36 protein-coding genes (2 of these 36 only partly in view) are annotated in these 57,671 nt (G+C 57.0%); 34 read left to right on the top strand and 2 right to left on the bottom strand.

What is annotated here, in order from left to right; genetic code table 11:
• The 21 genes from HNQ92_RS10885 to HNQ92_RS10785 form a co-directional block, all read left to right on the top strand.
• A protein-coding gene (locus HNQ92_RS10885; RefSeq protein ID WP_184174052.1) for an FAD-dependent oxidoreductase crosses the window boundary here: on the top strand, positions 1 to 1,312 show its 3' portion. 164 nt of this gene lie to the left of the window's left edge; only the last 1,312 of its 1,476 coding nucleotides appear in the window; its start codon lies off the left edge, out of view; its stop codon occupies positions 1,310 to 1,312.
• Positions 1,313 to 1,330: 18 nt separating this feature from the next.
• Positions 1,331 to 2,905 carry a sodium:solute symporter family transporter gene (locus tag HNQ92_RS10880; RefSeq protein ID WP_184174051.1) on the top strand — a complete coding sequence of 525 codons (1,575 nt, stop codon included), beginning with the start codon at positions 1,331 to 1,333 and terminating at the stop codon, positions 2,903 to 2,905.
• A gap of 35 nt (positions 2,906 to 2,940) precedes the next feature.
• Positions 2,941 to 4,728: a right-handed parallel beta-helix repeat-containing protein gene (locus HNQ92_RS10875; RefSeq protein ID WP_184174050.1), complete on the top strand. Its 1,788-nt coding sequence runs from the start codon at positions 2,941 to 2,943 to the stop codon at positions 4,726 to 4,728.
• A gap of 227 nt (positions 4,729 to 4,955) precedes the next feature.
• Positions 4,956 to 5,618: an RNA polymerase sigma factor gene (locus HNQ92_RS10870; protein ID WP_184174049.1), complete on the top strand. Its 663-nt coding sequence runs from the start codon at positions 4,956 to 4,958 to the stop codon at positions 5,616 to 5,618.
• A gap of 68 nt (positions 5,619 to 5,686) precedes the next feature.
• Positions 5,687 to 6,706, top strand: coding sequence for a FecR family protein (locus tag HNQ92_RS10865; protein ID WP_184174048.1), 1,020 nt, complete (start codon positions 5,687 to 5,689; stop codon positions 6,704 to 6,706).
• An 83-nt stretch (positions 6,707 to 6,789) separates the two neighbouring features.
• Positions 6,790 to 10,371, top strand: a complete 3,582-nt coding sequence (locus HNQ92_RS10860; protein WP_184174047.1) for a SusC/RagA family TonB-linked outer membrane protein — start codon at positions 6,790 to 6,792, stop codon at positions 10,369 to 10,371.
• Positions 10,372 to 10,396: 25 nt separating this feature from the next.
• Complete coding sequence (locus tag HNQ92_RS10855) at positions 10,397 to 11,857, top strand: RagB/SusD family nutrient uptake outer membrane protein (RefSeq protein WP_184174046.1); 1,461 nt, start codon at positions 10,397 to 10,399, stop codon at positions 11,855 to 11,857.
• A gap of 172 nt (positions 11,858 to 12,029) precedes the next feature.
• Positions 12,030 to 13,514, top strand: a complete 1,485-nt coding sequence (locus HNQ92_RS10850; protein ID WP_184174045.1) for a sulfatase — start codon at positions 12,030 to 12,032, stop codon at positions 13,512 to 13,514.
• A gap of 233 nt (positions 13,515 to 13,747) precedes the next feature.
• Positions 13,748 to 16,078 carry an alpha-galactosidase gene (locus HNQ92_RS10845; RefSeq protein WP_184174044.1) on the top strand — a complete coding sequence of 777 codons (2,331 nt, stop codon included), beginning with the start codon at positions 13,748 to 13,750 and terminating at the stop codon, positions 16,076 to 16,078.
• 56 nt (positions 16,079 to 16,134) lie between these two features.
• The gene (locus tag HNQ92_RS10840) at positions 16,135 to 17,649 is read left to right on the top strand and encodes a sulfatase family protein (protein WP_184174043.1); all 1,515 of its coding nucleotides are present in this window, start codon (positions 16,135 to 16,137) and stop codon (positions 17,647 to 17,649) included.
• Positions 17,650 to 18,100: 451 nt separating this feature from the next.
• Positions 18,101 to 20,101, top strand: a complete 2,001-nt coding sequence (locus HNQ92_RS10835) for a heparinase II/III domain-containing protein (protein ID WP_184174042.1) — start codon at positions 18,101 to 18,103, stop codon at positions 20,099 to 20,101.
• A gap of 67 nt (positions 20,102 to 20,168) precedes the next feature.
• On the top strand, positions 20,169 to 22,508 hold the full coding sequence (locus HNQ92_RS10830) for a PSD1 and planctomycete cytochrome C domain-containing protein (protein ID WP_184174041.1): 2,340 nt from the start codon (positions 20,169 to 20,171) through the stop codon (positions 22,506 to 22,508).
• 5 nt (positions 22,509 to 22,513) lie between these two features.
• On the top strand, positions 22,514 to 23,974 hold the full coding sequence (locus HNQ92_RS10825) for a DUF1501 domain-containing protein (protein ID WP_184174040.1): 1,461 nt from the start codon (positions 22,514 to 22,516) through the stop codon (positions 23,972 to 23,974).
• Positions 23,975 to 24,001: 27 nt separating this feature from the next.
• Positions 24,002 to 26,146, top strand: coding sequence for an FN3 associated domain-containing protein (locus HNQ92_RS10820; protein WP_184174039.1), 2,145 nt, complete (start codon positions 24,002 to 24,004; stop codon positions 26,144 to 26,146).
• A gap of 70 nt (positions 26,147 to 26,216) precedes the next feature.
• Positions 26,217 to 28,157, top strand: a complete 1,941-nt coding sequence (locus tag HNQ92_RS10815; protein ID WP_184174038.1) for a heparinase II/III domain-containing protein — start codon at positions 26,217 to 26,219, stop codon at positions 28,155 to 28,157.
• 123 nt (positions 28,158 to 28,280) lie between these two features.
• A complete protein-coding gene (locus HNQ92_RS10810) occupies positions 28,281 to 29,690 on the top strand; it encodes a sialate O-acetylesterase (RefSeq protein ID WP_184174037.1) in 1,410 nt (469 codons plus the stop codon).
• Positions 29,691 to 29,722: 32 nt separating this feature from the next.
• The gene (locus HNQ92_RS10805) at positions 29,723 to 31,519 is read left to right on the top strand and encodes an exo-alpha-sialidase (RefSeq protein WP_184174626.1); all 1,797 of its coding nucleotides are present in this window, start codon (positions 29,723 to 29,725) and stop codon (positions 31,517 to 31,519) included.
• Positions 31,520 to 31,548: 29 nt separating this feature from the next.
• Entirely contained in the window at positions 31,549 to 33,030 is a 1,482-nt protein-coding gene (locus tag HNQ92_RS10800; protein WP_246439984.1) for a sulfatase family protein, read from the top strand.
• A 54-nt stretch (positions 33,031 to 33,084) separates the two neighbouring features.
• A complete protein-coding gene (locus HNQ92_RS10795; protein ID WP_184174036.1) occupies positions 33,085 to 35,421 on the top strand; it encodes an alpha-L-rhamnosidase-related protein in 2,337 nt (778 codons plus the stop codon).
• A gap of 95 nt (positions 35,422 to 35,516) precedes the next feature.
• Positions 35,517 to 38,219 (top strand): GH116 family glycosyl-hydrolase, encoded by a 2,703-nt coding sequence (locus HNQ92_RS10790; protein ID WP_184174035.1) that lies wholly within the window; start codon positions 35,517 to 35,519, stop codon positions 38,217 to 38,219.
• A 12-nt stretch (positions 38,220 to 38,231) separates the two neighbouring features.
• Complete coding sequence (locus HNQ92_RS10785; protein WP_184174034.1) at positions 38,232 to 38,615, top strand: FKBP-type peptidyl-prolyl cis-trans isomerase; 384 nt, start codon at positions 38,232 to 38,234, stop codon at positions 38,613 to 38,615.
• Positions 38,616 to 38,635: 20 nt separating this feature from the next.
• On the opposite strand, the gene HNQ92_RS10780 is transcribed toward HNQ92_RS10785, so the two are convergent.
• Complete coding sequence (locus HNQ92_RS10780) at positions 38,636 to 39,226, bottom strand: RNA polymerase sigma-70 factor (protein WP_184174033.1); 591 nt, start codon at positions 39,224 to 39,226, stop codon at positions 38,636 to 38,638.
• 134 nt (positions 39,227 to 39,360) lie between these two features.
• On the opposite strand from HNQ92_RS10780, the gene HNQ92_RS10775 reads away from it, so the two are divergent.
• The 13 genes from HNQ92_RS10775 (at position 39,361) to HNQ92_RS10720 (ending at position 57,002) form a co-directional block, all read left to right on the top strand.
• Positions 39,361 to 40,389 carry a FecR family protein gene (locus HNQ92_RS10775; RefSeq protein WP_184174032.1) on the top strand — a complete coding sequence of 343 codons (1,029 nt, stop codon included), beginning with the start codon at positions 39,361 to 39,363 and terminating at the stop codon, positions 40,387 to 40,389.
• A gap of 202 nt (positions 40,390 to 40,591) precedes the next feature.
• On the top strand, positions 40,592 to 43,945 hold the full coding sequence (locus HNQ92_RS10770) for a TonB-dependent receptor (RefSeq protein ID WP_246439982.1): 3,354 nt from the start codon (positions 40,592 to 40,594) through the stop codon (positions 43,943 to 43,945).
• 21 nt (positions 43,946 to 43,966) lie between these two features.
• Entirely contained in the window at positions 43,967 to 45,577 is a 1,611-nt protein-coding gene (locus tag HNQ92_RS10765) for a RagB/SusD family nutrient uptake outer membrane protein (RefSeq protein WP_184174031.1), read from the top strand.
• A 105-nt stretch (positions 45,578 to 45,682) separates the two neighbouring features.
• Positions 45,683 to 46,834, top strand: coding sequence for a prenyltransferase/squalene oxidase repeat-containing protein (locus tag HNQ92_RS10760; RefSeq protein WP_184174030.1), 1,152 nt, complete (start codon positions 45,683 to 45,685; stop codon positions 46,832 to 46,834).
• Positions 46,822 to 47,535, top strand: a complete 714-nt coding sequence (locus HNQ92_RS10755) for a DUF6250 domain-containing protein (protein WP_184174029.1) — start codon at positions 46,822 to 46,824, stop codon at positions 47,533 to 47,535. Before HNQ92_RS10760 ends, HNQ92_RS10755 begins: the two co-directional genes overlap by 13 nt.
• 63 nt (positions 47,536 to 47,598) lie before the next feature.
• A complete protein-coding gene (locus HNQ92_RS10750; RefSeq protein WP_184174028.1) occupies positions 47,599 to 48,612 on the top strand; it encodes a family 43 glycosylhydrolase in 1,014 nt (337 codons plus the stop codon).
• Between the two features lie 92 nt (positions 48,613 to 48,704).
• Entirely contained in the window at positions 48,705 to 51,368 is a 2,664-nt protein-coding gene (locus HNQ92_RS10745; RefSeq protein WP_184174027.1) for a glycosyl hydrolase family 95 catalytic domain-containing protein, read from the top strand.
• A 62-nt stretch (positions 51,369 to 51,430) separates the two neighbouring features.
• Complete coding sequence (locus HNQ92_RS10740; protein ID WP_221307432.1) at positions 51,431 to 53,965, top strand: glycosyl hydrolase family 95 catalytic domain-containing protein; 2,535 nt, start codon at positions 51,431 to 51,433, stop codon at positions 53,963 to 53,965.
• Positions 53,966 to 54,484: 519 nt separating this feature from the next.
• Complete coding sequence (locus HNQ92_RS28640) at positions 54,485 to 54,901, top strand: alpha/beta hydrolase family protein (protein ID WP_246439980.1); 417 nt, start codon at positions 54,485 to 54,487, stop codon at positions 54,899 to 54,901.
• Positions 54,902 to 54,935: 34 nt separating this feature from the next.
• Entirely contained in the window at positions 54,936 to 55,286 is a 351-nt protein-coding gene (locus HNQ92_RS28635) for an alpha/beta hydrolase family protein (RefSeq protein ID WP_246439978.1), read from the top strand.
• A complete protein-coding gene (locus HNQ92_RS10730; protein WP_184174026.1) occupies positions 55,283 to 55,777 on the top strand; it encodes a sigma-70 family RNA polymerase sigma factor in 495 nt (164 codons plus the stop codon). The genes HNQ92_RS28635 and HNQ92_RS10730 overlap by 4 nt, the downstream gene beginning before the upstream one ends.
• Positions 55,761 to 56,408 (top strand): hypothetical protein, encoded by a 648-nt coding sequence (locus HNQ92_RS10725; RefSeq protein WP_184174025.1) that lies wholly within the window; start codon positions 55,761 to 55,763, stop codon positions 56,406 to 56,408. Before HNQ92_RS10730 ends, HNQ92_RS10725 begins: the two co-directional genes overlap by 17 nt.
• A 129-nt stretch (positions 56,409 to 56,537) precedes the next feature.
• Positions 56,538 to 57,002 carry a hypothetical protein gene (locus HNQ92_RS10720; protein ID WP_184174024.1) on the top strand — a complete coding sequence of 155 codons (465 nt, stop codon included), beginning with the start codon at positions 56,538 to 56,540 and terminating at the stop codon, positions 57,000 to 57,002.
• A 92-nt stretch (positions 57,003 to 57,094) separates the two neighbouring features.
• Here the strand turns inward: HNQ92_RS10720 and HNQ92_RS10715 are convergent, their stop codons facing one another.
• Positions 57,095 to 57,671: the 3' portion of a LacI family DNA-binding transcriptional regulator gene (locus tag HNQ92_RS10715; protein WP_184174023.1), read on the bottom strand. It continues 542 nt past the right edge of the window; 577 of the gene's 1,119 nt are visible here — the last part of the coding sequence; its start codon lies beyond the right edge, outside the window — the gene reads right to left on this strand; it ends in the stop codon at positions 57,095 to 57,097.

Below are 57,671 nucleotides of genomic sequence, written 5' to 3'. Positions count from 1 at the left end.
GATGGGGGTGGGCGGTACGGGTATTCCTTTTACTATTTATAAAAGGCTCAAGCAACTACCCGAGGCCGTGGGGATCTACGAGTTCAGTGAGCACTGCGCCTGGCCGGATGCCTCGGGCCGAAGTACCTTTCCGGCGGGGGCCTGGCTCACGATCAACCCCGCGCTAACCTACCTGGACACGCTGCGGCGGCACGGGGCGGAGTCGCTGGCGGCCGACGAAGCCTTTGTGCGGCGGCATTGGCACGGGGTACCTTTCGAGCCCGCGGCCTATCAGCAGGTAGTGGAAACCCTGCTGGCCGAACTACCTACCGTGGAGGTTCGTACGGGGGTTTCCTTTACGAGCGCCACGGAGCGCGGCGGCCGGGTGGAGGCGCTGCGGCTCTCCGACGGCACCGAAGCGCGGGCCAGGTACTTCATCGATGCCACCGAAAGCGGTTTTTTGTGCCAGGCCGTAGGGGCTCAGACGCTCTACGGGCAGGAGCCCCGCAGCCGGTTCGACGAGCCCAGTGCCCCCGAAGTACCTACGCCGAAGGTCAACGGCGTGTCGCTGATATTTAGGATTGCGCCCCGCTCTTTGGCCGCCGTAGATCCGCTACCGGCGGGGATCCCGGCCGACTGCTGGTGGAGCGAGTGCTTTCCGCTCACGAGCTTTGTGCAGTACCCCAACGGCGATTTTAACGTCAATATGCTCCCTACCATGGACGGGGGTACTTTCCGGACCTGGGACCCCGATACCGTGCGGGAAGAGTGCCGCCGCCGGACGCTGGCCCATTGGCACTACCTGCAAAGTACCTTTCCGCGGTTTCAGCGCTACACGCGCATCGCCGAGGCCGAGGCACTGGGTGTACGGGAATCGACCCGGATCTTGGGCGAGTACGTCCTGACCGAGCACGACGTGCGGGCGGGGCTTTCGGGGCAAGCGCATCCGGACCTCATCACACTGGTAGATCACCCCATGGACACGCACGGCAACTCCACGGGCCGGGCGGGCTGCGTGGAGCTAGCCGAGCCCTACGGGGTACCTTTCCGCTGCCTGATTCCGCGGGGCTTTCAGAATCTGCTCATCGCCTCCCGGGGCGCGAGCCTGAGCTCCCTGGCGGCGTCGAGCTGTCGGCTTTCCCGAACCATGATGCAACTGGGCCAGGCGGCCGGGACGGCCGTTTTTGTGGCGCTTGAGGCGGGGCTAAGTACCTGGGATGAGCTAGACTACCAGGTACTTAGAGCCCAACTGGAAGCGCAGCACGTCCAGCTGCACCACCCGCTCAAAGCCGAATTGCTTCAGTACCTGGCCGAGGAAAATGAAGGTACTTAGCCCTTTTCTTATTTACCCATGAACTACCTCACTCCTTTAGATTATACGGTCATTGCGCTCTACATCCTGGCCCTGGCGGGCTTAGGTATTTGGGTAAGCCGAAAAAAAGAAGCGCAGCAGGATCTGTTTCTGGCCGGGCGCAGCCTGGGCTGGAAGACCATCGGGCTATCCATTTTTGGTACTAACATCAGCCCCATGGCCATGATCAGCAACTGCGGCCTGGCCTTTGCCTACGGCATGGTGGCCAGCAACTTCGAGTGGCTGGCGTGGGTATTCATCTTGCTGCTGGCGATGTTTTTCTTGCCCTACTACGCCGGTTTGCGCATCACCACCATGCCGGAGTTCATTCGGCACCGGTTTGGCGAGCGCAGCCGGAACGTCCTGTCCTGGATCATCTTTATCCAGATCAGCATCGGGGCCGGGTCGGTCCTTTTTGCGGGTTCGCTGCTCGTGAGCCAGATCACGGGCTGGCCCATCACGGGCTGTATCGTGCTGGTGGCGCTGCTGGCGGTCAGCTTTACGGTCATGGGCGGGCTCAAGGCCGTGGCACTCACCGACTCCTTTCAGTCGCTGCTGATGATTGGGGCCTGTGGTATCCTTACGGTGGTGGGTTTTCGAGAGGTAGGCGGGTGGGGTGCGTTGTGGAGCCAGGTACCCGCCAGCCACTGGCATTTGTTTCGGCCCGCTTCCGACGCCTCCTATCCCTGGTACGCCATCGTGCTGGGGTACCCCGTCATGGGCGTGTGGTACTGGTGCGCCAACCAGACCATCGTTCAGAATGCGCTGGGGGGGAAGAACCTGCGCGAGGGCCAGCGGGGGGTACTTTTTGCCAGCTACCTGAAGGTACTTATCCCGGTTATTTTTCTGCTGCCGGGCATTTTGTGCGCGGCCCTGCACCCCGACCTGAAGCACCCCGACGAAGCCTTCATGACGATGGTAGTCAACTACCTGCCGCACGGGCTCATCGGGCTGGTGATTTCGGCCCTGGTGGCGGCCCTGATCAGTACCATTACGTCCATGTTCAACTCGGGCAGCACCGTTTTTACCCTGGATATTTACAAAAAACACGTCAATCCCGACCTATCGCCCGAGCAATCGGTACGCGTGGGGCGCTGGAGCATGGGCGGTTTGTGCGCGCTGGCCATGCTCATTGCCTTTGGGCAGAGCGCCATCGTGGGGTTGAGTTTGTTTGAAATTGTCAACTCGATTTTTTCCTTTCTGGCGCCCTCCCTCACGGTGGTGTTTCTCACGGGGGTATTCTGGAAAAGAGCGACGGGCCAAGCGGCCTTTTATACCCTGGCGCTGGGCAACATCCCCTCGCTGCTGATCGGGCTGGGGTACCTGTCGCACTATCCTTCCCGGGCATTTTATCCGCATTTTCTGCTGATCTCCTTTTTCTTGTTCATTGCGCTGCTGCTGTTTATGATCGTCGTGTCGCTGCTCACGGCTCCGGCACCGGAAGAGGCGGGCTTTCCCACCTTGCCCCAGGCCTACCAGAGGGCTGGCTATACGCCCTCCGAAAGCAAGGACGTATGGCTGGGCTGGGCGCTGCTGGCGCTGGTCATGATCTCGCTTTACGTGTATTTCAATTAAGACTTTTTTTGACTCGCTAAACCCCAAGTACCCCCATGAACTTCCTTCAAGTACCCATCCTTGGGCTCGTATTGATCTTGCAAAGTACCCTGAGTCCGGCCCAGAAAACCTGGTACGTATCGCCTCAGGGCAAAGACAGCCAGACCGGACTAAGTACCCAGCGGCCCTTTCGTACGCTCGAGAAAGCGCTGGATGCGCTTCGCCGGGAGAAAAAACAACCCACGGCCGAGTACCGGATCATCCTGCGCGGAGGTACCTATGCCGTCTCTGAACCCATCCGGGTCGATAGTAGGCTTGGGTTGGGCCCGCAAAACAAGCTCACGATCAGCGCGCAGGCCGACGAGGCCGTGGTACTTTCGGGCAACCGTACGGTGCAGGGAACGTGGCAGTCGGTCGAGCCGGGCCTTTGGAAAGTACCCGTCAAGGGGTACTTTAACCAGCTCTTTATTGACGGAAAAAGGGCAATCCGCGCCCGCTTTCCCAACGAAGGTACCTGGCTGGAACCCGATACCGTACAGGTAGACCAACACCGGCTGGTCTTTACGGGCAAGCTGCCGTCGGACTTAGCGAAGGTGGCGGGAGCGGAGCTGCACATCACGGGTTTTTGGCACTACGTGCGGCAAAAAATTGCCCGCTTCGACATCCCTTCCCAGACCGTACTTACCGCCGATTACCCCGGCCCGGAAGCCAGCTCGCGGAAAATCGAGAACATCGACCGTGCGCACTTTGAAAACGCCCTGCTCTTTGCCGACATCGAAAACGAGTGGTTTCTCGATTCGCTACGCCAAGAGCTGTACCTGGTATCGAAAACGAATCCGGCTTCGAAAACGATTGAGTACCCGGTAGCGTCCACGTTGCTGGTGCTGGAAGGGCAGGAGGACGCGCCTCTACAGCGTATTACCCTCCAGGGAATCCGCTTTACGGGTACCGACTGGGCACTGACGCCCATCGGCCGCAAAGGCATTCAGGCGGGCTACTGGGGTACTACCCGCGAAAGCCCGGTGTACGCGCCCGTGGCGGCGCTGATGCTGCGCTGGGTCGAACACAGCCAGATCCGAGGCTGCCGCTTCGAGGGGTTGGGCGAAGGCGCTGTGACGCTGGGGGTAGGTAGTTCGTACAACCTGATTGAGAAAAATAGCTTCGAGGATGTGGGAGCCAACGTGATTCAGGTAGGCTACCGCGAGTCCTTTGTGGGCGATGGGCACCCGCTGCACAAGGATTTTGCGAACCCGCGCGAGGTAAGCCACCACAACGTGATTCGGAACAACCACCTGCGCAATTTTGCCACCACCGACCAGGGCTCCGTGGGAATCTGGATCGGGTACGCGCACCATAACGAGGTACTTCACAACCTCCTGGAAGATTTCCCCTACTCCGGCATGAGCATCGGCTGGCGCTGGGATACGCTGCAGACCAACTGCCACCACAACCTCATAGCCTGGAACGAGGTCCGCGACGGCATGAAGTACCTCAGCGATGGAGCCGGTATCTACCTGGTGGGCAACCAGCCCGGTACCCGCGTCCTGGACAACTGGATTCATAACATCGGCGGTGGGTACACCATCAACGCGGGCATTTACGTAGACGAAGGCGGGGCCAACATCGAGCTGGCTCGCAACTACTTCCAGAACCTGACCAACCCCCGGGAGGCGTATCCCATCAAGCTCCACAAGATTATTTCGTCTACCATGCGTATTCACGGAAATGGGGGTGAGCAAACCGAGCAGCAGATCATCAAGTCCAACCAGGTAAACCGCTATGCCTGGCACATCAACGTGCCGTTGGGGGCTCCCGCCCATCCCGAAAAGTACGGGCCTCAGTAGGGTCGGCCCGGCTTTTTACGTCTACCTAAGTACCTGCCGTCCCGAAGTACCCCGGCTGCAATGGCTAGTCGGGGTACCTTCATGGCCTGCCGACAGGCTTTTTTAACTTTTTTTGGGTTAAATAAGAAAAAAAGAATTTTTACTGTAAGTACTATGCGGAAAGGTACTTGTCCTAGCCTAAGGAGAAAATAAAAATATTATCAGAATAAATTTACCCTATCATAGGCATGGTACAGGCTTCTTCCTTTTATCGAAAAACGGACGAAACATTCCTTCACAAAACGGATATGGGCGCAGAGAAGCCGAAGCTGGCCGACGACGACGAGCTATTCATAAGACGTACCCTGGAGGAAGATCCCGAGCGGGGCGTGGAGCTGTTGTATAAGCGTTACTACCAGCCGCTATGTACCCATGCCGTCAAGTTTGTGGGCTCCCGTGAGATAGCCGAAGACCTGGTGTCGGACGTTTTTTACCAGTTTTATTCCAAAAATATCTTCCAGCAAATCACCACTTCCTACCGCGCCTACCTGTTCAAAACCATTCGGAACAAAGGCTACAACTACATTCGGTGGGAGCTGAGCCGGAATGCCCCTTTGGACGAAAACTACGAGTCGCCCATTCCGGAGGCGCAGCAGCCCGACGCCATCACGCAGTACGACGAGCTCTACCAGGACGTCGAGAAGGCGATCAATACCCTGCCGATTCAGCGGCGGCGGATCTACCTGCTTTTCCATTTTGAAGGTAAAGCGTTGAAAGAAATTGCGCAGGAACTACAGATTTCGGTGCGCACGGTGGAGGTACAGGTATACCGGGCCCGAAAGGCCATTCGGCAGTTGATTCAAGATAAATGGCTCCTTTCGGCACTGCTGGCTTTACTGCTACTACATTAAAAATAAGTACCTGCCGTGTAAGTGCCCGAATCGGGTTACTTGTCTTTTTCAAAACTACACCTTGCATCATGGATTTTTCTATCACTAAGGAGCTCATATTCGACTACTTCAACGGCAATGCGTCGGCTTTGCAAAAGAAGATGATCGACGAATGGGCTAAAAAGCCGGAAAACGAAGAGCTGTTCTACGCTTACCTGGTAGAATGGGAGCTCAGCCGCCCGCAGTATACCGTGGACGTCGCCGCGGGCATCGACCGCTACCGCCAGTACGTGGCCACCCGTAGCAGCGAAGTACCCCTTGAGGTACCTGCCACACCAATCGACGAGCCACGGCCCCTATTTCGCCAGCTGATGTTCTGGTACGCGGCGGCTTCGGTGGCGGTGCTCCTGCTGGCCGGCTGGCTGTTTCGATCCGAGATTACCTACCAAACCTACGCCACCGCCCCCGGAGAGATCCAGGCCTGGGTACTTCCGGATGGGAGTAAAGTGACGCTCAACGCCAACTCCTCGCTGCGGGTACCTCGCTTTGGTTTTGGCCAGCGAAGCCGGGAGGTACTGCTGAATGGCGAAGCTGAATTTTCGGTAGTTCATAAGCCCAATGATCAAAAATTTGTGGTCAAAACCGGCAATCGGCTGGACGTAGTGGTACTGGGTACGGAGTTTACGGTGTATACCCGCGCCCGCCGCACGCAGGTGGTGCTCAACCGGGGAAAGGTAGAGCTACAATCGCAACCTATGTCCAACAGCCCGGCTAAAGAACCCTTGATCATGCTGCCGGGTGACCTGGTCACGGTGGATGAAGGGGGCGTAATGCAACGAAAAAAAGTAGATGAGCCCAAACAATACGCCGCCTGGACCGAACACCGCTACGTGTTTGACGGAACCAAATTGAGCGAAGTAGCCAGGCTCCTCAGCGAAAACTACGGCCTGAGCGTCGAGATCACCGATCCGAAAATAGCCGACTGGACGGTATCGGGTTCGTTCAAAGCTGTGGATGCCAACGAACTCCTGAACTCCATCTCCCAGGTACTTGGAATTCAGTACTCGCGCCAGAAAAACAAAGTGATTTTTTCGCCTAATCCTTCCTAAACTCTTTAATGCAGCCTATTCCAAAACCCTTCGCCTACTATTCCTGAACAACCCCTTAATGAAAACCTTTAACACACGTGTACATGAAACACTTTAACTTATTAGCAGCTAAGTATCTAGTAGGGCTGGTAATACTTTCTACCCAATTTTCGGTTTGTCCGGCCCAGACGCTCGCTTTTCATCAGCAACCGACGACGCCCGCCAACCGGGCCACGGTAGTACAGCTAGCCGAGATGCTGCGGGAACTGAAGTCCCGCTACGGTGTAGATATTCTTTTTGCCGACCACGTGGTTCGAAACCTGGCCGTGCCAGCCAATACCGTCACCTGGGCCAACAGCTTGGAAAGTAACCTCACCAAGCTATTGCCTCCGCTGGGGCTGCAGTTTTCGCGGCAGAAGGGAGGCTCGTACGTCATTTTGCCCGCCCAGGCACCGGCCTTAGTACCTAAAGCGGAACCAACGCCGGTCCGTACGCCCGAAACCAGCGCGCTTGAGTCCCATCCTTCCTTTCGCGACGAGCGGTCCGGGAGCGGGGCCATTCAGGCTCCCATAGTAGAAACGACCATCCGGGGTACCGTTACCGCCGAGGACGGCAACGAGCCGCTGCCGGGCGTGAGTATATTGCTAAAAGGTACTTCGCGCGGAACTACCACGGACGGGGAAGGGCGCTACGAAATAGCGGTCCCGGATGCCAACGCCGTGTTGGTGTTCAGTTTTATTGGGTACCTCAATCAGGAAGTAACGGTGGGCAATCGCACTTCTATCGCTATCCAGCTCAAGCCCGATACCAAGGCCCTGGAAGAAGTGGTGGTAGTGGGCTACGGTACCCAGCGTAAAGCCTCGCTGACGGCCGCCGTGACGCAGATTACCTCCCGCGACATTCAGAACCAGGTGGTCAACAACCCGCTCAACGCCATGGCCGGACAAATGGCTGGGGTATCCATAGCGCAAGGTACTGGTAAGCCTGGTGCCAACCCCGTGGTGCGGATTCGGGGCACGGGTTCCATTAGCGCGAGCAACGCGCCACTCTACGTGGTAGACGGAGTACCTCTGCAAAGCGGCGACGACATCAGCCTCCTCAACCCCAACGACATCGAATCCATCGACGTACTCAAAGATGCAGCTTCGGCGGCCATCTACGGCTCGCGCGGCGGAAATGGTGTTGTGATCATTACGACCAAAAAAGGGAAAGCCGGACAAGCCAAGATTGACTTCAACTTTTACACGGGCGTGCAGAAAGTTTCGAAGAAGGTTGATATCATGAACCGCGATGAGCACATCGATTTTATAAAAGAAGTGCGCTACACGCAATGGGTCGTGAATAGCGGCATGGACCCCAACGTACCCAACGGCCAGCGGATTTTGCCCAACGGTACTTCGCTCAACTACCCGGCTTCGTATGATAATCCCTCCACGGTACCTGACACCGACTGGCAGGATGAAATCTTCCAGGCGGCACCCATTTCCAACTACCAGCTTTCGGCCCAGGGCGGTACCGACAAAGTACGGTACTTTGTGTCGGGTAACTACTTTTCGCAAGACGGGATCGTGCGGTCTACCGACTTCAAACGTTTTGCGGGACGGCTGAATCTGGAAGCAAATCTGACCTCCAAATTTAAAATAGGGATTAACCTTTCACCTTCTTATGCCAAAGAAAACCGGCTGAATACCGACGGCCACTGGGCCCAGGACGACGGCGGGATCATCTCGACGGCCCTGATCATGCCACCAACCGTACAGGCTCGCTACGAAAATGGTTTGTACGGGCAAATTGCCGGGGAGCAGGATTTTATTCAGAATGGCTACGCCGGGGCGATCTTTACTCCTTTGCAAAAAATGGACGATCCCAATTTCATCAATCTGGAGCAGCGCTCCCGGATGTTGGGTAACACCTACGCGGAGCTAGAGCTGGTTAAAGGCCTGGTGGTTCGTAGCAGCCTGGGCCTGGACTACCGCAACTACTGGACCGACTACTACCGGCCCTCTACGGTGGGCGTTACCACCGCCCTAACGGTACCGGTGCTCACACCCGGCAACCCGAACCCGAACCTGACCAACATTGCCTCGAACCATACCGAATTCCGGAATATCAACTATAGCTGGGAAAACACCGCCACCTACAATCGTACCTTCAACGAAGACCACGCGTTGACGCTGCTGGCGGGTTATTCTGTACAGAAAAATACCGACGAGTCGCAGACGCTCACGGGGCAGTCGGGGCAGTTCTCCAACGACCTGGTGACCAACGTGCGCGGCGCTTCCATCATCAACGGTAACTACAACCAGGAAGAGTGGTCATTGCTGAGCTACTTTGGCCGGGTCAACTACGCCTTTCGCAATAAGTACCTACTCTCGGCGGCCCTGCGGCGCGACGGCTCGAGCCGCTTTGCTTCCAACAACAAGTGGGCGCTGTTCCCTTCGGCCTCCGTGGGCTGGCGGATTTCGGAGGAGTCTTTCCTCAAATCGAACCGCCTCATTTCCGACCTGAAGATCCGGGCCAGCTACGGCGTAACGGGTAACTTCAATATCGGTAACTACCGCTGGCGGGCCCTGCTGACGAGCAGTAACTACAACTTTGGCGCGGGGGAAGGCAGCATTGCCAACGGCTACGCTTTATCTAATTTTCTCAACCCGGACCTGACCTGGGAAACCAACAACCAAACCGACATCGGGCTGGACGTAGGCATATTGCAAAACCGCGTGAGCCTCTCGCTGGACCTCTACCGCCGGGTGACGGACGGCCTGCTGTACACGCTGCCCATTCCGGCCGTATCGGGCTTTACGACGACCTACGGCAACCTGGGCACCATCGAAAACAAGGGGATTGAGCTGGAGATTCATACCGTCAATGCCAACAAAGCCTTCCGTTGGACCACCGACTTCAACTTCTCGCTCAACCGCAACGTGGTGCTTAAGTTAGGAGCCAATGACGAGCCGATCGTGTCCACCTACGAAGCCACGGCCGTACAGGTGACGGAGGTAGGTAAGCCCTTTGCGCAGTTCTTTGGCTATAAGACCGACGGCATTTTCCTAACCCAGGCCGATGCCGACGCCAATCCGGGCATGAAGCTCAATCCGGCCGCCCGCGCGGGGGATGTACGCTTTGTGGATACCAACGGCGACGGCGTCATTACGCCCGAAGACCGCGTCCCGCTGGGCAATCCTACGCCTGACTTCATCTACGGGATGACCAACCGCTTCTCCTACAAGAATTTCGACCTGGACATCCAGCTGCAGGGCGTACAAGGCGGCAAGATTCTGTTCAATCAGGCGCGCTTTAGTGGGTTGGGTAGCATTCAATTCAACAACCTGTCGCGCCTGAACGACCGCTGGCGTTCCGAAGAGGATCCGGGTGATGGCTTCCCTCGCTGGGGCTTTTTAAATCAGGGTGAAGCCTTGCCGAGCCTGTACTTGCAAGATGGTACCTACCTGCGGGTGCGTAACGTCACGTTGGGCTATAACCTACCCTCGGCGGTGGCTCAGAAAGTGCGGCTGAGCAACGTCCGGCTGTACGCCACGGGCCAAAACCTGTTTACCTTCACCAAGTACCTGGGCTACAACCCTGAAGTGAACATCCACGGGGAGAACGTGACGCGGCCGGGTATCGACTATGGCGTGTATCCGCTGGCCCGCAGCATCATTTTTGGTATCAACATCGGAATTTAATCAGGGTTATACCCCTATACTCGATATGAAAAAAATCTTTTTATCCATCGTACTGCTGGGCAGCCTGGTGGGTTGTAGCGATAGTTTTCTGGACCTGCGCCCCATTACCAGCCCTTCTTCCGACAACTACTACCTAACGCCCCAGGATTTCCTGACGGCCGTCAACGCCGCCTACGGAGGCTTGCGCAACGCCGGTTTGGCCAACTCTGACTATCGGTTTGGCGATATGACCACGGACGTGACTTTTTCCAACGGGGCCAACTGCCTGGGTGGAGACTGTGACTTCGATAACTTTAACCTGTTTGCGACCGGCACAGCTGCCGCAAACCAGATCAACAACCGCTGGAGTAGCGCCTACCGGGGCATTGCCCGCACCAACATCATCCTGGACCGCATCGACGCCATCACAATGGATGCTACGCTAAAAAACCGCTACAAGGGTGAAGCGTTGTTTCTGCGCGCCTACTACTACTACACCCTGGTGACGACCTTCGGGGATGTGCCGCTGGTGATCAATGAGGTAGCGAGCGTGGAGGATTCGTACCAGTACGGTCGGGAGTCGGCCGCGAAGGTATTTGCCCAAATCGAGCAGGATCTAAAAACGGCAGCGGGCTACCTGCCCGCTACCTACGCCAACGCCGAGAAAGGCCGCGCCACCAGCGGAGCGGCCAATGGCATGTTAGGCCGCGTGCTGCTGTTCCAACGGAAATTTGCCGAGGCGCTGCCGGTGCTCAAAACCGTCATCGACAGCAAGACGTTTAGCCTGCTGCCCAACTACGCCAATGTCTTTGCTGCCAACAACGGCAACAACGCCGAAATCCTTTTCTCGGTGCAGTACGCCAAGGGCGGTATTGGGCAGGGTAATAACTTCACGACCAGCTTCATTCCCCAGGGATCGGGCAACGTGATTCAGCTCGGTGGGGGGGCGGGGGCCAACCAGCCTACCAACGACATCGTGGCGGCTTACGAAGCGGGTGATACCCGCAAGGCGGCTTCCCTGGCGACGAGCTACACGCTCAACGGGCGGGAAATTCAATACAACTACATCCGCAAGTTCATCGACCCGGCCATGACAGCCGTGAACGAGTCGGGGACCGACTGGCCCGTGCTGCGCTACGCCGACATCCTGCTGATGTACGCCGAGTGCCTCAACGAAACGGGCCAGACGGCCGAGGCACTGCCGTACATCAACCAGGTACGGGCGCGGGCCGGGCTGCCGCCGCTAGCGGCTATGGCACAGGCCGAGTTGCGGCTGGCCCTTGAGCACGAGCGGATGGTCGAGTTTGCCTTTGAGGGGCTGCGCTTTTACGACCTGGTACGGACCAACCGACTGGTGCCCGTGATGAACGAGTACTTCCGAAAAAATAATCTTTTGTTGGACGGAAAACTCATCCAGATCACCGAAAACAACCGACTCTTCCCGATCCCACAGATCGAGATCGACGCCAACCCGACCCGGATCACGCAGAATCCGGGGTACCTATAAAGTAAAGCGATTAAAAACAGAATAAACAATGATGGCAAGGTTTCCGCGAAGTAGGAAATCTTGCCATCATTGTTCTACAAAGTACCTCCCTTTTTTTTAGAGGGAGGTACTTTGTGCTGCTTGAAGCAAGGAGTTTATTCTCACATAAATTCAGGACTAATTCCTTATTTATATGAAGCTAGTAACGACGGCGATAATTGGTTTCTTTTGTTGGGTACTTGTCCTTATTTCCTCCGGTTATAAGTACCTGCTAGCAGCAGAAAAACGGCCAAAATTAAACGTACTTTTTATTTCCGTGGATGACCTCCGTCCGGAGCTTGGGTGCTATGGCAATACCCAGATCAAATCACCGCATATTGATCAACTGGCCCACAATGGTTTGACCTTCAATAAAGCCTATTGCCAGTTAGCCATTTGTAATCCCAGCCGGGCTAGTGTACTTACGGGGCTTCGCCCGGATTCTACTAAAGTGTTTGATCTGGAAACGCATTTTAGAGAGAAGGTACCTAACGTTGTGACTTTGCCGCAGTACTTCAAGCAGCAGGGGTACTTTACGGCCAGTTTTAGCAAAGTATTTCATTTAAGAGACGAGCCCTCCTGGAGCGAACCGGAATGGAAAGCGCCTGCAAAACCCTTCAACGGATACGCCCTTCCGGCTAACGTTGAACTCAATAAACAAAACGGGGAGCTTTTTAAAAATAAAGTAAAGAATAGCAAAAAGTACGGGCCACCTACCGAAAGGGCTGATGTACCCGACGAGGCTTTTGTAGACGGTGCAACGGCCCAAAAAGCCATCGAAACGCTGCGCCGGGTGAAAGACCAGCCGTTCTTTCTGGCGGTGGGTTTTTACCGGCCGCACCTGCCATTCATTGCGCCCCAGAAGTACTGGGATTTATATGACCCAGCGAAAATTCAGGTACCTGAGTCGTTTTTGCCCGCCGAGGTACCTCGTGAAACCAGGGATATGATTAACTTGGGATTTGGCGAGCTACGTACCTACCACAACATGCCCGACACGGGCAAAGTGACCAAGGAGCAGGCCAAGGAGCTGATCCACGGCTACTACGCGTCGGTGAGCTACGTGGATGCGCAGGTGGGTAAAGTCCTGGAGGAGCTCAAGCGCCTGGGGTTGGAGAAAAATACCGTAGTAGTACTTTGGGGCGATCACGGCTGGAAGCTCGGAGACTACGGAGCCTGGAGCAAACGCTCCACCATGGAAGTAGACGCCCGCGTGCCGCTGATTATGCGCATGCCGGGTATGAAAGCCAAAGGCAAGCAAAGCCACTCCCTGGTAGAATTAGTGGATCTGTATCCTTCGCTCTGCGAGGCGGCTGGCCTGCCGCTGCCGACGCACGTTCAGGGGAAAAGCTTTACAAAAATGCTGAATAACCCATCGCTGAAAACGAAAGCGGCGGCCATTACCCAGCACGACTGGCCGAAGCATTTGATGGCCTATTCGATGCGGACGGACCGCTACCGGTACACGCGCTGGCAGCAACGGAAAGCGCCCTATGAGGTAGTGCAGGTAGAACTTTACGACCACCAGCATGATCCGGGTGAGAAACGGAACGTGGCGGCGTCGGCAAACTATGCCGAGGTTTTAAAAAAGGTGGAGTTACAGTATCAAAAAGGGCAAAAAGCGGGATTTTACTTTTAAAGGTAAACTAGGTTTGTGCTATAAAGTGAGTAGCCGTTTTAAGAAACCATACTGAATTTATATAGTTGTGTTTTCCTAAAATCAGTCAAAGCCAAGTACCTGCTATGCGCTAAAAGATGAGCAAGATTTGTCTGAAAAAGCTACAAAATAAAATTGAATTATTATGCTCAAAATTAACACCAGATTGACCACCTTTTATAGGGAAGTAAGGTACTTGTTAATAAATACTTAGTATGCGTTTTAATCCTCGAAGAAATACCCAGTCCAGTGTGTTCGCGTCGCTTTTTGTTCTTTGTTTGTTAGGTACCTGCGCAAGTACCTTAGGCCAGTCAGACGTTCGGGTTCGAGAGGATACGATTTATATCCAGTCGGCCGGTCTGCGCCGGGTGCTGGTGTTGCACCCACAGGGGCTGGAGCTGGCCGGGGTATACTGGAAGGATACCCGTTGGAGCGAGCCGGGCTCCCAGGAGTTTTCGCTTTCTTTTTATGCGGCCCAACCCAACGCCGAACCGCAGGGGATTGATGAGCAGACCGCCCAGGCCATTACCCAGCAGGCCGCCGAGCGCAACCGTACCGACGTACTGGACATCCAGGGCCGGGTGGGCTTTCAGGCGCAGGGTACGGACTGGCTGCCGCTCGCCAAGATCAGCTCTGGGCAGTGGAGCCCTGCCTTTGCCAAGGCTACCTATACGATCCATACGCCACGCCCGGAAACGACCCAACTCATCGTGCGGGCCCAGTCGACGGAGGAAGGTCCCCTCTCCGGCGTGACCCTGGAGCTCTTTTACGAAGTAAGCCAGGGCTACCCCGCCCTACGCAAGTGGATTCGGGTGTATAACGGGAGCCAACGCTGGCTCAAGATCGACCAGCTTCGGCTCGATGACCTGGCCTTGTCAAATTCCCTGAGCCGACTCACCGAGCTGACGCCCTCCGAGCGGGGGGCGGTCAGCAGCCTGCGGAGCTACGAGCGCGCCGACCAAACCCAGGGCGTGATTGTAGGCAGTGAGATCCCCTCGGCCCTGCGTACCACCACCGCCCGGGGCGGGCAGGGGTATACCGAAGAGTTCTTCGAGTGGGTCCTGGGCCCCACCGAAAGCTTCACCTCCGAGCCTGTTTTTCTCTACGGATACCAGGGGCCGGTTATACCCACGGTTTCCCGGCCTTCCACGCCGCTGGACCGCACGGTAGAAAAAGCCTTTCAGCAGTACCTGCACGGGGTAGTAGGCGTGCGTCGGCCCCAGGTAGAGGACCACGTACCGCTCTGGTGCAGCTGGTCGAATTTCGGGCCTTTGATTTCGGAAGCGGCGCTGCGGGAAATGGCCCAGGCGCTGCCGCGTTCGGGCTTCAAGGGCTTACTGGTGGATGCGGGCTGGAGCCAGAGCGATACCGCCACCCACTGGGCGGCCACCACCACGCAGGCCGATCCGGGAAAGTTTTCTGATTTTGCGGGGATGTGTCAGCAGATCGTCTCGCAGGGCATGACACTGGGCTTGTGGGTTTCGACCTACAAAGATCCGAACCTGGCGAAGGATTTTATGCTTTTCCCACGGGGCTACATTCTCCCGCAAGTCAAGCGCGAGAACGGACTGGCGATGAGCTTCACGAGCCGTTGGCGCTACCACTACGCGCAGGATATGCTGTACCTGCACGATCGCTACGGGGTAAACTATTTTAAGCAGGACCTGACCAACATCCGTTTTGGGGACATTGCGCGCGGCCATGAGAGCCGCTCGCAGAAAGAATCGCTGCTGCGGGGACTGCGGGGCTTACTAGAAGCGCAGGATCAGGTACATGCTTCGGCACCGGGGGTAAAGCTAGAGCTGACGCACGAGATCTACTGGGGTACGCCGGGCGTGCCCTGCGATCTGGCCGCGCTCAAGCACGGCGATTTTTATCATATTCCTCCCAACGACTATTCGGGCGTAGGGCACTGGAAGCGGCGGTATACTCCCAACTGGCCTTACCGACCCGATAGCCTACAAAACAAGCTGCTGGAAGGCTGCTGGAACGCCCGCCAGCGCTTGTATGCCCACCGGGGGTTGCCACTGGCGGCCATTGAGTACTACGGAGCCGCGACGGTCAATGTACGCGGAAGCCTCACACCGCAGGTTCAGCGGCGTCAGGTTTGCAGCTGGTTGCTAGGGGCTCCCAGTGTATTTGCGGGGGATGTGGCCTCGCTGACGCCGGAGAACGAACAGGTTTACCGCGAGACTTTTAGTCTGCTGGGTAAGCTGCAGCAGCAATACGGCATCTACGGGTACTTCCAGTTCAGTGGGGTACCTGAGCCGACCGACACGGACTGGCACTGGTGGGGGAAGCTCAACGAGCAGGGAAGCGGCGTAGTGGTGGTGGTGCGGGGAAGCGGAGGAGAGACCCGTCGAAAGATCAACGTACCGTGGGTAGAGCCCGAAGGCAGGTATCGGGTACGAAGCCACTTCAAATCGCGGGAGTGGGGTACTTACCGGGGCAAAGACCTCATTGAGGGTAAGCTGGAACTAGCGCTGGAGACCATGGATCAGGAGATTCTGGAAATAAGCCGAATGACTGCCCGAGGGCGTAAGTAAGCCAAGAAGTCGTTTTTAACGAAAGAGAAAGCCGTACGTTTTAACTACCTTTTAGCATGAAAATACTACCATTCCTGCTCCTTATCCTGGTCAGTGCGGGCTTCTGGTTCGAGCCACCGTTACCTCCCAAGCGGCCCAATATTCTGCTGGTTATCAGCGACGATCAGTCCTTTGCCCATACTTCCATCAGTGGCTGCTCTTTCGTGCGCACGCCCCACTTCGACCGCGTGGCCCGCGAGGGTACTTTGTTCACCAACGCCTACGTTACCTCCCCCGGCTGCAGCCCCTCCCGCGCCAGCCTGTTGACGGGCCGCTACCCCTGGCAGATCGCCGAGGCCGGTACCCACGCCAGCTCGTTTCCGCAGGCGTACGTGGTTTTCCCCGACCGGCTGGAAGCGGCGGGCTACCGCGTGGGCTTTACCGGCAAAGGCTGGGGGCCCGGCGACTGGCGGGTGAGTGGCCGTAGCCGCAACCCGGCGGGCGAAGCTTATCAAAAGAAAACGATGGCCAAGGCCTTCGAAGGCGTTTCGACCTGCGACTACGCCGCCAACTTTGCCGACTTCTACGCCCAGAAAGCGCCCGGTCAGCCTTTTTACTTCTGGCTGGGCACGCAGGAGCCGCACCGGCCCTTCGAGCGGGATGCTTACCAGCGGGTAGGTAAGGACTTGGCCCAAGCCCAGGTACCTGGTTTTTTGCCGGAAGACTCAGTGGTCCAGGGCGACTTGCTCGACTACGCCGTGGAGGTAGAATACCTGGATGAGCAGCTAGGCAAAGTACTGGCCTTTCTGGAAGAAAAAAAGGAACTCGACAACACGATCATCGTCGTCACCAGCGACAACGGCATGGCCTTTCCGGCGGCCAAAGCCAACTGCTTCGAGTACGGCGTACACGTCCCGCTGGCGATTCGCTGGGGGCAGCAAGGGGTAGCCAGGCAAGTGGTAAAGCAGCCCGTGAGCCTAGTGGACCTGACGCCCACCTTCCTGGAAGTGGCGGGGGTACCCACCCAGGGGCTGGGGTTATCGGGCCGGAGCTTGCTGCCGACGCTTCGCGGAAAAAAGCGGGCCGAGGCGCGGCCGGTGTACTTTGGTCGCGAGCGGCATTCGTCGGCCCGTTACCAGAACCACGGCTATCCGCAGCGGGGTGTCCGGGAGGGTAAGTACCTGTATATCCATAACTTTCGGCCCGAGCGCTGGCCCGCGGGCGACCCCCAGGGCTACGATGCGCAGGGGCAGTTGGTAGACTCCTACGCCGACATCGACGCCTGCCCCACGCTGGACCAACTGCTGGCGCACCGCCACACTGCCCCCTACGACGACTACCTGCGACTAGCCACGGCCCAACGGCCAGCCGAAGAACTTTATGATCTGGAAAAAGATCCCTACTGCCGCCGCAACCTGGCGGCGGAGGCGGGCTTTGAGCAGCCGCGGCGACGGCTGCAAAGGCAGCTATTCAGCTACCTGCGGTCCACGCAAGATGCGCGGGTGGTAGGGCCGGACCCGGAGGTATTCGAAACCTACCCGCGCTTGCAGGGGCCCATCCGAAAGTTTCCAGAATCAAACAAAAAGGACTGAATAGCAACGTGCTAAAAAGTATTTTGAGAAGTTATATGCTTGTCAAATAAAGAATAAAACTGCGGCAAGTTTAACCCTTATTAGGAACCCTCAGCCAAGTGCGTTCGCGACGCTTTCTGATATTTTAGAAACCTTCAAATCAGCGGTGGGCAAAAAAAGAGGGGTAGGTTGTAAGTAAAAAGTAGGGGTGAATTGATCTACTAGTAGCTGGTTGTCTATGGGTAAGAAGGTACTTGGAGTCACAGCATTACTTCAAACGGCTTCCAAGGCTTTACTAGGGTGTTGACCTTTTGCCAGAGTCTTTACAGAAAATAATGGCCGGGAATGCAAAAGGACCCAGGAAAGGCTTTTGAATCCTAGTCCAATTCAGTTCGTAAATAATTCAAGTCCCTAAGTAACTACATAACGCTTGAGCCGAGCTTGTTACCCTTGGTAGAGTGCTATCAAAAAAATGATGCAATTTAACCCTTATAAAAGTACCCATTCGTTTGCCACGCTTTTTATTATTTGTCTTTTAGGTACCTGTATAGGTACCTTCGGGCAGGTAGCGGCGACAAATCGTAGCCACCGCAACTACCTCTACCAGGAGTACCAGCGGCAAAGCCAAACGACCCCCGTGCTGGACGTAGAAGGCTGGCGAAAAACCAAAAAGGAATCAGTAAAGCAAAAGCTGGCGGCTTTGTCGCCGGAAGTACGGGCGAAGCTGGTGAGTCAGGCGCAGGAAGCGCTGGGCAAGGAGTGGAACGTCTTGCCCATGACGAGCTTTCTGGAGTTTACCGAAAACGGCAACCGCAGCAACTACGAGGGGCAAGTATGGCAGCGCCGCCGGAAGCTGATCAACCTGGTGCTGGGCGAGCTGGTGGAGCAGCAAGGTACCTACCTGCCCGAAATCGCCAACGGCCTGTGGCTGACGCTGGAAGAAAGTACCTGGTCGTTTCCGGCTTTTCTGTACATCCAGAAAGAGGGGTACGGCCTGCCCGATCCTACCGAGCCAATCATTGACTTAACAACCGCCGAAACCGCCGCGACGGTGGCTTGGGCGTACTTTCTGCTGCAAGAGGAGCTCACGAAGGTATCGCCCATCCTGCCCAAAAAGGTACTTCACGAGCTTGATCGGCGCATCTTTACACCCTACCTGGAGCGCGACGATTTTTGGTGGATGGGCTTCTCGGGCCGCCGGGTCAACAACTGGAACGTCTGGATCAACTCCAACGTGTTGGTGACGACCGTACTGGCACTGAACGACGAAACCCGGCGCCGCCCGCTCATTGAAAAGAATATTAAAAGTACCGACTTCTTCCTTAACGACTACCCCGAAGACGGCGGCTGCGACGAAGGTCCCACCTACTGGGCGGTGGCCGGTGGTGCGCTGGGTCAGTACATGGAGCTGCTCACGGCAGTTTCGGATCAGCGGCTGGATTTCTCGAAGAACGAGCTCATTCACCGGATTGGGTCCTACATTTATAAAATGCACGTAGATAGCAACCGCGTGGTCAACTTTGCCGACGCCGGGCCTTTCCACGTACCCGATCCGGCGCGGGTATATGCTTATGGGCGGCTGTTTAACGATGAGAAGCTCAAGCAATTTGCGGCCTATTGTCGCAGCATTACACCCGGTTTGAGCAACGGCTACCTGAACCGAGAAATGACTTCCTTTTTTAATAATCTCCAGGTAGAAAGTGAACTGCGGGCGCTGGAGCCCAAGGCACCGCTGAGGCAGGAAAGCTGGCTACCCGATTTACAGGTACTGGCGCTACGGCAACAAGAGGGTAGTGCTAAGGGCTTGTTTCTGGGAGCCAAAGGCGGGCACAACGGCGAGAGCCACAACCACAACGACGTGGGCAACTTCGTGCTCTACCTCGACGGTGACCCCGTCGTGATTGACCTGGGCCCGGCTACTTACCGCCGAGAAACCTTCACCGACGAACGCTGGAACATTTGGAATTTTCAGTCGATCTGGCACAACTGCCCCTTGATCAACGGCGTGCCGCAAAAGAACGGCCGCAAATTTGCCGCCAAAGAAACGACCTACACCCGCAAGAACGGCCGGATGCATTTCTCGATGGATCTGGCGGGTACTTATCCGGAGGAGGCGCAGGTGAACCGCTGGAAACGGGAATTTATTTTTGATCCCAAACGCGGGTCCGTTGCCTTGGAGGAAGAGTATATACTTCAGGAGTGGAAGCAACCCGTTGATTTAAATTTTATTACGGCTCAACCTACCCAGGTAGTGAAGGAGGGGGTGGTCAGGCTCGTGAGCCAAAACAGCACCAAGGTACTTTTCCTGCACTACGACCCCAAGGTATTTTCGGTACAAAGCGAGACCAAGGTACTTGACGATACGCTGCTCAGCAAAGCCTGGGGCGAGCAGGTGTACCGGCTGACGCTACGGACCAAACAAAAAAACCTGAAGGGAAAACACAGCCTGGTGTTCAAAGCAAATGAACAATGATCGGGGATAACGTACGTTGAGGTACTAACCCGCTACGAATCAAGGTATTTTAAAAAAGCGCAGAGGTATGAAAAGGAAATTAACGGGATGGGGTACTTTTTTGGGATTGGCGATCGTGATTGCGGCGTCCTGCTTTCAGAAGAAAGGGGCACTTCAAAAAACGAAAGTACCCGAGACGGTCAGCTACAATTTTCACGTGCGTCCCATACTGTCGGACAAGTGCTTTGCCTGCCACGGGCCCGATGCCAACAAGCGCGAAGCGGGCCTGCGCCTGGACGAAGCCACCGCCGCCTACGCGCCGCTGAAAGAAACCAAGGGGGCCTTTGCACTGGTACCAGGCAAGCCCGAAGCGTCGGAAGTCTACAAGCGCATTACCTCCACCGACCCCGCCTACCAAATGCCCACGCCGGAGTCGCACCTGGGGCTGCTCAACGAGCAGGAGGTCGCGGTGGTAAAAAAGTGGATCGAGCAGGGAGCCAAGTACGAAAAACACTGGGCTTTTGAAGTACCTAAAAAAGCCCCACTCCCCGAGCTATCTAATCCCGCCTGGGCGAAGAACGAAATCGATTACTTCATTGGGGCCAAGCTCGACGAGCAGGGCCTGGAGCCGAACGAAGAAGCCAGCCGGGAGCATTTGCTCAAACGCGTGGCCCTGGATCTGACGGGGCTGCCGCCCAGCCTGGACCTGATGGATCGCTTCCTGGCCGATCAAAGCGAAAAAGCCTACGAAAAAGTGGTGGACGAACTCCTGAAAAGTCCGGCCTACGGCGAGAAAATGGCCGTTCATTGGCTGGACGTAGCCCGCTACGCCGACTCCTACGGCTACCAGGACGATAACATCCGGACGCAGTGGCCCTGGCGCGACTGGGTCATTCATGCCTTCAACCGCAACCTACCCTACGACCAGTTCCTGACCTGGCAAATGGCCGGTGACCTGCTGCCGGAGGGTGACGGCTCGTCGCGAACGGAAAAAATGTTAGCTACGGGTTTTTTCCGTAACCACAAGTACACCGAGGAGGGGGGCGTGATTCCGGAGGAGTACCGCGTTGAGTACACCCTGGACAAAACCAAAACCTACAGCAAGGGTATTCTGGGCCTGACGGTAGAATGTGCGCAGTGCCACGACCACAAGTACGACCCCGTGTCGCAGGAAGATTACTACCGGCTGTATGCTTTCTTCAACAACACCACTGAGAAAGGCTACGAGGGCGACGTAGGTACTTCCAAACCCGCCAAAACGCCCGTTTTGAAAATCTCGGATGAGGAGGCAAAAACCCTGCTGCGCTTCATCAACAAGAAAGACACCAGCGACCTGTTCGTGTCGGTGATGGAGGAGCGCGATACGTTGCGCAAAACCTACATCCTGGACCGCGGCGTGTACGACGCGCCCTCCCGCGAAGTGAGCGCCGCCCCGCTACCAGCCGTGATGCCCTTCGATACCACCAAGTACCCCCGCAACCGCCTGGGCCTGGCTACCTGGACTACCAGTCGCGAGAATCCGCTCACGGCGCGGGTATTTGTTAATCAATTGTGGCAGGAATTTTTTGGAAAAGGGCTGGTCAAATCCAGTGGTGATTTCGGGATGCAAGGCGATCTGCCTTCACACCCGGAGCTGCTCGACTGGCTGGCCGTCGACTTCATGGAGCACGGCTGGGACATGAAGCGACTCGTGAAGCAGGTCGTGCTGTCGGCCACCTACCGGCAGTCTGCGCGCATCGATCCGGGTAAACTGGCCGCCGACCCGGAGAATACCTACCTGGCGCGTGGCCCGCGCTACCGTTTGCCCGCCGAGTTTGTGCGGGATCTGGTGCTGTCGAGCAGCGGGCTGCTGGTACCTACCATCGGTGGGCCGAGCGTGAAGCCCTACCAGCCCAAGGGCTTGTGGGAGTCGGCTACGTCGGGCCGGGGAGAACTTAAAGCCTACAAGCAAGACCACCAGGAAAGCCTTTACCGCCGGGGGATGTATACCTTCATTAAGCTGACCGTGCCGCCGCCGTCGATGATCATCTTCGACGCCAGCAACCGCGACCAGTGCGAAGTGAAGCGCCTGCCCACCAACACGCCCCTACAGGCCTTGGTCATGATGAACGACCCCACCGTACTGGAGGCCTCGCGGGTACTGGCCCAGCAGCTCATGACGGAGGCGTCGTTGTCGGAGCAAGACAAAATCCGGCAGGCTTTCCGCCGGATCGTGTGCCGTAGCCCGACCGAGCGCGAGCTCACCATCCTGGAAGACTATTTCAAGGAGCAACGCGAGCTATTCCGGCAGAAGAAGCTGAACGCGCAGCAAATCCTGAGCGTGGGGGAGTACCCGTCCGCCCAGGTACCTGACCAAAACGCGCTGGCCGCGCTGATGCAGGTCGTGACTACCCTTTACAACATGGAAGAAACCATCACTAAATCGTAACCGATATGGAAAAGCCGATTTTTGATTATGGTCTGAATCAAAACCGCCGCCGGTTTTTATCCAAGCTCAGTCTGGGTTTGGGCAGTGTGGCGCTGGGTTCTTTGCTGGTACCTGATCTTTTTAAAGGAATGGGCAGCGAGGACGATGAAGCCGAATTCATGCGCGGCGTGGCGCATTTTGCCCCCCGGGCCAAGCGGGTTATCTACTTGTTTCAGAACGGCGCGCCTTCGCAGCTGGACCTCTTTGATTACAAGCCCATGCTGAATAAAATGCACGGCGAAGACCTGCCTGCTTCCATTCGGGACGGGCAGCGGCTTACGGGTATGACCTCCAACCAGGCCCGTTTTCCGCTGGCGGGTTCTATCTTTAATTTCAAACAGTACGGCCAGTCGGGTGCCTGGTTTAGTGAGCTTTTGCCGCACACGGCCCGGGTGGTCGATGACCTCTGCGTGGTCAAATCGTTGCATACCGAGGCCATCAACCACGACCCGGCCCTGACTTTTTTCCAAACCGGCGCGCAGGTGGGCAACCGCCCCAGCATGGGTGCCTGGCTGAGCTACGGCTTGGGCAGCGAAAACAAAAACCTACCAGCCTACTGCGTGCTGCTGTCGCGCGGCAAGGGCAACGGCCAGGGAGTGTATTCCAAGCTCTGGACCAACGGGTTTCTGGACTCGGTACACCAGGGCGTGCAGTTTAGCAGCGGCGAAAACCCGGTGCTGTACCTCAATGACCCCGACGGTCTCGACCGGACCGAGCGGCGCAAGATGCTGGACAAGCTGGCCGAGCTCAACCAAAGTACCTACGAGGAATTCGGCGACCCGGAGATTACGGCCAAAATCCAGCAGTACGAAATGGCCTACCGGATGCAAACCGCCGTGCCCGAAGTAACGGACACCAGCCGCGAGCCCGAAAGTACCGTGAAGATGTACGGGGCCGACTGCCTCAATCCGGGTACTTTCGCCGCCAACTGCCTGCTGGCGCGCAAGCTGTCCGAAAAAGGCGTTCGCTTCGTGCAGCTCTACCACCAGGGCTGGGACGGCCACGGCAACCTACCCGCCGAAATCCGCGGCCAGTGCCAGGACGTAGACCAGGCTTCGGCGGCGCTTATCACCGACTTGAAGCAGCGCGGCCTGCTCGACGAAACGCTGGTGATCTGGGGCGGGGAGTTTGGCCGAACCAACTACTGCCAGGGTGCCCTCACCCGCGAAAACTACGGCCGTGATCACCACCCGCGCTGCTTTACGGTCTGGATGGCGGGCGGAGGCGTCAAACCCGGAACCGTTTACGGCGAAACCGACGACTTTGGCTACAACATCACGCGGAATCCGGTCCACGTCAACGACTTTCACGCCACGATCCTGCACTTGCTGGGCCTGGATCACGAGCGCCTGACCTTCAAGCACCAGGGCCGTCGCTACCGCCTCACCGACGTAGCCGGAAAGGTAGTTCACGATATCATTGCCTGATTTTAGCGTAGTTACGTAAAAACCCTCATGCCTCGTTTTCGAAGTTTCGTTTATAACAGTACCTTTTTCCTGAACGGCCTACTGCTGTTTCTGCTCGTGATGGAGAGCCGGTTGGTCATTCCGGCCTGGTTGCAGGTGGCCGGGCGTATGCACCCGCTGCTGCTTCATTTCCCGATCGTGGTGCTGGTACTGTACGCCGGGTGGATACTCGTGGGCCCCCGCCAGGACCAGGAGCCTTTTTACCGGCAACTGGCCGACCAGCTCCTGCTCCTGGGCGCTTTCACCGCTGCCCTTACGGCCCTGGTGGGCTTGCTATTGGCGCAGGAAGAAGGCTACGAAGCCAGCGCGTTATTTTGGCACAAATGGACCGGGGCCGGTACTTCTTTCCTGAGCCTGACGGCCTACCATTTTCGAAATCACTTTCGCTCGCAGCGGGTACCGGCCCGGCTGGCTTCCGCTGGGCTGGTGGGGCTACTGCTGTATACGGGGCACCTCGGGGGCAACATTACCCACGGAGCCGATTTTGTGCTTGCGCCGCTTCGGTCTGGCTCAGAGCCGTCGGTGGCGCTGGCCGATGCCGTCGTTTTTACGCACCTGGTGCAGCCCGTGCTGGAAGAAAAATGCATTTCGTGCCACAGTACCCAAAAAGCCAAGGGCGAGCTCGTGATGGAAACGGCGGAGCTCCTGACCCAAGGCGGCAAAAACGGGGTACTTTGGGATACCACCCAGGCCGATCTGGGGTTGCTGCTCCGGCGGGTCCATTTGCCGCTGGACGATAAGAAACACATGCCGCCCAAGGGCAAAGTGCAGCTCACCGAGGCGGAAGTGCTGATGCTGGAAAGTTGGATTCGGCGGGGGGCGAGTTTTACCATGAAAGTGCATGAACTACCCACTACCGACCCGCTCTATGCCTACGCCGCCGCCCGGCTGCAAGGTACCTCCGGCACGTCCTACGACTTTCCGGTAGCCGACGAAAGTACCCTCCGGGAGCTCACCTCCAACTACCGTGTCATTACGCCCCTCTTTGCGGGTTCGCCCGCGTTGGTGGTCAATTTTTACAATCCGGCGGGTTTTTCGGCCCAGGACATCACGGCTCTGAAGCCCATTCGGGAGCAGGTGGTGGCGATGGACCTAAGTACCATGCCGCTGAAAGACGAAGACGTCAAAAGCCTGGCGCAGTTTCCCAACCTGGAGCGGCTGATCCTGAACTTTACGCCCATCACGGGAAGTACCCTCACGGAATTGAAAAAAGTACCCCGGCTCAAAACGCTCTCGCTCACGGGCACCAAAGTCACGGCGGCGCAGCTGCGGCCGCTAAGTACCTTTCCGGCGCTACGGACGGTCTACGCCGCCGATACCGACATACCGCCGACGGAATTTGACCAACTCAAAAAACAGCTGACGAGCCTTCACTGGGAGAGCGGCTTTAGGAGCGACACGGTGCGGCTGAAGCTCACGCCGCCGGTCATCGAAAACGAGGAGCAGATCATCAGCGGTCCGGTGCCGCTGCGCCTGAAGCACGCCATCCGGGGCACGGTGATTCGCTACACCACCGACGGCTCCGAGCCCGACAGCGTGTCGTCGCCGGTGTACAAGCCGGGCATTACCATTGCCAAAAATACCCAGCTAAAAGCGCGGGTATTTAAGGAGGGTTGGTACGGCAGCGACCAGGCCGAGTACTTCTTTTTTCAGTCGGCGCTCAGGCCGCAGCGTCTGCAGCTGATCACCAAACCCGACCCGCAGTACCCGGCGCAGGGAAGCGCCACCCTGATGGACAGCGTCAAGAGCGAAGCTTCCTATAAAAGTGGTCAATGGCTGGGCTACCTCAACGAACCCATGGTGCTGGGGCTGCATTTTGAAAAACCCACGGCGGTCAGCAGCATTACCCTAAGTACCCTGCGGCAGGTCAGCAATTCCATTTTTCCGCCCGAGCAAATTGAGGTGTGGGGTGGCCCTAACGAAAAGCAACTGAAGGTACTGGGTACTTTGCAGCCTACCATGCCCACGCTCGAAACCCGGAGCGTGCGGGGGCTGGCTTTTGAGTGCAAGTTTGACCCCACCACGGTTCAGTATATTAAAGTCGTAGCCAAGCCCGTGGGCAAACTACCCCCCTGGCATTCGCGCCGGGGCGAGCGGGCCTGGGTGTTCGTGGACGAGTTGTTTGTCAATTGATTTTTAGCCTAAACTAAGGAAAGGATTTTTAATGGTACCTGAAAAAACAAAGTACCTTCTCACCCTTGCTGTGTTACTCCTGATCCGGCTCGCGGGGCCGCCCGTGGGGGCGCAGTCGGTGCCGGAGCGAAACATCGTGTACGGCGAGTACCAGCAGAAAAGTACCTCGGGCGATATCTTTGACGTAGGTACCTGGCGCGAACAAAAGCGCACGTCCCTTATAAAAAACATTGCCCAACTACCCGACAGCGTCAAGCAGATCCTGCTGGGCCGGGCCGACGAAGCCCTGCAACGCGAATGGCCGGTGCTGACGCTTTCCAAGTACCTGCTCTACACCCAAACCGGCGACCGCAACCAGTACGAAAGCCGGTACTTTGGCCGGCGTAATAAGCTCACGCTGCTGGTGATCGGGGAGTTGGTGGAGCGTAAAGGGAGGTACTTGCCCGAGATCGCCGACGGCCTCTGGCTCATGCTGGAAGAAACCTCCTGGGCGGTGCCCGCTACCCTGAACCTGCTCCAGCAGGGCGGCGGTCTCGCTCACAACGAGCCCGTGATTGACCTCTTTGTGAGCGAGACCGCCGCCCTGCTGGCCTGGACGCGCCTGCTGCTGCCCGAGGAGCTCTCCGGCGTGTCGCCCCTGCTGCTGAGCCGCCTCGACGACGAGCTGCAAAGCCGCGTCATTACGCCCTACATCGAGCGCGACGACTTCTGGTGGATGGGCTTTGTGAAACGGCAGCGGCCCAACAACTGGAACGTATTCTGCAACAAAAATACGTTGATCACGACGCTGATCGTGGAAAACGACGCCGAGCGGCAACGGAAGGTACTGGACAAAAGTATGCGAACCATTGATTTGTTCATCAACCACTACCCCGAAGACGGCGGCTGCGACGAAGGGCCGGGCTACTGGTCGATGGCGGGCGGCGGCCTGGGCGATTACCTCACCATCCTGACGGAGGTGTCGAACCGAAGGCTTGATTTCTCTAAAAACGAGCTCCTGCATCACATCGGTACCTACATCCACAAAATGCAGATCGACGGCCGCCGGTTTGTCAACTTTGCTGACGCCACGCCCTTTATTGCCCCCGATCCGGCCAAGATCTACCACTACGGCCAGCTTTTCAACGACGAGCAGCTGCTCCAGTTTGCGGCCTACTGCTACCCGCTGTCCAACCTCTGGCGGGCGGGCTTTGCCAGCCGCGAAACCATGAATTCCTTCGTGGATAACGTAGAAGCCGAGGCGGCGCTGCGGCAGATCCGGCCCCACGCCCCGCTGCTACCGCAAAACTGGCTACCCGACCTGCAGGTACTTTCGCTGCGCCAGCGGGCGGGCGACGCCAAAAGTCTTTTTGTGGGGGCCAAAGGCGGGCACAACGGCGAGAGCCACAACCACAACGACGTGGGCAACTTCGTGCTGTACCTGGACGGCCAGCCGTTCCTGATCGACCTGGGCCCAAGTACCTACCGCAAGGAAACCTTCAACAACGACCGTTGGAAAATCTGGAACTTCCAGTCGGCCTGGCACAACTGCCCCACCATCAACGGCGTACCGCAGAAAAACGGGCGCAACTTTGCCGCCAGGGGTACTTCATTTAGCACGAAAAAGAATCAGCAGGTACTTTCCCTGGACCTGGCCGGAGCCTACCCGCCCGAAGCGGAGGTAGCGCGCTGGCAGCGGGAGCTGGTCTTCAAACCCACCGAAGGTACCTTGGCGCTGAACGAAGCGTACGAGCTCAAAGCCTGGAAGGAGCCGTTCCAAATCCATTTCATGACCGCCCAGCCCGCGCAGGCGGTCAAAGCAGGGGTACTTCGGCTGGTGGCTGAGGGTACCCAGCGGACCATTCTGTTCAAATACGACCCGGCGGCCTTTGAGCTGGTTCAGGAAGAAAAAGCGGTGGAAGACGGCCTGCTGGCCCGCAGCTGGGGCGAGAAAGTGTATCGCACCACGATGCGCGCCAAAGGGAAAGCCCTGAAAGGAAAGCACAGCTTTGTGTTTAGCATAGCGGAGTGAGCAACCTCGGGAGATAGAGACAAAGTAGGTAAGGGTGATTTTTGAAGAGGGAGTCTATACCGTTAAGTAAAACAACTCCAGTCGGTTCTCTTATCGCTACCTAACCTTTTAACTGAAAATAGTATGTCCAAAAAACAACTTTTCCCGGCCCTGCTTTTCCTTTTCTACGCGTATTCGTCGTTCGGAAAAATCACCCTGCCCGCCCTCGTCGGCGACCACATGGTATTGCAGCAGCAGTCGGAAGTGGCGCTGTGGGGCAAGGCCAAAGCAAGTACCCCCGTCACCGTCATTACCTCCTGGAACAACCAAAAGTACAGCGTCAAATCGACGCCCGAAGGTACCTGGAAAGTACTCGTCAAAACGCCCGCCGCGGGCGGTCCCTACGAAATAAGCCTCAGCGACGGCGAGAAACGCACCCTGACCGACATCCTCATCGGTGAAGTGTGGGTGTGCTCTGGGCAGTCGAACATGAGCATGCCCATGAAGGGTTTTAAAAACCAACCCATCAAAAACTCCAACACCCAGCTGCTGGAAGCCAACAATCCGCAGCTGCGGCTCTTTACGGTAGCCCGAAACGCCATTCGTACGCCGCAGGATACCTGCCGGGGGCAGTGGGAGGTATCTACCGCCGCCAGCGCGCAGAATTTCAGCGCCCTGGGCTACCAGTACGCGCGGCTACTGCAGCAAAGTTTGCAGGTACCCGTCGGGATGATTCATACCTCCTGGGGCGGCACGCCCATCGAAGCCTGGATGAGCGTAGGGAGTTTAGGTACTTTTCCGGAGGTGAAAATCATTCCGGCCAGCGACACCTCGGCCATCAAACCCAGCAACCCGGGCGTACTCTACAACGGCATGATTCAGCCGCTGCTCCACTACGGCATCCGGGGCTTTATTTGGTACCAGGGCGAGGCCAACTGCGCCGGGTACGCCCAGTATACCGACAAGATGGCGGCCATGATCAAAGACTGGCGCGCCCGCTGGGGGCGGGGCGAACTACCCTTTTATTTCGTGCAGCTGGCTCCCTATACCTACCCCAACGGGCGACACCTGTCGGCCTACCTACGCGAAGCGCAGCTGAAAGCCATGCGCACCATTCCGCAGACGGGCATGGCCGTGAGCCTGGACGTGGGCGAAGAAAGGCTGATCCATCCGGCCGACAAATCGGTGCTGAGCCAGCGCCTGGCCTACTGGGCCCTGACGCAAACCTACGGCTGGAAAGGGCTGGCGTTTTCGGGGCCCGCCTACCGTGACATGCGCGTACAGGGCGACCGCATTCAGCTGCTGTTCGACTACGCCGAAAACGGCCTTACATCCTTCGGAAAGCCCTTCTCTGCCTTTGAAATAGCGGGGGCCGACCGCGTGTTTTATCCCGCCGAAGCCACCGTCAACGCCGACGGGATCATGGTCAAGAGCGATAAAGTACCCCAGCCGGTGGCGGTTCGGTACGCCTTCAAAGACTGGGTCGTGGGGGATTTGTACAACGTAGAAGGCCTGCCCGCTTCCTCCTTCCGTACCGATAGCTGGGAGGAGTAACAAGAGATTCGATTAGCTTCTTTTTATAAACCATGGTATTTTCCCGGAGAGATTTTATCAAAGTAAGTACGGCGGTAGCGGGGGCGGGCATACTTGGGGGAGCCGTCCGGCCCGCCTCCGGAAAAGCGCCGTCGTTGCCTCGTACGGGACTCAACGGCATGAGGATACTGGCCTCCGGACAGCGATTCACCGTAGCAGATCAGCCTTCCGTGTATTACCATTCAACGGGGGTAGTTTCTACGCCCGAAGGACTGCTGTGCGTATACCGTAGCTCCGACCACCACCTGGCGTCCTGGAGCAATGTATGCGCGGCGCGATCGAGGGATGGGGGGCGTACCTGGGAAGATCACCGTATTTTGGCAACGTCTTCTTTTGAGCAGGATGCGGCCAATTGGGTATCGCCCCAGTTGAGTAAACTACCTGATGGCCGACTGGTCATCATTGTCGATCAGGGAAAGAAAAAGACCCCTTTCGACTGGCCTATGCTTAGCAACTGGCAAAAGCCCGACCGTGGCATGAGCAACTGGCTCCTCGAAAGCACGGATCACGGAAAGAGCTGGCAGCCGCTTCGGTGTATTGATCAGGTAGGAGGGGAGCCGTCTTACATTACCGCACTTTCCAACGGCACACTACTCTATACCCGTACGGATTCTGCCGAGACCACGCTCAAGAAGAATCCGGCGCTGCCTTGGGGAACTACTTACTACCGGAGTACCCTCGTCTTTTCTGACGACGGAGGCCGTTCCTGGAAACGAACCGTCCGCCTCTTTGATGACCCTTTTATCGGTGATTGCGAGGTGGGCGTGGTAGAGTTTGCTCCGGGCAAGCTGCTGGCGCTATCGCGCGTGGGGGATGGGGGCTCGGCTTTTGGACAACCCAGCCGGATGGTTTTCAGTGAAGACTTCGGCAAAACCTGGGGCAAACCCCTGCTTGCGCCCTGTTATGCGCAGCGTCCGTGCCTGGGTACTTTGAGGCACAAAGCCCACACGACGGACGCTGTTTTCGCTACCTTTCGAAATTCCTCGCACGCCACGCCAGGTACCTTGGCCTGGACTTTTGACCCCACGAGTACCTTTGCCTATGAACCCAATAACTTCATTTGGCGCGAAGAAAACTGCCTCTTGAAAACCGATGGGTTGCACATCCGAACGGGCGAGGGGACCGATCAGGGCGTGGAGTACCAACTCTACCCCATGGAGGATGACGACTCGGCCTGTGAAATGGAGGTGACCCTGGCTGTAAAAGAGGCCGATACGCACGGCTGTAATCTGAGCGTGGGAGCCTGGATTCGATTTGAGCCCAGGCGTGTTTCCTTAGCCGATCGGCCTGAACTAGGTTTTGATTGGGATACGACCGAGTTTCATACCTACCGGATCATCAATGAAAACCAACGCATCCGGGTTTTTGTCAATGGGCAGTTAAAACTGGATGAGCCTTTGGAAGGGCTATTTACGCGTTATGTCCGTTTTGGAAACCGGCGGGGCGCCACGCCTAACCCGGATTTAGCCCAACGATTTCCGGAGAATGGGTACTTTAGAAACCGCTCCCACAGCATTTGGAAAACCGCTCGAGTGCACGTTCGTAACCGGAGGGACCATGCGGTTCGGTGGAGCTGGGAAGCTCGCTCGGGTAAGTACCCCGATCAATTTCGCCGGGATAACTTCATCATGCTGGAAAAAAACGCCAGCTACATAGCCAGCGATAGCGGCTACAGTGGCTGGGCTCAGGCCGACGAGGGTACTTTGGTCATCTCGGATTACACCTGCGGCGAAGAAGGATTAAAAAAGCCCTTGGTACGCGCTTACCGTCTGCCGATAGCTGCAATTTAAGCCCAAGATTCTTACTAATTTTTCATGGAATGAAAGTACAATTTTCAAAAGAGTTGCTCCGCAGAAATAGCCTGCCCAAGGCCATTGGAAGCTACCTTCTGCTGGTTCCCGTGCTGATGCTCGGGGCGTGGCAAATGAAAGAACCCCGCTCCGCCGAGCCCCGGCGGCCCAACATCGTGATCGTGCTGACGGACCAGTGGCGGGCGCAGGACGTAGGCTACGCGGGCAACCGGCAGGTACGTACCCCGCAGCTGGACTCGCTGGCGGCGGAGTCGGTCAATTTCCGCCTGGCGGTTTCCAATTTGTCGGTTTGTGCGCCCGCGCGGGCGTCGCTGCTCACGGGGCAGTACCCGCTGCGGCACGGCGTCTTTTACAACGACCGCCCCCTGCCTACCGAGGCCATCACGCTGGGCGACGTGTGCAAGGCAGCGGGCTACCAAACGGGCTACATCGGCAAGTGGCACCTCAACGGCAGCCTGGACAGTACTTTCCACGAAAGCCGCAACAGTCCCATTCCGGCGGAGCGGCGGCAGGGGTTTGATTTCTGGAAGGTCTTCGAATGTACCCACGACTACAACCGCTCGCCCTACTTCAACGAGGCTAACGTGCGGTTTTTGTGGAAGGGCTACGACGCCTTCGACCAAACCAAAACGGCCGTGGAGTACATTGAGCAGAACGCCGCCAACCCGTTTTTGCTGGTGGTGTCCTACGGCCCGCCGCACGATCCCTACCAAACCGCTCCCAAAGAGTACCGCCAGCTCTACGCCGACGTGGAGATTGCGCTGCGCCCCAACGTACCCGACTCGCTGCGGGTAGAAGCCCAGCGGGCCCTGAAAGGGTACTACGCCCACATGACTGCCCTCGACCGCTGCGTGGGTGAGCTACAGGCGGCCCTGCGCAAGACGGGCGTGGAAGACAACACCATCTTCGTCTTCACCTCCGACCACGGCGACATGATCTATTCGCAGGGCGAAATCAACAAACAAAAACCCTGGGACGAGTCCATCAGGATTCCGTTTTTGCTCAAGTACCCCCGGGCGCTGGGCCGGGAAGCACGTACGCTTGAGGCACCTTTCGGCGTACCCGACATCATGCCCACGCTGCTGTCGTTGGCGAAGGTAGAGGTACCTGCCTCCGTCGAAGGAAAAGACTTTGTGCCGTATGTATCCGGGAAAAAGAAATTCAAACCCCTGGAAGGAGCCCTGCTGCTGTGCCCGGTGCCTTTCCACCAGTGGAACTATGCGGCGGGTGGCAAAGAGTACCGGGGCCTGCGCACCACCCGCTACACCTACGTGCGCGATCGGCAGGGCCCCTGGTTGCTCTACGATAATGAAAAAGATCCCTACCAGCAGCGTAACCTTTGTGATCAGCCCAGTACCCTGAAAACCCAGCGGGCTTTGGATAAAGAGTTACAAAAAATGCTGCGCGCCACCAACGACGATTTTCAGCCGGGCGAAGTGTATTTGCAGCGCTGGGGGTACCCCTGGCATCCCAAAGATCGGCCTTACTGATGAGCCGGTGTCCAGCAGGAATGGAATTTCTTTTCTTACCAAAAAAAACACGGAATGCAGTTCATAAAGTACCTTTTTGCAAGTACCCTGTTGCTCCTTTTGGCCCTGACGGCTACCCACGCTCAGCCTTCCGCAAACGATCGCCCCTGGCGGGCGCAGTGGATCATGGCCAACCAAAACCAGAATGCCACCAGTACCTGGCAGTGCTTCCGTAAAGACGTGAAGCTGACCGCCAAGCCCGCGCAGGCTACGGCCCGGATCGCCGCCGACACCAAGTACTGGCTCTGGGTGAACGGCACGCTGGTGGTTTTTGAAGGCGGGCTCAAGCGCGGCCCCACGCCCCAGGACACCTATTACGATGAGGTAGATCTGGCCCCTTACCTGCAAGCCGGGGACAACACCCTGGCGGTGCTGACCTGGTACTTTGGCAAGGAGGGCTTCTCGCACAAGAGCAGCGGCAGTGCGGGTTTTTTGTTTGAATGCCTTACGCCGGAACTACCCATCCTCAGCGACCGCAGATGGAAAGCCCGGGTCCATCCGGCCTATGAGCTAGCCCCGTCGCCGCTGCCCAACTTCCGCCTGGCCGAGTCGCACCTGCGCTTCGATGCCCGCCAGGATCTGGGTACCTGGCAGGTACCGGGCGCGCCCACGCCGGGGTTTGGGGCGGCGCAGGAACTGGGACGCCCGCCCACGGCCCCCTGGAATCGGCTGGTGCGGCGGCCCATGCCGTTCTGGAAAGACTCTGGCCTGAAGGAGTACGTCAGTACCCGGCGGGTGCCCGGCCCGACGGCCGACACGCTGGTGTGCGACCTGCCCGCCAATATTCATATCACGCCCTACCTGGACGTGGAAGCTCCCGGCGGGGTACTTGTCACCCTCCTGACCGACAACTACCTCGGCGGTGGAACCGTGAACCTGCGGGCCGAGTACGTAACCCGCGCCGGGCGGCAGCAGTACGAGAGCTACGGCTGGCTCAACGGCCACAAGGTACTTTACGTAGTACCCAAAAACGTCACCGTACACGGCGTCAAGTACCGCGAGACGGGCTACGACACCGACTTCGCCGGTAGCTTTACAAGCAGCGATCCGTTTTTGAATAAGCTTTGGGAAAAATCCCGGCGGACGCTCTACGTCACCATGCGCGATACCTACATGGACTGCCCCGACCGCGAGCGGGCCCAGTGGTGGGGCGACGAAGTCAACGAATCCGGGGAGGCGTTTTACGCGCTTTGCCCTAAGAGTCACGCCCTGCACAAAAAGGGTATGTACGAGCTTATCGGCTGGCAACGGGCCGATAGCTCGCTGTTTTCGCCCATTCCGGCGGGCAACTGGTCCAAAGAACTACCCGGCCAGATGCTCAGCAGCGTGGGCTACTACGGCTTCTGGAACTACTACCTTCATACCGGCGACCGCCAGCCGATGGCCGATCTGTACGAGGGCGTAAAAAAGTACCTGCACCTGTGGCCGGCCAATGCCGACGGCACGGTGGCCTTCCGTCAGGGCGACTGGACCTGGGGCGACTGGGGCGAGAACATTGACCGGAGGGTACTTTTCAATACGTTGTACCAATTGGCCCTCAAGGGAGCCCGAAACATGGCGCTGCTGCTGGACAAATCCGCCGACGCGGACGCCTACCAAAAGCGCATGGCCGAAATCAAGCAGGCCTTTAACAAACAGTATTGGAACGGCACCGCCTACCGCCACCCCGACTATAAAGGCGAAACCGACGACCGCTGCCAGGCGCTGGCCGTGGTGGCGGGCCTGGCCGACGAAGACAAGTACCCGGCCCTTTTCAAGGTACTTCAGCAGGAAGAACACGCCAGTCCGTACATGGAAAAGTACGTGCTGGAGGCGCTGTTCCTGATGCGCCAGGAAACCTACGCCCTGCAACGCATGCAGAAACGCTTCGGCTACATGGTCAATCATCCCGACTACACCACGCTCTTTGAGGGCTGGGGCATCGGGGCCGAAGGCTACGGCGGCGGCACCGTCAACCACGCCTGGAGCGGGGGCGGACTTACCATTTTGTCACAGTACCTGTGCGGGATTGCGCCCCTGGAGCCGGGCTACGGTACCTTTCAGGTGATGCCCCAGCCGGGGCCCGTCGCGCGAGCCAGTCAGACGGTGGCGTCGGTGAAAGGAACCATCAAAAGTACCTTTGTGAACCAGGCCCGGAAATTCACGCTGGACGTGGAAGTACCTACCGGCACGACGGCCCTGGTAGGTATTCCGGATCACGGGTTTTCGGAGATTCGGTTGAATAAAAAAGTGGTATGGCGCCAAGGAAAGTACCTCAAAAGAACCTCCGTCCCAGCGGCGGCTTCGGCGGCTCAACACCACGTGGCCTTTGAGGTACCTGGCGGGAACTGGACGTTTGAAGCTTCGAAGTAAGAAGGGGTACCTGGGACTTTCAGAGGTACTTTGGCGGTCTGGCTGGACCAGGTTTTTTCTTTTTTTGGTATAAAAAACGCGTTAACGCATTTTCCATGAATACAACTTCCGATGCTTCCGACCCGCAGCGGGTAAAAAGACGTGACTTCCTGAAAACGACCGGACTGCTGGCTACGGGCCTTTTCAGCTACCGGCTCCCGGTGGTGGCCGGGCCGTTCCGGCCGGAAGACTGGCGGGTGGATCAGGTGCCGGTGGATAAAAAGCTGGACCCGGCCTGGGTGAAATCCCTGTACGAGCGCGGGGCCGTCACGACTTACTACAAGAGCAAAAACGAGCTACAGTTTATAGGCATGCCCGTCGGCGGTATTCATACCGGCACGGTGTACCTCGGCGGCGACGGGCGGCTGTGGCTCTGGGATATTTTTAACCAAAATCAGGAGGGGATTAATCCCAAAGAAATCTACCTCGGACAACAAAAAGTACGCTCGCGCGACGGGTCGGCCTACGTGGAGCCCGCCCGCGACATTCGTCCGTTGGAGCAGGGTTTTGCCATCCGGCTCGACTACGACGGAAAATCCGTCGTTCGGCAGTTTCGGGCCGATGACTGGGCCGAGATTGCCTTTGAAGCGACTTACCCCATCGCCACTCTCCACTATACCGACCCGGCGCTGCCGGTGGCGGTGCGGCTGGAGGCGTACTCGCCCTTCATTCCGCTCGATGAAGCCAATTCCGGCCTACCGGCTACGATTTTTTCTTTTTCCGTAACCAATACTTCCGAGAGTACCGTGCAGGTGACGCTGCTGGGCTGGCTCGAAAACAAGGCCGCGCTGTACTCGGGCCAGGAAGCGACCCACCAGCGGATCAACGCTGCCTACGAAGCACGGGGCTTCCGGGCCGTGGTGGAAGAAGCTCGTACCCAGGCGGGTACTTCGGAGGCGCTGACCCAGCAGCCGGACTACGGCAACTTCTGCCTGGCTTTTTTGGGGCGTAAGGCGGAGGTACTTACCGACCTGGCGCTGCCCGTCACGGCCGACTCCTTCACGGCCAAGGCTACAGCCCCCACGGTACGCAACCTCTCCGAAGCCGCCGTGGGGGCCGTCCGGACGAGCTACCGGCTCCGGCCGGGCCAGCAGGCCGACACGCAGGCCGTGCTGAGCTGGTACTTTCCCAACCTTTCGTTCAAGCCAATCAAGGACACCGGCCGGTTTTATGCCAATGATTTTGGCTCCGCCCGCGAAGTAGCCCAGTATATTCAGCAACATTTTAAAAAACTGGCCGGCCTGAGCCACCGCTGGAAACAAACCTGGTACGACGACACTACGTTGCCGTGGTGGTTTCAGGAGCGTACGTTTGTGAATCTTTCTACCCTGGCTACGACCACCTGCCACCGCCTGGCGTCGGGGCGGTTTTACGCCTGGGAGGGCGTAGGCTGCTGCCCCGGTACCTGCACGCACGTGTGGCAGTACGCCCAGGGGGTAGGCAGGATTTTTCCGGCGCTCGAGCGCGACACCCGCGAACGGGTGGATCTGGGGGTGGGCTTTACGGAAAGCGACGGGAAAATAGCCTTCCGGGCCGAGGCCGATAAACGGCCCGCCGTGGATGGGCAGGCGGGAACCATCCTGCGGATCTACCGTGAGCACCAGATGTCGGCCGACGACCAGTTTTTGCGGCGCAATTGGGATAAAGTAAAAAAAGCCCTGGAGTACCTCATCCAGCTCGACCGCAACCAGGACGGTATGCAGGATACGCCCCTGGAAAACACCCTGGATGCGGTCTGGGACGGCGAAATAGCCTGGATCGTGGGCTTGTGCATCGCGGCTGTGCGCGCCGGACAGGCCATGGGGGAAGATTTGGGCGACGCGGCCTTTGCCGAGCGCTGCCGCAGCTACGTCGAGAAGGGCCGCCGCAACATGGAAACGCACCTCTTCAACGGCGAGTATTTCATCCACCGGCCCGACCCCGAGAAAGGCCGGAAAAGGCTGGGATCCTACAATACCTCCCACATTGACCAGGTATACGGGCAGAGCTGGGCCTTTCAGGTAGGGCTGGGGCGCATCCTGGACCAGGAAAAAACCGTGTCGGCGCTACGGTCACTTTGGAAGTACAATTTTACGCCCGACGTAGGCCCCTACATTAGCGAGCACAAGGGCGGGCGGCCCTACGCCCTGGCTGGTGACGGCGGCATGATCATGAACACCAATCCCAAAAACGAAGCCCGGCCCTACGGCGAGGATGTAACCTGGCAGCTGGGGTACTTTCACGAGTGCATGAGCGGCTTTGAACACCAGGTAGCCTCCCACCTGATGGCCGAAGGCTTGCTGGACGAAGCGCTGGTACTGACCCGCTCCATCCACGACCGCTACCACGCGGCCAAGCGTAATCCCTTCAACGAGATTGAGTGCAGCGACCACTACGCCCGCGCCCTGGCCAGTTACGGTACTTTCCTGATGGCCTGTGGCTTTGCGTACCACGGCCCCAAGGGCGAAATGGCCTTTGCGCCCCGCTGGTCGGCGGCCGACTTCCGCGCGCCCTTTACGGCTGCTACGGGCTGGGGTAGCTACGCGCAAGCGAAAACGACCGCCGGGCAAACCCACACCCTGGAAGTTCGCTACGGCACGTTGAGCTTACGTACGCTGCGTCTGGAACTACTCGACGACCGCCCGGTCACGGTGGCTACGACCCGGCGGGGCCGGAAGAAGGTACCCGTTCAGGTACAGCAGGAAGGTACCTCCGTGCGTTTGCATTGGCCAGAAGGCCTGGTCCTTCAAACCAATCAGGTACTTACAATCACCCTTTAAACGTGACAGAACATGCAAGCCAAACTAGGAAAAATGGTAGAGCTGCACCTGACCGTGCAGAACGCGCAGGGCGAAGTACTTTTCTCCACCCAGGGCTTTGCGCCCGAACGGATCGTGCTGGGCGCAGGTACGCTGCTTCCCGCCCTGGAAGCCAGCCTCATCGGCCGGTCGGAGGGTGACGAAGTGGAGGTAGCCCTAACGCCCGATCAAGTACCTCATGACGAAGCCTCCGCGGCCCAACGCTCCCCTTGGGAACAACTCCTGGCGCAAACACTCCACTGTCAGCTTAGGCTCCATAGCGTCCGGTCGGCTACGTCGCAAGAGCTGCTGGCGGGCATGGCGCTGGACGGGTTCACACCGGATGATGCCTGCATACCCGGCAGCGGTTGTTGCTAGAAAAGTGGAAAAGGAACGACTCAAGGAGACAAAAAACCACCCAGCAGCACGAGGTACTTTACCTTTTCGCGCAGGATACGAAGTACCTTGCTGATGTGAAATTCTACGGTTTTTTCGGTGATCTGGAGCAGCTCGGCGGTCTCGCGGTTGGTGAGGCCGCTGCGGCTGAGCTCAAACGCCTGTCGGCTTTTTTCGGGTAGGGTACTTAGTTCCCGCTCGTAGAGGGCCTGGAGTTCCTGGTGCTGAATCCAATCCTGAACCGGGTTAGCCGAGTGCGCCAGCAGCGACTGGGCCGGGAGGTCGTCGAGTGAGACGGCTTTGGGGGCCATCTTTTTGCGTAGGCTGGAAATGATCCGGTTGCGCAGGGAAGTAAAAAGGTACACCGGTACTTCTTTTTCGATCACGATGGCCTGTCGGTGGGTCCAGAAGTACACAAACAAATCCTGCACGATGTCCTCGGCGGCGGTTCGCTCGCCCAGTTTCCGATACGCTAACGCGTAGAGCTTGGCGGCATAGCGCCGGTGTAGCTCCGCAAAAGCCAGGGCGTCCTCTTCGGCGCTGATTCTTTGCCACAAGGCTTTATCGTCGGTATCCTGGAATCGTGTGTTCATGCGCAAATAAAAGCAGCGGTTACCCTTATATTACTACTTTTTCAAAAAAAAGGTATGACCGCTAGGGTAGTGAGCGGGGCCTGCGTCTTATTCCTGCAAGCTTGAACTAACGGAATCTTCATATTATCATTCGGATGAAAAAAGGACCTATCTCTTACGAACTGCTGACGCGTTATCTGGACGGGACATGTACGCCCGAAGAAAGGAGCATCGTAGAGGAGTGGTACCTTCAGTGGGAGGCGGGCACTGACCCCGCCGAGGAAAGTACCTTTGACCAGCCCGCGCACCTGGCCAAGATCAAGGCCGCTTTGGAAAATCAACGGACCGATGCCGCGTCAACCATCGAAAGGCCTCTCGGGTCAGAGACGAAACGTAGATGGCTGGGGCTTCGCCAAATCGCCGCGGCCGTGGTACTTCTGGTGGGCGTACTGGGTGGGTACCGCTACTGGCTGCACCAGCAGCAAAGTACCCCTCCGGCCGAGCAGGTAAGCGGAACGATTCGGGTGGAAAATAACCTGAAAAAAGTGCTGCGTCATAGCCTACCGGATGGGAGCAACGTGTGGTTGCAGCCGGGAGCTGGTATTGAGTACGCACGGGTACCTACGCCCGATGCCCGGGAGATTATCCTCGAAGGCGAAGCGTTCTTTGACGTGACGCCCGACCCTTCCCGTCCGTTTCGGGTACGGAGCGGCTCGGTGCTGACCACCGTACTGGGGACGAGTTTCAACGTGCAGGCCAACGCCCAAACCCAACAGTACGAGGTGTCGGTCGTGACGGGGAAGGTGTCGGTATCGGCGCCTGATGGCCTGGGTAGTAGCCGTTCGGTGCAGTTGCTGCCGCGGGAGCAGGCGCGGTTTGATGCCAGTAGCGGCCAGCTGACCCAGCTCAAGGTACCTGATCACTTAGAAAAAACTGCTTCCTGGCAGCCGGTGTCGCTGCGCTTTGAAGATGCTACCCTGGAAGAAGTAGTGCGGAAATTAGAAAAGCAATTTGGCTTACGGATTGTCCTGAACAACCCGCAGCTGGCGCACTGCCGGATCAAGGCCACGTTTGATCAGCAGCGCTTACCCGAAATCCTGGAAATGGCCACCCAGATGGTGGAGGCGTCTTACGAAATGGAAGGCGAAGTCATCACCTTCTACGGAGCCGGGTGCCCGGAGTAAGTAGGTTGCTGATCCAGAAATATACCTGAAAAACCCTTAACCCCTTTGCCTATGCCAAAAACACACGCGCGCCCAGAAACAGCCTTCTAAAAAAATCAGGAGTGATTGCGGCACTCCTGATCGGATCGGAAGCCACGCTATAAGTACATCACCTGGCGGTGATGCAGGGCTTCTTTTATCAAAACTTACTAAACCCAAAGCTATGCAATTCTTTGTAAAGAACAAGAAATCGTATTGGTACATTTTTATGCGATTATCCTTCCAGCAGATTCTCTTGATCGGTTTTATCACCGCCGTCGCTTACTCCCGGGAAAGCGAGGGGCAGGATATTCTCCACCAACGAATCTCTATTCAGGTGGCTCAGGTACCCCTTGAGCAAGCCCTAAGTACCCTAGAGAGTAAGGCCAAGGTACGGTTTGCGTACAGCCGAAGCCTGATTCCGGTGAAGGAGCCGGTTCAGATCGTGGCCGAAAACGAACCGTTGGCTTCGGTGCTGGACCGGTTGCTGAAGCCGCTGAGTATCGACTACCAGGTGGTCAACGGGCAAATCATGCTGAAGCGTCGCAAAACGGCCTTTCTAAACGAGCCGTCCGTTGCCCCGAAAGAGGTACTTCAAGCGCCCGAAGATATTTCCGTGACCGGCCGGGTGCTGGACGCCACGAGCCAGGAAGGCCTACCGGGTGTCAATATTCTGGTGAAAGGGACCAGTCGGGGTACTACCACCAACACCGATGGTAGTTTCCGGATCGAGGTACCTACGGGCGAGGCCGTGCTGGTCTTTAGCTTTGTGGGGTACCAGCCCCAGGAAGTAAGAGTAGGCGGCCAAACTACCCTGCAGGTACGCCTGGCACCCGATACCAAAGCGCTGGAAGAGGTGGTGGTCGTTGGGTACGGAACGCAGTCCAAACGAAACGTGACGGGCTCGGTGGCTAAAGTCGATATGAAACGAACCGAAACCCTGCCCAACACCAACGTAACGCAGGCCCTGCGGGGTACCGTAGCCGGAGTGCAGTTTACGGATAATGGTCGTCCCGGCCAGGGGGGGAGCATTCACATCCGCGGGCTACGCTCCATCACGGCCAGCAACGATCCGCTCATCGTGGTAGATGGCGTGTTTTTTAACGGAAATCTGGCGGACATTAGCCCCAACGACATCGAGTCGGTGGAGGTACTTAAGGACGCCAGCGCTTCGGCCATCTACGGTTCGCGGGCGGCCAACGGCGTGATCCTGGTCACGACCAAACAGGGCCAAACCGAAAAACCCACGATCCGCTTCAATACCTTCTACGGCGTTCAGAACTTCTCGCACAAGATTCAGCTCCTGACGCCCGAACGTTACGTGCAGAAATTCCTCGATTTTCGTACCCAAAACGGCCAGACGGCCGATCCGACTCAGATACCCAGCTACCTTCAGGATCTGGAGGTCGAGAACTACCGCGCCGGACGTACGATTGATCCCTGGGACGAAATTTCGCAACGGGCCTCGATCCAATCCTACGAGCTGAGCATCGGGGCTAAGTCGGGCCGCTCGACCTACTACCTCTCGGCGGGCTACACCGACGAGCGGGGGCTGATCTACGGCGATAAAGCCAAGCGCATCACGCTGCGCTCCAACGTCGACTCCAAAGTAACCTCCTGGCTGAACGTAGGGATTACCTCGCAGTTTAGCCAGCGCGACCTGAGCGGCATTGAAGCCAATACGTCTACGGCGGGGCAGCTAAGCCCCTTTGCCACGCTCTACTTCGATGAAGCCCGGACGAACCCGATTCCTTATCCGCAAACCGACAACCTGGTGTTGCATCCCTTGTTCGACGCCATGAACAACCAGAATGAAGAAATCTACAACAACCTGTTTGCCAACGTATACGCCATCGTAGAACTACCCCTCAAGGGCCTGCGGTACCGCATGAACTACTCGCCGAATTTTCGCTGGGCCCACCGCTACAATTTTGTGCCGGTCTACCAGCAAAACGGGCTCAACCGGCTGGGCAGCGGGAGCAAGTACAACGAGGAGAATTTTGACTGGGTGCTGGAAAACATCCTGACCTACGACACCCGCCTGGGCGACAACCACCACCTGGACGTAACACTTCTCTACGGAGCCAACGCCTTCAGCTTCAACTCTACCCAGGCGGCGGGGAGCAATTTTTTCAACGATGTACTTAACTGGAACAACCTCGCCTTGGCCCAGGTCCAAACCTCGCAGTCCAACGCCTACCGGCAAGCGGGGGTATCGTCGATGGCCCGGCTCAACTACCGGTTCATGGAGCGCTACCTGCTCACGCTCACGGCCCGCCGGGACGGTACGTCGGTGTTTGGCCGTAACAATAAGTACGGCGTTTTCCCCTCGGCGGCGCTGGCCTGGATTGCCTCCGACGAAGCCTTTCTCCAGAACGTTTCCTGGCTGGATCTGCTCAAAATGCGGGTTTCCTACGGCCTAGTGGGCAACCAGGCCGTTTCACCCTACTCGTCGCTGAGCCAGATGAATACCACGCGCTACGTCTACGGCGACGGTGGCCACACCACCACGGGGATTTTCCCGTCGACGATGGCCAACGCCAATCTCCAATGGGAAAAAACCACCGCCGCCAACCTGGCCCTGGATTTCAGTACCTTCCAGGGTAGGGTAGGAGGTACCGTAGAAGTATATAACCTCGATACGCGCGATCTGTTGCTGGACCGCGCCCTGCCCGCCATGACGGGATTTCCTACCATCCGGACCAACGTAGGGGCTACCAATAACAAGGGCCTGGAAATCACGCTCAATACCGCCAATGTGAAACAGGCGCGCTTTAGCTGGAACAGCGACTTCGTCTTTTCGACCAACCGCAACCGGATCGTGAGCCTCTACGGAAACGATGCCAACAACGACGGCATCGAAGACGACGACCTGGGCAACCGCTGGTTCATCGGGCAGCCGCTGGGTGCGCTCTACGATTTTGTGCAGGATGGCATCTACCAGGAGGGCGACGAGCTCCCGGCGGGCTACCAGCCTGGCTTTGTGCGGCTGCGAGACCTCAACGGCGACGGGGTCGTTCGGGCGGCCGAAGACCGGACCATCATCGGGCAAAGCCAGCCCAAGTACCGCTGGGGCGTGACCAATACCTTCAATTACGGCGGGTTTTCGCTGTCGGTATTTGTGAATTCGCTGCTGGGCTGGATGCGTAACAACAGCTTTTTCCTGGACCCTTCCAAAAACTTCACCGGGCGGTCTATCAACCTGGCCGACGTAGGCTGGTGGACCGCCGAGAACCGGTCCAACGTGCGCCCGTCGCTGGTGTACAGCAACCCGCTCAACCACGGTTTTTACGAGAGCCGGGATTTTGTCCGGATTCAGGACGTGTCTTTGGCTTATACCTTCAAAAGCGAATTGCTAAGCCGATACCAGCTGGCCTCGGCGCGGGTGTACGTCAGCAGCAAAAACCTGGCTACGTTTACCAACTGGACCGGCTGGGACCCCGAGAGTGGGTATGCTTCGGAAGTGAGTGGCTCCTCAGACCGGGTGGGCTTTCCCACGCTCCGTTCTTTTGTGGTGGGAGTAAATCTCAGTTTTTAGTACGACCAAACCGACATGAACATGAAATCAATCCTGCATAAACTAATTGGCTGCGTGGCTATTTTGCTGCTCACGACGGCCTGCCAAGATACCTTTTTGGAAGAAACCCCGCTGGCCTTTCTGAGCCCGGAAGGGGCGTTGGTCAACAAAGCCGGCTTTGAAAGCGCCATCGCGGCTATTCACCAGGCCGCCCGCGACGAATTCAACAGCGCCAATGCCACGGGAGGCTTTAACCTCCAGCTGGGAACCGACGTGGCCACGACTGGCGACGAAACCATCCAGGCTTTCAAGAACTACGAGGCCACCGTAACGCCCAACTCCGGGCTGGCCGGTTCGGCCTGGAACTGGGCCTACCGAACCATGCTGGTGCGGGCCAATGCCGTGATCGACTACGCCCAGCGACCCGCCGCGGTGTGGGCCAACGAAGCCGAAAAAAATGCGATCATCGCCGAAGCCCGTTTTTTCCGGGCCTATACTTACAACGGCCTGGCCAATACCTACGGCGGGGTACCTATTGTGGACCGGATCTACGAAGAGCCCAAGCTGGATTTTGTTCGGGCGTCCCGGCAGGAGGTCTACGACTTTGCCCGGCAGGATCTGGAGTTTGCGGCCCAGTGGCTGCCCGAAACGACCACGCAGCCGGGGCGCATCGTGAAGGCGGCCGCCCAGCACCTACTGGCCGAGGTGTACATCAGCCTGGGCGAGTACGACAAAGCCATCGCCAGTGCTTCGGCGGTGATTGGGTCTGGCCAGTTTAACCTGATGACCACCCGCTTTGGCACCCAAGCTACTCAGCCGGGCGATGTCTACGCCGATTTGTTCAAAGACGGCAACCAAAACCGCAGCGCGGGCAACCGTGAGACGATCTGGGCGCTCCAGTTTGAGTTTCAGGCGCCCGGCGGCTTGGCGGGCCCCAATGCCAACGTGGGTAACATCGACTTACGCGGCTGGGGTTCTTTTTACGCCTCGGCGCGCGCCCCTAACGGCTCCGTAGCCATGGTCGTGGCCGACAGCCTGGGGCGCGGGGTAGGCTGGGTGCGGGGTACCAACTACCTTTTTTACGACCTCTGGCAAGACGATTCTAAGGATATGCGCAACTCGCCCTACAACATTCGCCGGGTGTGGTACTACAATTCACCCACGTCGCCTTTCTTCAGGCAGCCCGTCACCTACTACCCCGGCCTGGATACCATGCAGCACGTGGGGCCGATGCTCCGGAAAGTGGAGGGCGGCGCGCAGCTAGGCGTCAACAACGGACAAACCATCAAAGACAAATACATGATGCGCCTGGCCGAGACCTACCTGCTACGGGCCGAAGCCTACGTACGCAAAGGCGATAACGTCAAAGCCGCCGAGGACATCAACGTAGTGCGGGCGCGCGCTAAAGCCAAACCCGCTACACCGGACCAACTATCGCTGGACTACATCCTGGACGAGCGCGCCCGGGAGCTGACCACCGAAGAGCAGCGCCGCCGTACCCTGACCCGCTTCGGGATGCTGGTGGAGCGCGTGCGCAAGTACAACCACCGCAGTAGTTCGAGCATTCAGGAGAAGCACGAGTTTTTGCCCATTCCGCAGTCAGCCATCGACGCCAACATCGGCGCGAAGCTGGAGCAGAATCCGGGGTATTGAGATTCGTCATTAAAAAAAAATAATGGACCGCGGGCGTAGGTAGTTCTTGCCGTTTGAGAAGTCTGGTAAAGAATGAACCTGGCCAATTTGATACAAATGAATACCATGACACGTCGGGAATTTGTCCATACATCGTTGCTGGGAGGTACTTTGCTGGCCGTGCCGGGGTACTTGTCGGGCGCTTCGCTGGCGGAGAAAGCCGCGGCGGGCGGGTACCTGGCGCAGGTCAAGCCGGGGGTACTGGCCTGGCTGGAGTCGGTGCGCTGGCCCGCCGAGGGCTACGGGCGCTGGAAGTACAACGCCCACATGCTGCGCGACTACGGCCTGACCTCCTCGGCCCAGGCCCTCTCGATCCTGGACCTACTGGGCGAGCTAAGTACCCTGAGTCCTACCCAAAAGCAGCAGGCCATTCAGTTTTTTCAGCAGGCCCAGGACCCCACCGACGGCTACATCAAGGACCCGCTGGTGCAGCCTGCCGACCGGGTACTTGAGGCCCACAGTTGGGAGCACATCTGGGTACACATGAACGGGACGGGCGTCAAGGCACTGCGGCTGCTGGGTACCACGCCGCTGCGCCTGCAGAGCAAGCCTCCCTTCGTGGACCTGGGTAAGGTCGATCCGGCGGAGTGGATCCTGGGCCTGAACTGGTCGGGCCCCTGGCTGGTGGGCGAGCACGTGACGCGGGCCGTGCGCTGGTACTGGGATCAGCTTCCCGCTGAGCAGCAGCGGACGGACCATCCGGTCTTCGAGCGGCTGTTTGCCGCCTACGAGCAGCAGATCATCGATCCGGCCACGGGCATGCCCACGCGGCGGGGGAAAAACGTCGATGCCGTCAACGCCATGGCCGGGGCCTTCAAGGTGTACTTTTCCTACCTGCTCACGGGGCGGCCCATTCCGTACCCGGAGCGGGCGCTGGACTTTGTGCTGGCGCTGCAACGGCCCGATGGCTCCTTTGGTACCGAGAACCTGCACGGTCAGATGACCATCAATTGGGACGCCATGTGGGTACTTCGGGAGGTGAACGCGCAGCTGGCGGGTAGCCACCGCCGGGTCGACCTGGCCGCTACGGGGGCGCGCATGGCGGACTTTTTGCTCAAGCGCCACCGCAAGCCCGACGGCGGCTTTTCGTTTACGGAAGCGCACTGTTTGCACATCCACAATTCAATACGGGTGTCCCAGCAGCTTCCCGAGAGCGACACGGTGGGCACGGATATGAGCCTGATGTGCCTGCAATACGCCGATGAATGGAAAGCCTGATCCAGGTACTTAGGTACCTACGAAGCGCAGGTGTATGCTTCCTGCTGATTTTGGGAGGTGCCTTGGCGGCCCAGCCGCTGCCCGAGCGGGGAAAGCTACTCTTCCGCGATACCTTCCAGGCGGGCCTCGGCCACTGGGTGGTGGAAGCCGAGCCCCGGCCCAATACCACCATCAAGACCCAGCAAAAGCAGCTGGTGCTGGACGTAGCGGGTGGGGCTACCGTGTGGCTGAAGCGAAAGTGGACGGGAGATCTGCTGATCGAGTATAAACGTCAGGTGGTGATGGCGGGCGGTCCCAACGACCGCCTGTCGGACCTGAACCAGTTTTGGATGGCCACCGACCCGCGCAACCCGAATCTGTTCACGCGCCGGGGGCCTTTTGCGGACTACGATTCCCTGTCGCTGTACTACGTGGGGTTTGGGGGAAATGAGAATACGACGACGCGCTTTCGGAAGTACCTGGGCACGGGCGAGCGCGTGATTCACCATTCGCTCAGCGAGCCCAGGTACCTGCTGAAACCCAACCACTGGTACACGATCACCATCACGGTGGTGGGGGGTACCACCGCTTTTTACGTGGATGGCAAGGAATTCTTTTCCTACCAGGACCCCGAGCCGCTGCGGGAGGGGTACTTTGGACTCAGAATCTTTGATTCCCACCAGCGGGTCTCCGATGTCCGGGTCTACGAAATCAAGAAGTAAAAGAAGCCACGCAAAGGAGGAGTCGTTTGATTCGTGAAAGACGCGAAAAAATAATAAACCTGCATGAAATTCTTCAACGTATTTTTAGTAAGTGTTTCTTTAATAGGTACTTTAACGAGTACAAGTACCCCGCTGCCCGCTACGTTAGGTACTACTATCTCCGCCACCAGCCGCTTCACGTTTACGACCGCCCTCGGCCTGGAACCGGGCGTGACCCGCCGCGATCCCAGCGACGTGATCAAGGTTGGAAGTACCTACTACGTCTGGTACACCAAGGTGTTGGAAAGTCAGGAAGGGTACCCGTCGGGCTATCCGGGGGCGATCGCCTGGGCTACTTCCCCCGACGGTCACCAGTGGACCGAGCAGGGCGTGGGCCTGACCAGCGGGAAGGGCCGGGCCTGGGACAGCCACGGGGTATTTACGCCCAATATCCTGGTGGCCGACGGCACGTACTACCTCTTTTACACGGCCGTGCCCGAACCCTTTGACGTACCCTATACCAAGGGCGTCACGCCCACGGCTATTGGGGTGGCCGTAGCCAGCCGACCTGAGGGGCCCTGGAAGAAATTTGGAGGAAATCCCATCCTGAAACCCGAGGCTCACGAGCCCGACTACTTCGACAGCTTCCGGGTGGACGACGCCAGTCTACTGGTGCGGGACGGCAAGTACTGGTTATACTACAAGGGCCGTGGCCAGAACAAAACCACCGCCCAAACCCAAATGGGCGTGGCCATTGCGGAAAAACCCACGGGACCCTACGTGAAGCAGAAGCAGTACGGCGGCCTTCACGCGGGCCACGAAGTAATGGTATGGCCCGAAAACGGCGGCGTGGCGTCGATGGCCACTGCTTCGGGGCCGCGCGCCATCTACTTTGCGCCGGACGGAATCCATTTTGCGCTGCGCGAAAAACTAGAGGAACATCCCGTGGGACCAGGCTTATACCGCTCCGACCATTTTCAGAACGATACCTCCCTGCAACCGCCCTACTGGGACATCAGTCACCGCGTCGTGGTGGACAAGGAGAAGGGTTTTTCGCCACTTTTCTTGCAGCGCTTCGAGTACCAATCCGGAAGGTAGTTCAAGGTACTTTCTATTTTTTAACGGGCTACAAAACCGAGCGAAGCCAAGCCGATAGGGCTTCGCCGGGGGAGCCATTTTTTGTACAAATCATGAAAAAAATCGTATGGATACTACCCACGCTGTGGGTGCTGGCTTGTCGGCCTTCGACCCCGATCCAAACCGGGGAGGAGCGTGACGCGCAAACCCGCTTGTGGGACCGTGAGCAACCGCTGTCCGTCGTCGCGCGGGCGTGTACGCTGCAAAGTACCCTCAGCGCCACGAATCCGCAGCCGGTGGGCATGTCGGAGTCGGAAGGTACCCCCAATCTGAGCAATCCCAAGATGACGGTTTCGCTCTGGGGGCCTTCTGACCAGCTTACGCTGAGCATCAACAAGAACGACGTCTGGGACCGGCGCAAGGGTTGGGAAAAAACCGTGACCCTGGACGAGCTCAAGGCGGGGTACTTTGCGCCCATCAATGCCAAAAACCCTGATCCGCTGGGCTTCAGTACGGCTTGTTATCCTACCCCGGAAGGTACCTGGGTAGATCCCTACGCGGCCTGGCGGGTGTACCCCTTTCCGTGCATCAAGCCCGTGGGGCAGGTGACGGTGCTGGCCGGTGATTTTGCGGATATGCCCTCGCCAGCGGCCACGACCCGTCTGCACAACGGACTCACGGAAGTGGCGCTACGGCAGGGCCAGGCGCAGGGTACCTTGAGGTACCTGGTCATGATGGAGGAAAATGTAATCGCGGTGCAGGGTACTTTTCAAAATTTGCAAAAAGAACTAAAACTACGGTTGGCCCGCCACCGCGACACCTACGACCCGGACGACCTGCCCGCGCTGAGGGGCCGCCGCTACCGGAACTACGACGTGCGGGCCGATTCGGCCTGGAACCAGCGCCTCGAAGCCCCCGAAAGTGGTACTGACGGGACGTTCTTTTGGATCAAACAGAAAATGCCCGCCGAAAAAACCTATCCCCAGGGCTTCGAGTACCTGCTGGTGGGGCTGATAGACGGCGCGGAATATACCGTAGAAACCATCGAAGACGGCACCGACATCCGGACCCTGCCCCGGTCGGACGGTCAACTGGCCAACTACGTCAAGGAGCGGGCGGCTCGGGGAGCCGCCGCCGTAGCAACCTTCAAGAAACAAAAAGACCAGGACTTTACAGCCTATACCACCGTCGTGACCACCAACGACGCGAAGGATCTGCTGGCGGAGGCCAAGCGGCGGCTACGGGCCGCCCAAAAGCAGGGGATGCCGGGCTTGATCCAGACCAACGAAGCCTGGTACACCGCGCTTTACAATAAAAGGGAGCAGGGACGCCTCTTCACGGGCCAGGTCGAAGATGTCAAACGGGCTATGCCCGGCCTTTTCTACAGCTGGATCTACGACCACTCCCTCACCAGTCCTGACCCAACCCGCCACGAGGCGCAGGCCAAGGGGTACTCGGTGCTGGAAGAAGACGCCCCCAACTGGCACAGCCTGCCCTGTTACAACGAGCTTTTCATGTCTACGCCTTTGTCGGTGGCTAACCGTAGCGAACTGTTGAGCTACTACGTGAAGTTGATCGGTCATTGGCACGAGGTAGCCCGCAAAAACGCGCGGGAGGTGTTTGGCCTGCCGGGGCTGTACGTGGGTCACGGGTACCTACCACCCATCAAGCCCGACGAATACCCGCATTCGCACGTGGTCTATGAGCTCTCGATGGACATGCCCGCGCAGCTGATCAAGTACCTCTGGGACGTCTGGGAGTACGAAGGCGACACCCGGCTCCTGCGGGAGCAAGTCTATCCGGTCCTGAAAGACCTGGCGGTTTTTTACGCGGCTTTCGTGAAGCTGGAGGCCGACGGGTACTACCACATCGAGCCCACCATTCCGCAGGAGCGGTGGGTGTTCAACTACCGGTTCAAGTACAACCGCGACGCTACCACCTCCATCGCCCTGTTTCGCTGGGCGTTTCGAAGAGCGGCGGAAGCCGCGGCCCTGCTGGACGTAGACGAAGCCGAGCGGACGCACTGGCTGGAATTGAGTGAAAAGCTTCCTCCTTATCCTCAAACAACTACCCCGGACGGGCCCATCTGGATACCCGTGGCGGGCGACCCGCTGCAAGAAGATCTTAGCATCGGCTGCCTGGCCAAAATCAGCGGCATGATGGCCCCCGTGACCTTGACCAACGAAGTAAACCTCGACTCCGACCCGGCCGACCTGGCCATCGCCCTGCGCTCGGCGCGCTTTCATGACCCGGTGGTGTGGGACAAGTACTTCGTTTTTCACCTGCTGGGTCAGGCCAAAGACCGGCTCTATCGCTATGTAGGTACCACGGGTCGCTGGCAAAACCAGTCGATGCTGGCGTCGATGAAAAAAAGCGAGGAAGGCTACCACATCCTGGATACCCCCGAGGCGCAGGTCAACGCCTGCTGGCTGGAGCCCGAGCGGCTGCTCAACTCCCGCAGCGGCCGGATGCACCTTTTTCCCTGCGTCGCCGACGATCTTACGATCAGTTTCAGGCAGCTACTGGCCAGCGGCGGCTTTGAGGTGTCGGCCGAGCGGCAAAAGGGGGACGTGACGTTCCTGGAAATAAAAGCCCGGCAAAGTACCCCCTGCCGGGTCGCGAATCCCTGGCCGGGCCAAAAGGTGATGGTGGTAAATACCAAAACGGGTGAGCAGATAAGCCCGAGCTACGATACGCACCGGCTACCCGGCTTTTCGTTTGCCGCTCGGGCGGGCGCTACCTATTCGATTCGGCGCGCGGACGAAGCGGCGAAGTAGGGCTAAGTACCTGCCCGTAGTGTATAAACCCGCTAATGGGTAAATTTTAAAATCAAGCCTAGATGCCCGTTTTACCCCAAAGAATTCGATTGTATGCCCGGCTAGGTACCTGGATGGGTTTCTTGGTCCTTGTTGGTCCGCTGGTGTGCCTTGGTCAGCGGCCTCAGAAGTCCGTTTCGTCCTTCGAGCGTGCCCAACTACATGGGTTAACCTACCCCAAGCCCGCCGTTAATTTTTTTGAAGGCGCCGTACTGGGCAATGGGGGCATGGGCGTCGTCGTAACGACCCGCCCCGACGCCGTGGTGCTCCGGTTTGGGCACAACAATGTGTGGGATATCCGGGTGGCCGAAGCCAATCAAGAAAAGTTAGGTACCTTTCAGGAGATTTTTGACCGGGTTTCCCAAATCCCCGATACGCTACCTTCATTAACTCAAGATCCCTGGTTTAAGTCGTACGCTACGATGGCGCGCGAGAATTACGCCAAGCCGTACCCGCGACCCTTTCCCTGTGGCTCGGTACTGCTGGGCTTCGATCGCCGGGAGGTAGAGCTGCTGGGGCACACGTTGTCGGTGCAGGATGGGCTGTGCGAGGTCCAGTTTCTGTTTAAGGAAGAAAAAGAGTCAGCCACCCTACAGCTTTTCGTAGACCGCACCCGCGACCGCCTCTGGATGCGGGTGATAGACGCCAAGGACCAGCCATTGACTAAAAAACTGTTCAATCGGCTACGCGTATTGCCTGATCCTTCTACTCCAAAAGAATTCCCCCGCTACCAGGTACAGACCGACACAGCCGCCGGGGTACTTTCTTTTCAGCAAACCCTGCCTTATCAAGTACCTGAGCAGTACGATCCGCAGCGGGGCCACCCGCGTGACCGCGCCTTTGCCCTGACAGTCCGGGTCAATTCGACGCTGGGTACCAAAGCGCGCCCGAATTGGGAAGGGCGCTGGCAACCGATGGGCCGTTTGGAGAATACTCTTGAAGCGGAAGGAAACCTGGTAGGTTACGTGGATTTGCGGGAAGGACTGGCCGCTGAGCTGGCAACGACAGGTACCTGGCCTGACGCACCGCCCAGCCACGATCAATACCAAAGTACCTACCAGCAAAACCGACGGCACTGGCAAGACTACTGGGCGCGTTCGGGCGTACAGTTATCGGATTCGTTTCTGGAACAAATCTGGTACCGCAATCTCTACTTCATGCACTGCGCCGTGCGCGAGGGCGTCACTTGTCCGGGTTTGTTTGCCAATTGGTCCTACCAAGACATAGGTACCTCCTGGCACGGCGACTACCACTTCAACTACAACACCCAGCAGCCGTTTTGGGTCACGTTTTCGAGCAATCACCTGGAACAGAATCTACCCTACGTGGAGCTGGTCAACAACCTGCTGCCTGTCTGTCAGCAGTGGGCCAAAGAATACTACGGCCTGCGGGGAGCCTACTTTTTTCACAGCGCTTATCCCGTTGACATGACGACGAATCCCTACCCCGTACCCACCTGGGGATGGGAGATCAGCGAAACGCCCTGGACCGTGCAGAGCCTGTGGTGGCATTACCGCTATTCCATGGACACGACCTTTCTGCAGGAGCGCGCCTACATACCCATGCAGCAGGCGGTTCGGTTTTTGGTCGACTACATGAAGCGTCCCGAAGCCTCCGGCCCTCCCCGCTGGAACGACGACGCTTACCACATTTTCCCGACGGTACCGCCCGAGCTCTACGGCCTGCGTCCCGGTTTTGCCTACAACTACGACTGCCTGGCTGACCTCACCCTCACCAAGTACCTCTTTCAGGCGTTTCGGGAAGCCACCCGGGTCCTTGGGACGGAGGGGCAAGAACGGGCGCTGTTGCGGGACGTCGAAACCATTTTGACTCATTTCCCAAAGTACCCCACGGCCCGCACGAAAACAGGAAAGGAGGTATTCGTTTCGGTACCGGGCGAGCATCCCGACATGGTCTATAACGTACCCGTACCGCTCATGACGTCCTTTCCCGGCGATGAGCACGGGCTGCACTCTGCGCCCGATACCCTGGCTTTGCTGCGCAATACACTTCACCACAGTGCCATCGAGGGTGCCAACGACCTGGTCTTTCATTCCCTGCAAGCCGCCCGCCTGGGAGCGCTGGACCTGGAAGCCTTTAAGCGGCACGTGGCCTACTGCCTACTCCCCAATGGTACCGCCACCGACCGGACCCTCCAGGTAGGCGGACGCCTGCACGACGAGACTGCCTTTGACTTTCACGATAAAATGGGAATCTGGTTCGAGAATTTTGCTTTGCCCGCCGTCATCAACGAGTGTATGTTGCAAAGCTATACCGATACGCTACGCCTCTTTCCCAACTGGCCCGACCAGGGAATCGCCCAGTTTGCCACGCTGCGCACCATGGGAGCCTTTTTGGTAAGCGCCGAAAAACGGGACGGGCGAATCACTTTTTTTGAGGTTTTCAGTGAAAAGGGGGGCTTGCTCAAGGTCTACACGCCGTGGCCGACTGGTGCCCGCCTGCACCGGGGACGTAAAGTAGAGCGAGTTTCGGGCCGGGTACTGATGATCGAAACCGAGCCGGGCGAAACGCTTCGCTTTACTCCCCTTAAAAAATAGCGGCGACTAAACGCAGCAAACCCAAGGTACCTTATTATAGATCCGTAAGTTAGTTCGTAAACTCTTCCGGATTGATTGTAAATGAGCCCCTTTGAATTCAGAGGAGGGAAACACTATATGGTACTTTACAAACCTAGTAATCCCTCAATAACTCGTGAATTGAGCTGTAATGATTCGGACGCTTCGAAAGCTCAGAGCTAGTAGACACTATACACGCGAATTCACGCTTTAATATTAGTTCTTGCCTTCCTACTACTAAGGCTTCGTCTAGTATTAGAGAAAAGTCCCCACCTATAAAAAAAATCAGAGGGGTGTAATGTTCTTTTCATTTAGCCACTAACTAAGGAAAAGAACAGAAAGATGAAGAAATTACGCTTACTTATCGTGTTGATTCCTTGCCTTACGCAAGCGCAGGACATCACAGGAAAATGGAATGGAATACTTAACGTGCAGGGAATGGAGCTCAGGATGTTATTTCATATCTCCCGAGAAGATTCAACGTAGGCAGGAACCCTGACTTTGCCTGAGGGCAAGAAAAAATTTCCTGCGACTATTTTGCTCACCGGATCCGGGCCTCAGACCAGGGATGAAGAATTTATGACCCATAAGCCGTTCCTGGTACTGGCCGATCACTTGACAAAAAACGGCGTAGCTGTCCTTCGTTATGATGACCGGGGCTTTGCTCAATCAACCGGAAACCATGGGAGAGCTATTTCCGCCAATTTCGCCAATGATGGGAGAGCCGCCATCGCCTATCTCAAAACAAGGAAGGAGATTGACAAAAGCCGCATTGGGCTGGTCGGACACAGCGAGGGAGGATTGATCCCTCCTCTGGTGGCTGCCGATACCGAAGTAGCATTCATGGTACTGCTAGCGGCACCTGGTGTTCCCGGCAGTGAGATAACGCTTAAACAGGCAGAAAGAATATCTGAATGATGTGATACCAACTAATAAAAGTATCCTTCTGGGAATGGATAAAGAAGAATTCATTGTCATGCATATTTCGCAATTCAGAAAACCCTGGATAAAATACTTCTTTAGGTATGATCCCGTAATTTCATTGAAGCGTGTAAAATGCCCCGTGCTTGCACTCAATGGAGCAAAAGATGTGCAGGTAGCACCGGAAAACTTGGTAGTCATCGAGAAAGCCATCAGACAAGCCGGTAACGACAAGGTAACGATCAAAGAATTTTCGAACATGAATCATTTATTCCAAACCTGTAAAACGGGGGCCATGGACGAATACGCTACCATCGAGCAAACAATCGGTCCCTTCGTGCTTGGGGAAATTTCTAGCTGGGTAATAAAGCCAACAAAGTGAGTACAGATTTTTATCAGACATCGATTTTGCCCTTTGCTGCCATCATTATCAAGATCTGCAGAGCCTATACCCATTCGCAGGAAGATTTTGAGGATTACTACCAGGAAGTTTGCCTACAAATCTGGAGGAGCAAGGATAATTTTCGCGAGCAATGCAATTGGTCCACGTGGGTTTACCGCATTTCGCTGAATGTGTGCCTGACGCTGCTCAAAAAAAAGAAAAATAATGGAAAAACGTATTTCACTTCGGATGTTTTACCCGATGTGCTAACCATTGAAAACAGAGCCTTTGAAGACGAGCATCTGAACCAGTTGTACGTTGCCATCAGGCTGTTATCAGAAGTTGACAGGGCCTTGATTCTGCTCTATCTGGAAGAAAAGTCTTACCAGGAAATGGCCGACATCCTTGATACCAATGCGAATAATATAGCTGTCCGTGTGAGCAGAATTAAAGAACGTTTAAAAAAAATACTTCATGGAAAAATCAATTGAAGCCATTTGGAAAGAAGGCTTTCTGAATGAAAAGAGCTTGGGTGCCCCAAAAATTAATGATTTGTACAACCAAAAATCGAAGCACCTCGTTGACAAAGTGCAAAGGATGTTCAGGATCAACTTGCTTATTATTATCATTTCGGCCTTTTTCTTCCCCATTGTATATTATTTCCTGGATGCTCTTTGGGAAGGGCTTGCTGCCTCTGTACTGCTCCTTCTTACGGCCTGGTACAACAAGCGACAAATGAATAGCGTCAAAACCTTGGATCAGGGAACAACCAGTCTTGATTATCTCAGGTCGTTGGACCGATGGCTTAAAGATGTTCTTTTGAGAAGTGAGAAAATACTACGTTTTTCTTATCCGCTCTATTTTCTAATTGCCATGAGCACTATATGGTCTGCATGGAATAAGGAAGGGCTAACCATGAAAATACATCAAAAACTCCCAAACTTGCTGTTTGTTGGTAATACTCCCTTGTTTGCTCTAATCATTGGGGGAGTAACAACACTCTTGGTGTTCTATTTTTCAGATAAAATCTGCCAATGGGAAGTACGTTTGATGTATGGACGTGTATTTGACAAATTGGAGGCAACAATTGCCGAGATGGAAAAGCTGAAACAGGAAGTATAAAACTGCCTCAGCGTTAGTACGAAACCAGTGAACGCTACTCGTTGAGATTTTTTAGCGTTGCCAAATTTAAAGCGATAGAGTAGTAACCAATCCAATATTCAGTTAATCAATTACTTAAAAATCACGATCATGGAAATTCGTTGCATCGACAATAAAACATTTGAACTCTTGGATAGTTCAGGGAATCTAGGGTATATTATCTATGATGGTTTGCTTTCCTCTAAAGCCACTATTTTAGTAGGGGAGGACAATTATAAAATTATACCCCTAGGGATTTTAAGCACATCTATTTCGGTGACTAAAAATGGTGCGGAGATTTCAACTTTGGAAATGAATTGGAAGGGAAATATCACAATTTTATTTGAAAATGGGCAAAAATTTATAGTGAAAGCCACCGGCTCTTTCCGGGATAAGTTTGTGCTTGAAGACGAAGATCAGCAACAGATACTGCTATTAAATCCGGATTTTAATTGGATCACCTTTAATTATAACTATAGCGTTTTATACGATAATAAATCACAGGATCTATTATTGATTTTGCTGGCAACTTACGCTGCTAATTATTACACCGCTGCCATGGCCTCAGTATTGTAAAAATGCATGAAAATAGGCCAGGCTTATAACGTTTTATTTTTATTCGCATAGAAGGGAAAGCCAACAGGTATTTTACCAAGCTACTTCACGTATTAATAAATATACACCAGCTCGTCGCCGTGCGTATCGCTTTTGAGGTAGCGACTATAGGAGGCGATGAGCTGTTCGTCGCCGCTTAGCTTCACGCTCGACCGCCGCACGGCGATGTCGCACTTCAGGTACTCGGTTTTGTAGCGGGTACTTTTGCCGGTTTTTTCGATTTCCTGAATGCAGAGCTGCGCGGCGGTACTGCCCATCTCAAAGCCCTTGGGATTCAGGCCCGTCACGGGTGGGTCCAGGAGGGTGTGCATGGGGTCGCTGCCAAAGGTCGCCAGACCGAGCTCCTGCGGAATCGAAATACCCGCCCGGCGCGCTTCCACTACCACAGCCGTAGCGATGGGGTCGCTGCCCGCAAAAATGGCGTCGGGGCGGGGGCTCAGTTTCATGAGTTTCTGAAAACCCAGGCGGCCGTCCTGGTACCCAAACCCCACCGAAAGTACCAGCTCCGGTTGGTCCGGGAGGCCGTACTGTTGCAGGGCTTTTTGATACCCTGCCAGCCGGTCCTTGCAGGCTTTCAGGTAGTTGGGGCCGGTGAGGTGGGCAATGTGCCGGAAGCCCGCTTTGATCAGA

The organism is Rhabdobacter roseus, assembly GCF_014202275.1.
GTDB classification, from domain to species: Bacteria; Bacteroidota; Bacteroidia; order Cytophagales; family Spirosomataceae; genus Rhabdobacter; species Rhabdobacter roseus.
Note: the sequence above shows the minus strand (reverse complement) of the source record. Positions and strands in the feature narration are given on the sequence as shown.

Bases quoted from the DNA above. Each gene is read 5' to 3' on its own strand.
- HNQ92_RS10825 (WP_184174040.1), top strand. From the start codon at position 22,514: ATGGAAAAGCCGATTTTTGATTATGGTCTGAATCAAAACCGCCGCCGG.
- HNQ92_RS10800 (WP_246439984.1), top strand. From the start codon at position 31,549: ATGAAAGTACAATTTTCAAAAGAGTTGCTCCGCAGAAATAGCCTGCCC.
- HNQ92_RS10755 (WP_184174029.1), top strand. From the start codon at position 46,822: ATGGAAAGCCTGATCCAGGTACTTAGGTACCTACGAAGCGCAGGTGTA.
- HNQ92_RS10770 (WP_246439982.1), top strand. From the start codon at position 40,592: ATGCAATTCTTTGTAAAGAACAAGAAATCGTATTGGTACATTTTTATG.
- HNQ92_RS10795 (WP_184174036.1), top strand. From the start codon at position 33,085: ATGCAGTTCATAAAGTACCTTTTTGCAAGTACCCTGTTGCTCCTTTTG.
- HNQ92_RS10870 (WP_184174049.1), top strand. From the start codon at position 4,956: ATGGTACAGGCTTCTTCCTTTTATCGAAAAACGGACGAAACATTCCTT.
- HNQ92_RS10840 (WP_184174043.1), top strand. From the start codon at position 16,135: ATGAAAATACTACCATTCCTGCTCCTTATCCTGGTCAGTGCGGGCTTC.
- HNQ92_RS10865 (WP_184174048.1), top strand. From the start codon at position 5,687: ATGGATTTTTCTATCACTAAGGAGCTCATATTCGACTACTTCAACGGC.
- HNQ92_RS10830 (WP_184174041.1), top strand. From the start codon at position 20,169: ATGAAAAGGAAATTAACGGGATGGGGTACTTTTTTGGGATTGGCGATC.
- HNQ92_RS10765 (WP_184174031.1), top strand. From the start codon at position 43,967: ATGAAATCAATCCTGCATAAACTAATTGGCTGCGTGGCTATTTTGCTG.
- HNQ92_RS10835 (WP_184174042.1), top strand. From the start codon at position 18,101: ATGATGCAATTTAACCCTTATAAAAGTACCCATTCGTTTGCCACGCTT.
- HNQ92_RS10785 (WP_184174034.1), top strand. From the start codon at position 38,232: ATGCAAGCCAAACTAGGAAAAATGGTAGAGCTGCACCTGACCGTGCAG.
- HNQ92_RS10880 (WP_184174051.1), top strand. From the start codon at position 1,331: ATGAACTACCTCACTCCTTTAGATTATACGGTCATTGCGCTCTACATC.
- HNQ92_RS10760 (WP_184174030.1), top strand. From the start codon at position 45,683: ATGACACGTCGGGAATTTGTCCATACATCGTTGCTGGGAGGTACTTTG.
- HNQ92_RS10720 (WP_184174024.1), top strand. From the start codon at position 56,538: ATGGAAATTCGTTGCATCGACAATAAAACATTTGAACTCTTGGATAGT.
- HNQ92_RS10810 (WP_184174037.1), top strand. From the start codon at position 28,281: ATGTCCAAAAAACAACTTTTCCCGGCCCTGCTTTTCCTTTTCTACGCG.
- HNQ92_RS10820 (WP_184174039.1), top strand. From the start codon at position 24,002: ATGCCTCGTTTTCGAAGTTTCGTTTATAACAGTACCTTTTTCCTGAAC.
- HNQ92_RS10850 (WP_184174045.1), top strand. From the start codon at position 12,030: ATGAAGCTAGTAACGACGGCGATAATTGGTTTCTTTTGTTGGGTACTT.
- HNQ92_RS10805 (WP_184174626.1), top strand. From the start codon at position 29,723: ATGGTATTTTCCCGGAGAGATTTTATCAAAGTAAGTACGGCGGTAGCG.
- HNQ92_RS10780 (WP_184174033.1), bottom strand. From the start codon at position 39,226: ATGAACACACGATTCCAGGATACCGACGATAAAGCCTTGTGGCAAAGA.
- HNQ92_RS10725 (WP_184174025.1), top strand. From the start codon at position 55,761: ATGGAAAAATCAATTGAAGCCATTTGGAAAGAAGGCTTTCTGAATGAA.
- HNQ92_RS10750 (WP_184174028.1), top strand. From the start codon at position 47,599: ATGAAATTCTTCAACGTATTTTTAGTAAGTGTTTCTTTAATAGGTACT.
- HNQ92_RS28635 (WP_246439978.1), top strand. From the start codon at position 54,936: ATGGATAAAGAAGAATTCATTGTCATGCATATTTCGCAATTCAGAAAA.
- HNQ92_RS10790 (WP_184174035.1), top strand. From the start codon at position 35,517: ATGAATACAACTTCCGATGCTTCCGACCCGCAGCGGGTAAAAAGACGT.
- HNQ92_RS10740 (WP_221307432.1), top strand. From the start codon at position 51,431: ATGCCCGTTTTACCCCAAAGAATTCGATTGTATGCCCGGCTAGGTACC.
- HNQ92_RS10745 (WP_184174027.1), top strand. From the start codon at position 48,705: ATGAAAAAAATCGTATGGATACTACCCACGCTGTGGGTGCTGGCTTGT.
- HNQ92_RS10775 (WP_184174032.1), top strand. From the start codon at position 39,361: ATGAAAAAAGGACCTATCTCTTACGAACTGCTGACGCGTTATCTGGAC.
- HNQ92_RS10855 (WP_184174046.1), top strand. From the start codon at position 10,397: ATGAAAAAAATCTTTTTATCCATCGTACTGCTGGGCAGCCTGGTGGGT.
- HNQ92_RS10875 (WP_184174050.1), top strand. From the start codon at position 2,941: ATGAACTTCCTTCAAGTACCCATCCTTGGGCTCGTATTGATCTTGCAA.
- HNQ92_RS10845 (WP_184174044.1), top strand. From the start codon at position 13,748: ATGCGTTTTAATCCTCGAAGAAATACCCAGTCCAGTGTGTTCGCGTCG.
- HNQ92_RS10860 (WP_184174047.1), top strand. From the start codon at position 6,790: ATGAAACACTTTAACTTATTAGCAGCTAAGTATCTAGTAGGGCTGGTA.